Annotated in this window: 56 protein-coding genes and 1 pseudogene (1 of these 57 cut by a window edge); 39 read left to right on the forward strand and 18 right to left on the reverse strand. The window is 63.8% G+C overall.

Going from position 1 to position 55,922, the window contains the following annotated elements; all coding sequences use genetic code 11:
• The first annotated feature begins 65 nt into the window (after window positions 1–65).
• From OJI97_RS03145 to OJI97_RS03175, 7 genes are all read left to right on the forward strand, one after another.
• Entirely contained in the window at window positions 66–677 is a 612-nt protein-coding gene (locus OJI97_RS03145; protein ID WP_184101392.1) for a porin family protein, read from the forward strand.
• A gap of 117 nt (window positions 678–794) precedes the next feature.
• Complete coding sequence (locus OJI97_RS03150; RefSeq protein WP_297661075.1) at window positions 795–1,325, forward strand: Rrf2 family transcriptional regulator; 531 nt, start codon at window positions 795–797, stop codon at window positions 1,323–1,325.
• Complete coding sequence (locus tag OJI97_RS03155) at window positions 1,322–1,972, forward strand: response regulator transcription factor (protein WP_054731583.1); 651 nt, start codon at window positions 1,322–1,324, stop codon at window positions 1,970–1,972. Before OJI97_RS03150 ends, OJI97_RS03155 begins: the two co-directional genes overlap by 4 nt.
• 94 nt (window positions 1,973–2,066) lie before the next feature.
• Complete coding sequence (locus OJI97_RS03160; protein WP_184101390.1) at window positions 2,067–2,447, forward strand: response regulator; 381 nt, start codon at window positions 2,067–2,069, stop codon at window positions 2,445–2,447.
• On the forward strand, window positions 2,444–4,477 hold the full coding sequence (locus OJI97_RS03165) for an ATP-binding protein (RefSeq protein WP_184101388.1): 2,034 nt from the start codon (window positions 2,444–2,446) through the stop codon (window positions 4,475–4,477). Before OJI97_RS03160 ends, OJI97_RS03165 begins: the two co-directional genes overlap by 4 nt.
• On the forward strand, window positions 4,474–6,327 hold the full coding sequence (locus tag OJI97_RS03170) for a PAS domain-containing sensor histidine kinase (RefSeq protein ID WP_297661079.1): 1,854 nt from the start codon (window positions 4,474–4,476) through the stop codon (window positions 6,325–6,327). The genes OJI97_RS03165 and OJI97_RS03170 overlap by 4 nt, the downstream gene beginning before the upstream one ends.
• A gap of 283 nt (window positions 6,328–6,610) precedes the next feature.
• A complete protein-coding gene (locus tag OJI97_RS03175) occupies window positions 6,611–7,441 on the forward strand; it encodes an alpha/beta hydrolase (RefSeq protein ID WP_184101386.1) in 831 nt (276 codons plus the stop codon).
• A 56-nt stretch (window positions 7,442–7,497) separates the two neighbouring features.
• Here the strand turns inward: OJI97_RS03175 and OJI97_RS03180 are convergent, their stop codons facing one another.
• From OJI97_RS03180 to OJI97_RS03200, 5 genes are all read right to left on the reverse strand, one after another.
• Window positions 7,498–8,106, reverse strand: coding sequence for a TIGR00730 family Rossman fold protein (locus tag OJI97_RS03180; RefSeq protein WP_184101385.1), 609 nt, complete (start codon window positions 8,104–8,106; stop codon window positions 7,498–7,500).
• The gene (locus OJI97_RS03185; RefSeq protein ID WP_184101384.1) at window positions 8,106–9,089 is read right to left on the reverse strand and encodes an SDR family NAD(P)-dependent oxidoreductase; all 984 of its coding nucleotides are present in this window, start codon (window positions 9,087–9,089) and stop codon (window positions 8,106–8,108) included. Before OJI97_RS03185 ends, OJI97_RS03180 begins: the two co-directional genes overlap by 1 nt.
• Window positions 9,090–9,200: 111 nt before the next feature.
• Window positions 9,201–10,415 carry an FAD-dependent oxidoreductase gene (locus OJI97_RS03190; protein ID WP_184101383.1) on the reverse strand — a complete coding sequence of 405 codons (1,215 nt, stop codon included), beginning with the start codon at window positions 10,413–10,415 and terminating at the stop codon, window positions 9,201–9,203.
• A gap of 209 nt (window positions 10,416–10,624) precedes the next feature.
• Entirely contained in the window at window positions 10,625–10,984 is a 360-nt protein-coding gene (locus OJI97_RS03195) for a hypothetical protein (RefSeq protein ID WP_297661082.1), read from the reverse strand.
• A 295-nt stretch (window positions 10,985–11,279) separates the two neighbouring features.
• Window positions 11,280–13,001 carry a YadA-like family protein gene (locus tag OJI97_RS03200; protein ID WP_297661083.1) on the reverse strand — a complete coding sequence of 574 codons (1,722 nt, stop codon included), beginning with the start codon at window positions 12,999–13,001 and terminating at the stop codon, window positions 11,280–11,282.
• A 236-nt stretch (window positions 13,002–13,237) separates the two neighbouring features.
• On the opposite strand from OJI97_RS03200, the gene OJI97_RS03205 reads away from it, so the two are divergent.
• Window positions 13,238–13,804, forward strand: coding sequence for an ECF-type sigma factor (locus tag OJI97_RS03205; protein WP_184101378.1), 567 nt, complete (start codon window positions 13,238–13,240; stop codon window positions 13,802–13,804).
• On the opposite strand, the gene OJI97_RS03210 is transcribed toward OJI97_RS03205, so the two are convergent.
• The 5 genes from OJI97_RS03210 to OJI97_RS03230 form a co-directional block, all read right to left on the reverse strand.
• Window positions 13,801–16,233 carry a serine/threonine-protein kinase gene (locus OJI97_RS03210; protein ID WP_184101376.1) on the reverse strand — a complete coding sequence of 811 codons (2,433 nt, stop codon included), beginning with the start codon at window positions 16,231–16,233 and terminating at the stop codon, window positions 13,801–13,803. The two genes, OJI97_RS03205 and OJI97_RS03210, sit on opposite strands and share 4 nt — an antisense overlap.
• Before the next feature lie 63 nt (window positions 16,234–16,296).
• Window positions 16,297–16,863, reverse strand: coding sequence for a hypothetical protein (locus OJI97_RS03215; RefSeq protein ID WP_184101373.1), 567 nt, complete (start codon window positions 16,861–16,863; stop codon window positions 16,297–16,299).
• Window positions 16,864–16,892: 29 nt separating this feature from the next.
• Window positions 16,893–17,747 (reverse strand): hypothetical protein, encoded by an 855-nt coding sequence (locus tag OJI97_RS03220; protein ID WP_184101371.1) that lies wholly within the window; start codon window positions 17,745–17,747, stop codon window positions 16,893–16,895.
• On the reverse strand, window positions 17,744–19,048 hold the full coding sequence (locus OJI97_RS03225; RefSeq protein WP_184101369.1) for a hypothetical protein: 1,305 nt from the start codon (window positions 19,046–19,048) through the stop codon (window positions 17,744–17,746). Before OJI97_RS03225 ends, OJI97_RS03220 begins: the two co-directional genes overlap by 4 nt.
• Window positions 19,049–19,518: 470 nt before the next feature.
• Complete coding sequence (locus OJI97_RS03230; protein ID WP_257541671.1) at window positions 19,519–20,004, reverse strand: arsinothricin resistance N-acetyltransferase ArsN1 family B; 486 nt, start codon at window positions 20,002–20,004, stop codon at window positions 19,519–19,521.
• 192 nt (window positions 20,005–20,196) lie between these two features.
• Here OJI97_RS03230 and OJI97_RS03235 point away from each other — a divergent pair, with 192 nt between their 5' ends.
• From OJI97_RS03235 to arsH, 4 genes are read left to right on the forward strand one after another with little or no spacing between them, the layout of a single operon-like run.
• Entirely contained in the window at window positions 20,197–20,526 is a 330-nt protein-coding gene (locus tag OJI97_RS03235; RefSeq protein ID WP_257541673.1) for a metalloregulator ArsR/SmtB family transcription factor, read from the forward strand.
• A gap of 13 nt (window positions 20,527–20,539) precedes the next feature.
• Window positions 20,540–20,968, forward strand: a complete 429-nt coding sequence (gene arsC / locus OJI97_RS03240) for an arsenate reductase (glutaredoxin) (RefSeq protein WP_257541675.1) — start codon at window positions 20,540–20,542, stop codon at window positions 20,966–20,968.
• Between the two features lie 3 nt (window positions 20,969–20,971).
• Window positions 20,972–22,030 (forward strand): ACR3 family arsenite efflux transporter, encoded by a 1,059-nt coding sequence (gene arsB, locus OJI97_RS03245; protein WP_297661092.1) that lies wholly within the window; start codon window positions 20,972–20,974, stop codon window positions 22,028–22,030.
• Window positions 22,031–22,034: 4 nt separating this feature from the next.
• Window positions 22,035–22,790, forward strand: a complete 756-nt coding sequence (arsH, locus tag OJI97_RS03250; RefSeq protein ID WP_257541679.1) for an arsenical resistance protein ArsH — start codon at window positions 22,035–22,037, stop codon at window positions 22,788–22,790.
• 192 nt (window positions 22,791–22,982) lie between these two features.
• Here the strand turns inward: arsH and OJI97_RS03255 are convergent, their stop codons facing one another.
• Together OJI97_RS03255 and OJI97_RS03260 are read right to left on the reverse strand one after the other, a co-directional pair.
• Window positions 22,983–23,444, reverse strand: a complete 462-nt coding sequence (locus OJI97_RS03255) for a hypothetical protein (RefSeq protein WP_297661095.1) — start codon at window positions 23,442–23,444, stop codon at window positions 22,983–22,985.
• A 68-nt stretch (window positions 23,445–23,512) separates the two neighbouring features.
• A complete protein-coding gene (locus OJI97_RS03260; RefSeq protein WP_297661097.1) occupies window positions 23,513–24,370 on the reverse strand; it encodes a nucleotidyl transferase AbiEii/AbiGii toxin family protein in 858 nt (285 codons plus the stop codon).
• A 65-nt stretch (window positions 24,371–24,435) separates the two neighbouring features.
• Between OJI97_RS03260 and OJI97_RS03265 the strand changes: the two genes are divergently transcribed.
• The 23 genes and pseudogenes from OJI97_RS03265 (at window position 24,436) to OJI97_RS03380 (ending at window position 48,416) form a co-directional block, all read left to right on the forward strand.
• On the forward strand, window positions 24,436–25,137 hold the full coding sequence (locus tag OJI97_RS03265; RefSeq protein ID WP_297661099.1) for a hypothetical protein: 702 nt from the start codon (window positions 24,436–24,438) through the stop codon (window positions 25,135–25,137).
• A gap of 193 nt (window positions 25,138–25,330) precedes the next feature.
• Window positions 25,331–27,275 (forward strand): annotated as a pseudogene (locus tag OJI97_RS03270) (hypothetical protein).
• Between the two features lie 205 nt (window positions 27,276–27,480).
• The gene (locus OJI97_RS03280; RefSeq protein WP_297661105.1) at window positions 27,481–28,761 is read left to right on the forward strand and encodes an SEC-C domain-containing protein; all 1,281 of its coding nucleotides are present in this window, start codon (window positions 27,481–27,483) and stop codon (window positions 28,759–28,761) included.
• Between the two features lie 333 nt (window positions 28,762–29,094).
• The gene (locus tag OJI97_RS03285; protein ID WP_297661106.1) at window positions 29,095–31,113 is read left to right on the forward strand and encodes a conjugal transfer protein TraG; all 2,019 of its coding nucleotides are present in this window, start codon (window positions 29,095–29,097) and stop codon (window positions 31,111–31,113) included.
• A gap of 3 nt (window positions 31,114–31,116) precedes the next feature.
• Window positions 31,117–31,521, forward strand: a complete 405-nt coding sequence (locus tag OJI97_RS03290) for a ribbon-helix-helix protein, CopG family (protein ID WP_184097126.1) — start codon at window positions 31,117–31,119, stop codon at window positions 31,519–31,521.
• Window positions 31,518–32,528: a P-type conjugative transfer ATPase TrbB gene (trbB, locus tag OJI97_RS03295; RefSeq protein ID WP_297661109.1), complete on the forward strand. Its 1,011-nt coding sequence runs from the start codon at window positions 31,518–31,520 to the stop codon at window positions 32,526–32,528. The genes OJI97_RS03290 and trbB overlap by 4 nt, the downstream gene beginning before the upstream one ends.
• A gap of 3 nt (window positions 32,529–32,531) precedes the next feature.
• Entirely contained in the window at window positions 32,532–32,864 is a 333-nt protein-coding gene (locus tag OJI97_RS03300; RefSeq protein WP_184097122.1) for a TrbC/VirB2 family protein, read from the forward strand.
• Window positions 32,861–33,133, forward strand: a complete 273-nt coding sequence (locus OJI97_RS03305; protein WP_184097120.1) for a VirB3 family type IV secretion system protein — start codon at window positions 32,861–32,863, stop codon at window positions 33,131–33,133. Before OJI97_RS03300 ends, OJI97_RS03305 begins: the two co-directional genes overlap by 4 nt.
• The gene (trbE, locus tag OJI97_RS03310; RefSeq protein ID WP_184097118.1) at window positions 33,127–35,580 is read left to right on the forward strand and encodes a conjugal transfer protein TrbE; all 2,454 of its coding nucleotides are present in this window, start codon (window positions 33,127–33,129) and stop codon (window positions 35,578–35,580) included. The genes OJI97_RS03305 and trbE overlap by 7 nt, the downstream gene beginning before the upstream one ends.
• Window positions 35,581–35,584: 4 nt before the next feature.
• The gene (trbJ, locus tag OJI97_RS03315) at window positions 35,585–36,337 is read left to right on the forward strand and encodes a P-type conjugative transfer protein TrbJ (protein ID WP_184097116.1); all 753 of its coding nucleotides are present in this window, start codon (window positions 35,585–35,587) and stop codon (window positions 36,335–36,337) included.
• Window positions 36,338–36,463: 126 nt separating this feature from the next.
• The gene (gene trbL, locus OJI97_RS03320) at window positions 36,464–37,765 is read left to right on the forward strand and encodes a P-type conjugative transfer protein TrbL (RefSeq protein WP_184097114.1); all 1,302 of its coding nucleotides are present in this window, start codon (window positions 36,464–36,466) and stop codon (window positions 37,763–37,765) included.
• Between the two features lie 3 nt (window positions 37,766–37,768).
• Window positions 37,769–38,572, forward strand: coding sequence for a conjugal transfer protein TrbF (trbF, locus tag OJI97_RS03325; RefSeq protein ID WP_067105498.1), 804 nt, complete (start codon window positions 37,769–37,771; stop codon window positions 38,570–38,572).
• Window positions 38,569–39,387, forward strand: a complete 819-nt coding sequence (trbG, locus tag OJI97_RS03330) for a P-type conjugative transfer protein TrbG (protein WP_067105497.1) — start codon at window positions 38,569–38,571, stop codon at window positions 39,385–39,387. Before trbF ends, trbG begins: the two co-directional genes overlap by 4 nt.
• Window positions 39,384–40,601 (forward strand): TrbI/VirB10 family protein, encoded by a 1,218-nt coding sequence (locus tag OJI97_RS03335; protein WP_184097112.1) that lies wholly within the window; start codon window positions 39,384–39,386, stop codon window positions 40,599–40,601. Before trbG ends, OJI97_RS03335 begins: the two co-directional genes overlap by 4 nt.
• Complete coding sequence (locus OJI97_RS03340; protein WP_067105495.1) at window positions 40,594–40,809, forward strand: DUF2274 domain-containing protein; 216 nt, start codon at window positions 40,594–40,596, stop codon at window positions 40,807–40,809. The genes OJI97_RS03335 and OJI97_RS03340 overlap by 8 nt, the downstream gene beginning before the upstream one ends.
• Before the next feature lie 5 nt (window positions 40,810–40,814).
• Complete coding sequence (locus OJI97_RS03345) at window positions 40,815–41,027, forward strand: helix-turn-helix domain-containing protein (protein ID WP_297661156.1); 213 nt, start codon at window positions 40,815–40,817, stop codon at window positions 41,025–41,027.
• Window positions 41,028–41,478: 451 nt separating this feature from the next.
• A complete protein-coding gene (locus tag OJI97_RS03350) occupies window positions 41,479–41,766 on the forward strand; it encodes a hypothetical protein (protein WP_067184137.1) in 288 nt (95 codons plus the stop codon).
• The gene (locus OJI97_RS03355; protein ID WP_067105493.1) at window positions 41,763–41,987 is read left to right on the forward strand and encodes a hypothetical protein; all 225 of its coding nucleotides are present in this window, start codon (window positions 41,763–41,765) and stop codon (window positions 41,985–41,987) included. The genes OJI97_RS03350 and OJI97_RS03355 overlap by 4 nt, the downstream gene beginning before the upstream one ends.
• Before the next feature lie 115 nt (window positions 41,988–42,102).
• Complete coding sequence (locus tag OJI97_RS03360; RefSeq protein WP_297661123.1) at window positions 42,103–44,250, forward strand: catalase; 2,148 nt, start codon at window positions 42,103–42,105, stop codon at window positions 44,248–44,250.
• Between the two features lie 12 nt (window positions 44,251–44,262).
• Window positions 44,263–45,495 carry an FAD-binding oxidoreductase gene (locus OJI97_RS03365; protein ID WP_095388157.1) on the forward strand — a complete coding sequence of 411 codons (1,233 nt, stop codon included), beginning with the start codon at window positions 44,263–44,265 and terminating at the stop codon, window positions 45,493–45,495.
• A 157-nt stretch (window positions 45,496–45,652) separates the two neighbouring features.
• Window positions 45,653–47,518 carry a YbaL family putative K(+) efflux transporter gene (ybaL, locus tag OJI97_RS03370; RefSeq protein ID WP_367184744.1) on the forward strand — a complete coding sequence of 622 codons (1,866 nt, stop codon included), beginning with the start codon at window positions 45,653–45,655 and terminating at the stop codon, window positions 47,516–47,518.
• Window positions 47,519–47,960: 442 nt separating this feature from the next.
• Complete coding sequence (locus OJI97_RS03375) at window positions 47,961–48,113, forward strand: hypothetical protein (protein WP_156482940.1); 153 nt, start codon at window positions 47,961–47,963, stop codon at window positions 48,111–48,113.
• Between the two features lie 126 nt (window positions 48,114–48,239).
• Complete coding sequence (locus OJI97_RS03380; RefSeq protein ID WP_156482939.1) at window positions 48,240–48,416, forward strand: hypothetical protein; 177 nt, start codon at window positions 48,240–48,242, stop codon at window positions 48,414–48,416.
• Window positions 48,417–48,536: 120 nt separating this feature from the next.
• On the opposite strand, the gene OJI97_RS03385 is transcribed toward OJI97_RS03380, so the two are convergent.
• From OJI97_RS03385 to OJI97_RS03410, 6 genes are all read right to left on the reverse strand, one after another.
• Complete coding sequence (locus OJI97_RS03385; RefSeq protein ID WP_067184129.1) at window positions 48,537–48,719, reverse strand: hypothetical protein; 183 nt, start codon at window positions 48,717–48,719, stop codon at window positions 48,537–48,539.
• Window positions 48,720–48,730: 11 nt separating this feature from the next.
• Window positions 48,731–50,032 carry a glycoside hydrolase family 130 protein gene (locus tag OJI97_RS03390; protein ID WP_067105490.1) on the reverse strand — a complete coding sequence of 434 codons (1,302 nt, stop codon included), beginning with the start codon at window positions 50,030–50,032 and terminating at the stop codon, window positions 48,731–48,733.
• The gene (locus OJI97_RS03395) at window positions 50,025–52,208 is read right to left on the reverse strand and encodes a glycosyltransferase family 4 protein (protein ID WP_297661134.1); all 2,184 of its coding nucleotides are present in this window, start codon (window positions 52,206–52,208) and stop codon (window positions 50,025–50,027) included. The genes OJI97_RS03390 and OJI97_RS03395 overlap by 8 nt, the downstream gene beginning before the upstream one ends.
• A gap of 141 nt (window positions 52,209–52,349) precedes the next feature.
• Window positions 52,350–52,484 carry a hypothetical protein gene (locus tag OJI97_RS03400; RefSeq protein ID WP_255211373.1) on the reverse strand — a complete coding sequence of 45 codons (135 nt, stop codon included), beginning with the start codon at window positions 52,482–52,484 and terminating at the stop codon, window positions 52,350–52,352.
• Window position 52,485: 1 nt separating this feature from the next.
• Complete coding sequence (locus tag OJI97_RS03405; RefSeq protein WP_067105488.1) at window positions 52,486–52,731, reverse strand: hypothetical protein; 246 nt, start codon at window positions 52,729–52,731, stop codon at window positions 52,486–52,488.
• 348 nt (window positions 52,732–53,079) lie between these two features.
• Window positions 53,080–53,910: a hypothetical protein gene (locus OJI97_RS03410; protein WP_067105487.1), complete on the reverse strand. Its 831-nt coding sequence runs from the start codon at window positions 53,908–53,910 to the stop codon at window positions 53,080–53,082.
• Window positions 53,911–54,021: 111 nt separating this feature from the next.
• Here OJI97_RS03410 and OJI97_RS03415 point away from each other — a divergent pair, with 111 nt between their 5' ends.
• From OJI97_RS03415 to OJI97_RS03430, 4 genes are all read left to right on the forward strand, one after another.
• Window positions 54,022–54,240, forward strand: coding sequence for a hypothetical protein (locus OJI97_RS03415; protein WP_067184118.1), 219 nt, complete (start codon window positions 54,022–54,024; stop codon window positions 54,238–54,240).
• 431 nt (window positions 54,241–54,671) lie between these two features.
• Complete coding sequence (locus OJI97_RS03420; RefSeq protein WP_067105485.1) at window positions 54,672–54,995, forward strand: hypothetical protein; 324 nt, start codon at window positions 54,672–54,674, stop codon at window positions 54,993–54,995.
• Between the two features lie 244 nt (window positions 54,996–55,239).
• On the forward strand, window positions 55,240–55,875 hold the full coding sequence (locus tag OJI97_RS03425) for a hypothetical protein (protein WP_067105484.1): 636 nt from the start codon (window positions 55,240–55,242) through the stop codon (window positions 55,873–55,875).
• On the forward strand, window positions 55,868–55,922 hold the start of the coding sequence (locus tag OJI97_RS03430; protein ID WP_217983779.1) for a hypothetical protein. Its footprint extends 239 nt past the window's final position; only the first 55 of its 294 coding nucleotides appear in the window; it begins with the start codon at window positions 55,868–55,870; its stop codon lies beyond the right edge, outside the window. Before OJI97_RS03425 ends, OJI97_RS03430 begins: the two co-directional genes overlap by 8 nt.

A 55,922-nucleotide genomic window follows, 5' to 3' on the forward strand; every position in this document is an offset into this window, starting at 1 on the left:
GCGCGCGGCCCCGCCCCCCCCAGCCGCGCGCGCCCCAATTTTCAAACGACAGAAAGGAACATGCGTTGAAAAATCTTGCTCTCCCCCTCTCGCTCGGCGCGTTGATCGCCGTCGGCACGGCGGCGCCCGCGGCGGCCCAGACCTTCGAGGGCCCCTATGTCGGGGCGCAGGCGGGCTGGAGCCAGAATCGGCTCGGCTCGGTCGAGACCGACCTTGGCACCGCCACGATCGACGACAGCCGCGATGCGGCGACCGCCGGCATCTTCTTCGGCTATAATCTCCAGCCAACCGCCAAGGTCGTGCTTTCGGCCGAAGGAGCGGTCAATTTCGGGTTCGACGACGACCTGTCGCGTGCGCAAAAGGACGCATCGGCCGCGATCAATCCCGAATATGGTTTCGACCTGGGCGTCCGCGCCGGTTACCTCGTGACCGACAAGACGCTCGTCTATGCGCGCGGCGGTTATGAGAATATCCGCACCAGGGTGCAGATCCTCGATCTCGAAGGTCCGCGCCGCGGCAAGGACAATCTCGACGGTTGGTCGGTTGGCGGCGGCATCGAACGGGCTGTCACCGACCATATCTCGGCGCGCGTCGAATATCGCTACAGCGACCTTGGCAGCGGCGGCACCAAATGGGATCGGCATCAAGTCCTGGCGGGCGTCGCCTGGAATTTTTGAGGATCGCTCATCCTATCCGAAAACTGAATGTGGCAGGCAAGGCAAGGCAAGGCAAGGCAAGGCAGGAATGTCTTGCCTTGCCAAACGCGGACAAATATACTCTGCGTTATGGCGCACATGACCGTAAGCGTGGAATATGGGCTGCATTGCCTGCTGGGCCTGATCGATGCGGGCGATGCGCCGCGCAGCGCCCGCGATCTGGCTCTCTTCCAGGGAATTTCGTCGAGCTTCGCGGCCAAGATTTTTGCCAAGCTGGAAAAGGCGGGGATCGTGACGGCAGCGGAAGGCGTGCGCGGCGGGTATCGGCTCGCGCGGCCGGCCCATGCGATCAGCGTGCTCGAACTGGTCGATGCGATCGAGGGGCGCAAACCCTTGTTCGACTGTCAAGACATACGCGGGCGTTGCGCTCTGTTCGAGGACGGCGCGCCCGAGTGGGCGACGCGCGGCGTGTGCTCGATCCATGCGGTCATGCTCAAGGCCGAAAAGGCAATGCGCGACACGCTGGCGAGCGAGACGCTGGCCGACATTGGCGGCCGGCTCGAGCGCAAGGCCCCCGCCGAGTTCGGCGGCGACACCAAAGCCTGGTTCGACGCGCGACTCGCAAGACGGCGGTCGCGCCCGTCGCAAGCAGAGGATAGGCAAAGATGATCCGACCGGCATGCGAGGAACAGCCGCCGCTCGTGCTGGTCGTCGACGACGATGAGGACGTTCGCACCGCAATCAGCGAGCTGATGTTATCGGTAGGGATAGAGGCCGAATGCTGCGCCTCGACCCGCGACCTCATCGAATCGCCGCTTCTCGATCGCGCGGGCTGTCTCGTCCTCGACGTACGAATGCCGGGCGCGAGCGGGCTCGACCTCCAGCAGCATCTGGCCTCTGCGGGTATTTCCAAACCCATCGTCTTCCTGACCGGGCACGGCGACATCCCCATGTCGGTGCAGGCGATGAAAGCCGGCGCGGTCGATTTTCTGACCAAGCCGGTCCGCGATCAGACCTTGCTCGATGCCGTAACCGCGGGGATCGAACGCGACATTGCCGAGCGTGCCAATGCGCAAATCGTCCATGAACAGGTCGAACGCTATGCGACGCTGACGCCGCGGGAAAGTCAGGTCATGCGCGAAGTCGCACTGGGGCGGCTGAACAAGCAGATCGCTTACGACCTAGGTATAACCGAGATCACTGTGAAGCTGCACCGCAGCAATGTGATGCGTAAAATGCAGGCCGCTTCGGTTGGCGAACTGATCCGCGCGTGGGAAAAATTGCCGGCGGAGGTGCGCGAACCGGCCCCGGCCTAGACTTTGGTATGGTTATAATGGCTTACAAGCTGCGCGACATTGACCCCATCGGCCAGCGAGGCCGCGTGAAAGAGGATGCCGCCGCTTGTCCCATATGCCGACCGTCGCGATCGTGGACGATGACGAGGCCGTTCGCGAAGCCCTGGGCGACCTTCTGATGGTCTCGGGGCTCGCCTGCGAATGTTTCGAGGGCGCTGCCGAGTTTCTTGCGGCGCGCCGCGTCCGCCAATTCGATTGCCTTGTGACCGACATTCGCATGCCGGGCATGTCAGGCATCGATTTGATCGAACGATTGCGCGACGAGCGCGCGGGATTGCCGGTGATCGTCCTATCGTCGGTGCTCGACGAAGCGACGCGTTCCCATGCCCTCGCGATCGGTGCGCGCGCGTGGCTCACCAAGCCCGTCACCGACGAGCATCTGCTGGGAGCGCTCGCGCAGGCAATCGCGAGTTCAGGTTCGAGCTCAAAGCGGTGACGGCGACCCTCCTCGACCCGCTTGAGAGCGATGTGGAGGGCATCGCGGAACTCGCATCGGAGAGCATCGTCATCCTCGATCCCGCCGGGATCATACGCTATTGGAACCCGGCCGCCGAGCGCCTGTTCGGCTGGCCCGCACTCGCCGTTTGCGGGACCGATGGCGCCCAGCTGTCGCCCGCGCCAGGCGACGAGGCGAACGCCTGGTCGCAATTGCTTCAGGAAGGCGCGTGGGAGGGACGTGTTCGGCGCCGCACGCGCGACGGCGACGTGCGGGTCGCAAGGGTCCGGCGGCATCTGCGCTATGACGGCGCCGGAACGCTGCGCGACGTCGTCGAATATGCCCGCGCAGAGCCCGAGGCACCAGGCTGGGCGGGAGCGCACGACCGAGTCCCGGATCGGTCGATGGCGGCGAGTTGGGAAATCGACGTCGCGCCCGCCGCCGACATCCTCGCTCGTCTCGCACCCCGCGCGCCCGGCGCCGACACGTCCGAGCGCGACGAACTTCTCCACGGGCTCGTCAATGCCGCGCGGATCGTCGAGGTCAACGATCGGACCGCGAGGCTGGTTGGCGGCAATCGCGGGCGGGCCCTGATGGCCGGGCAGTCGGTCGCGGCTTTCTGGCCTCTCGAAAGTCGGACGATCCTTGCGAATCTCATCCTCGAGGCACGCGCCGACCGCGAAGGCCGCAGCGTCCAGCGCCGCCTCGCCTCCGATGGCATCCTGCGCGATCCCCTCGTTACCGTATGGCGCGCGGGCGACGATCGACCGGACCGGTTGTTCGTTGCCGTCGACGGCGCAGCCGACGACGATCGATCCTACCTCTATCTGCGCGCGAGCGAGGCGCGCTACCGCAAGCTCATTCACTATATGCCGGTCGCGCTCTGGCAGGTCGATGCGAGCCACATGGGCAAGATATACGCCCAGCTGCGCTCGCGCGGTGTCACTGACTTTGCAGGACATCTCGACGATCACCCTGAACTCGTCGAATTCGCAGCGGCGAGCGTTCCGGTCACCGACGTCAATCGATGCGCGATCGAACTCGTCGGCGGCGCCAGCGTACAGGACTTAATCCGGCCTGTCGGATATCTGTTCGCCGAAAGCCCGGACTCGCTGCGCCGCGTCATGATCGGGCGATTCAGCGGGCGCAAGAATTACAGCGAATATATGAAGATACGCGCGCTTGACGGCCGCCTGCTCGACGTCCGCTTTTCGGTCACCTATCCCGAGCCGCTGCTCGAACTCGACACGACAATTTTCAGCCTCGAAGATGTGACGGAACGCCTCCGCATCGAGACCGAGCTCCGACAGCTGCAGGCTGATTTTAGCCACGCCGCGCGCATCTCGACCCTCGGCGAGCTGACCAGTTCGATCGCCCATGAAGTCAATCAACCGCTGGCGGCAATCATGACGAATGCCGAGACGAGCCTTCGCTGGCTGGCGCGCGACGAACCCGACATCGGCAAGGTCGCGCAGCTGACAACGCGGATCGCGACGAGCGCGCGCCGCGCCGACGATATCGTGCGCCGCATTCGCAGCATGGCCGTCAAGCAGGCACCCGAACCGGTACCGATCGCGCTCAACGACCTCGTGCAGGAAAGCCTCCTCTTCGTCCGCCACGAGATCGAAACACGCGGCATTCGTGTGACGACATCCTATGCACGCCGCGTTCCGAAAATCGTCGGCGATCGCATCCAGCTCCAACAAGTCATCGTCAACCTGCTGATCAATGCGGCGCAGGCGGTCGAGGCATCGTGCGAGGCCGATAGGGAAATCCATATTGCAACGAGGGCGGGCTTAAAAGGCGAAGCCCTGTTTACTTTGCGCGACCGGGGACCGGGAATCGACCCAGATCATCTCGGCCATATCTTCGACGGCTTCTTCACCACGAAGCCGCAAGGGATGGGAATCGGCCTCGCGATCTGCCGATCGATCGTCGCGGCGCACGGCGGAGGAGTGTCAGCCTCCAACCATCCAGAAGGCGGCGCGGAATTTCGCGTCCGCTTGCCACCCGCGCGCCAGGCATCATGATCGAACCGGCTGGCCTGTTCGCCGGTCTGGCAATCGGCGTTGCGATGGGCGCGCTTGCGTGGCGGCGCCATGCCGAACCCCATATCCATGCGGACGAGGCGATTCATCCCGGCGACCGCCAAGCCATTGCACAGGCCGAAGCACGCGCCTTTTGCAGCGGCGTACCGCAGGTCGTCAGCTACCGCCAGCGCTCGCCAAGGCACGGATGGCGATGGCACAAATATCGTGCCGAACCTGCCTATTCCTCCAATGTCACCGTACGCCCCTTGGTTCACGACCCGCACGAAGACTGGGCGCTCGCCACCTCGCTCGGGGAAACCGGCGATGCGGTAAACGCCGCGAAGATCATCGAAGACGTCTACGGCTCTGCGTTCGCCTTCGACGCCGAGGGACGCTTCACCTATGCGACCCCCATGGCCCAGACATCGCTTGCGATGACATTGGACGATTTCAACGAGCCGCTGAGCGACGCGGCTTTCCTCGACGGCGGTGACCTTGGCTGGAAGAAGGGCGTGCATCCGGCAGACTATGACGGCGCTTCTGCCGAGCTGCGCCGCTGCATGCGCAGCGGGACACCGTTCAACTACGAATATCGCGTGCTGCGGGCAACCGGCGAATATGTTTGGCACCGCTTCGCGATCCGCCCTGCACGCGCCGACGACGGCCGCGTTACGGGTTGGTACGGCACGGGTTTCGACGTCGATGTCTTCCGCCGGACCGACGCCGCCCTGCACGAGAGCGAGCGCTCCCTGCGCGAACTGCTCGAGACTGCGCCCGCTCTTATCTGGTGCATGACGCCGTCGGGCCGGCCGATCTACTTCAGCCGCCACATGCGCGAATTCCTCGGCTTCGACGTCGCGGCGAAGGACGAACCCGATGTTCCGCGATTGCAAAGCCTGTTGGGCGCCATCATCCATCCCGACGATCTCGACCGCGTAAACGAACGTCTCGATCATTCGCTGCGCACGGGCGCGCCCTATGCGCTCACCCATCGGCAGCGCCGCTTCGACGGGACATTTCGCTGGGTCGAAACGCGGCTCGCCGCCATGCGCGACGAAGCCGGCGAAATTGTGCAGTGGAACGGCGTTTGTCTCGATATCGACGACCAGATCCGCGCGCAGGATGAGCTCCGGCAAGCGCAGGATAAACTCGCGAAAGCCGGCGAGGCGGCGAGCCTCGCCCAGCTCTCGGCATCGATCGCGCATGAGGTCAATCAGCCGCTCGCCGCCATCATGACCAACGCCCAGGCTTGCCAGCGGTGGCTGGCCGGCGACGAACCGAACATCGCCCGCGCGCGGGGCATCGTTGACCGGATCGTGCGAAGCGCCGAATCCGCAGCCGACATCGTCAGCCATATTCGTGCCCTTTTCCAAAAGAGCGCCGGTCCGCGCCGATCCACCGACCTCGGCGCGCTGGTCGGCGAAGTGCGAGACCTTCTCGCCGAGCCCTTCGCGCAAAGTCGAACATCTCTCGACATTCGGCTCGCCCCCGGCCTTCCACCCGTCGCGATCGATGCGGTCCAGATCCAGCAGGTTTTCGTCAACATCCTGCGCAACGCGATCGAGGCAATGGCTGCGAGCCCGGAGGGCAGCCGAAAGTTACGGCTGGAAGGAGCCGTTGAGCGCGGTCGCATACGGATCGATATCGCCGACACGGGGCCAGGCCTTGCCGACCCCGATCACGCGTTGGAAGCCTTCTTCACGACCAAGGTGCACGGCATGGGAATGGGTCTCGCCATCTGCCGCTCGATCGTCGAAGCGCACGGCGGCCCACTCCGAGCCAACAACGTCGAACCCACGGGCGCGCGCTTCACCTTCACCCTTCCAATAGCGAAGGGCGGCGAGGACTAGTCGCCAACCTGCCTCGACCTTGGCATAGTCGCAGCGCATCCCCCGTATAATCGCGCTGCCGCCCGAAATCCTTATCCCAAATGGGCCGATCCCGTCCCGGGCATCCCGTATACGGCATCGGTTCGACGCGAAGGATCACAGCATGCCCATACTTCAGGATTTCATGATCGGTCGCCGGGCGCTCGTCGCCGCCGGTGGCGCGGCGACGCTTGCAGGCGGCCTGGGCTGGTCGGCTGTCAGCCTTGGCACAATCCCCCCGAAAGCTCACAAAGGAGCCGATCCCATGACTTATATCACTGCCAGTGACGGCGCGCAGATTTTCTACAAGGACTGGGGGCCGCGCGATGCGCAGCCGCTCGTCTTCCATCACGGCTGGCCGCTCACGGCCGACGAGTGGGACAACCAGCTGCTCTTCTTCCTCTCTCAGGGCTACCGCGTGATTGCCCACGACCGGCGTGGTCACGGCCGCTCGACGCAGACCGATCACGGCAACGAGATGGACACCTATGCCGCCGACGTCGCGGCGCTGGTCGCTTCGCTCGACCTCAAGGGCGCGGTACACATCGGCCATTCGACCGGCGGCGGCGAAGCTGCGCATTATGCCGCACGCGCCAAAGCCGGAACGATCGCAAAGCTGATTCTCGTCGGCGCAGTTCCGCCAGTCATGGTGAAGAAGGCCAGCAACCCCGGCGGTCTTCCCGTCGAGGTGTTCGACGGGTTCCGCAAGGCACTGGCCGAGGACCGGTCGCAATTCTACCTCGATATCGCCTCGGGCCCTTTCTATGGCTTCAACCGCGACGGCGCGAAGGTCAGCCAGGGCCTGATCCAGAACTGGTGGCGGCAAGGCATGGTCGGCAGCGCCAAGGCCCACTACGACTGCATCAAGGCGTTTTCCGAAACCGACTTCACCGAAGATCTGAAGAAGATTGCGGTCCCTACGCTGGTCATGCACGGCACCGACGATCAGGTCGTGCCGTTCGCGGACTCCGCCCCGCTCTCGGCGAAGCTGCTCGCGAAGGGGACGCTGAAGGCTTATGAAGGTTATCCGCACGGCATGGCCGCGACCCATGCCGATGTGATCAACAAGGATATGTTGGCCTTCATCCGGAGCTGATGGGAAAATCCGGGACGGATCGCGCCGTCCGTCCCGGTTCCATTGCGGCGATCCGGCTATCTGTCGGGGCGGCCTACCCACTTCCCGACTGCCGGCGCACGATATCGCGCTATCGTCTGCAACAGACATGCCGGATCATCCTCGACGATCAGCATCTCGCGGTGAATAGGCTTCAGAAAGCCCTGTCCGACGACATGATCGAGGAAGGTGAGCAGCCCGTCGTAAAAGCCAAGGCCGTTGAGCAGGGCGCACGGCTTCGCATGGGTCCCAAGCTGCGCCCAGGTCCAGACCTCGAACAGTTCCTCGAGCGTGCCTATCCCGCCCGGCAGCGCGATAAAGCCATCCGACAGATCCGCCATCAGCGCCTTGCGCTCATGCATCGAGCTTACAATGCGCAGCTCGGTCAACCCGCGATGCGCGACCTCCTTTTCGACCAGCGCCTGCGGGATGACGCCAATGACCTGGCCACCGCCCGCCAGCACGGCATCGGCGACGGCGCCCATCAGGCCGACAGCCGCGCCGCCATAGACCAGGGCGATGCCGCTCCGTGCCAGCTGCTCGCCAAGGCGCCGCGCAGCGCATTCATAGGCCGGCGAGATTCCGGTGCTCGACCCGGAAAAAACGCAAAGCCGGCGCGGCGACTCCTGCTTGAGCGCGGGGCTCATCAGCAATATCCGGGCTGACGGATATCGAGCAACCGGGCGCTTTCGTGCCACAGCGCTTCGGCTGTGTCGGGGTCGACGGCGAAAGGACGCACACCAGGCCCGCCGAGTTCGCCGTCCGCCTCGATGAAAGCAATGTCGCAGTCTTCACAATAGACCCCGCCGAAACTCGCCAGAGCGGGCGACGTGGCGCACCAGATCGTCGTGGCGGCGCCTTGCTGCGGACTCTTGAGGTCGCGCCGCGGATCGACAACGGCCGTGCCGTCCGGATGCACCGCGCCAAACTGCTCAATCTCCTCCCGGCTCAAGTGACGCGCAAGCGGTCCCAGTATCGAACCGGGATGGACGGAAAAGGCGCGAATGCCGTGCTCCGCGCCGCGCGCGTCGAGCGCGACGGCGAAGAGGGCGTTTGCCGTCTTGGCCTGGCCGTACGCCAACCATTTGTCGTAGGCGCGGCGCCGGAAATCGAGATCTGACAGGTCGAGTCCGCCAAGTTGGTGCGCGCGCGACGACAGGACGACCACGCGCGCGCCGCCGGCTGCACCGCGAAGCCGCGGCCAGAGCGCGGCGGTCAGACGAAAATGACCGAGATGATTAGTCGCGAACTGACCTTCCCGCCCCGCGGGGTCGCGAAACAGCGGGGTCGCCATGACTCCGGCGCTCAGGATCAGGAGATCGAGCGCGCGACCGCTCTCCTCAAAGCCGGACGCGAAGGCTGTGATCGACAATGGGTCGAGAAGGTCCATCGCGGCGACTTCGACGTTTGGCATATCGTGGAAAACTTGCCGGGCCGCGCTCGCATTGCGTGCCGGCACGACAACATGAGCGCCTTTCAAAGCGAGTATCTTGACCGTCTCAAAGCCCAGATTCGATGCGCCGCCCGTGACGATCGCGGACTTCCCTGTAAGATCGACGCCATCGGCGACATCAGCGGCGGTCGTGAACGGGCCGAAGGGCGTATCAAGCGGCAATTGCACAGCAGTCATGGAGAGTTCCTGTTCGATAGGGGACGACGGGCCGCAATTGCGCCCGCGGGAAAAATGTCGGTCGAGAATGAGTGAGGCGCACGACCATCGCGGAGCCCGGCAAAGCGCCCCTCAGAAATCGACCGTGCGCGCCTCGAAGGCATTCTGGAATGCTGCCGCGCGCTCTGCCGCGGGCGGATATATCCAAACGCGATTGACCTCCATCTTGACCTTTTTCGCCTCGGGTCCGGTGATCTCGACGGTCCGGGGTGACCAACCGCGGGTGAAGATCGCGGCATCGGGACCGAGATCAAGGCACACGACATAGGATGGTTGGTCATATGGCAGGGTTGGCTCGCCAAGCAGGTCGGCGGCGGCATTATGCCCGGCAAAGGCGCCGAGGCGGCGCGCGTGCTGACATGACATCAGCGAAAAATTACCCTTATCGTCGGTGGCCGCCTTCGCGGTATCGCCGGTTGCGAAAATATGCGGCGCTCCAGGGACCCGCAAATCGGGATCGACGAGGACGCGGCCGAGCGTGTCGCGCTCTCCGGGCAATTGTGCGGTCAGGGGCGAAGCACGCATGCCTGCCGACCAGATCACCGTGTCGGTTTCGATCCGCGCGCCATCGTCGAGCGCGACACCGCCTTCGTCGAGGCCGGAAACGCCGGATCCGACGATCGTCTCGATACCGAGCTCGCGCAGCCGTGCCTCGATATAAGGACGAGGCTCGTCACCCATGTCGCCGGCGACACACGGCCCATGCTCGACGATCACCACGCGCACCGGCGTATCCTGCCCCAGGATTTCGCGCAGCCGGTCGGGCATTTCGGTCGCCACCTCGATCCCCGTGAAGCCGCCGCCGACCACCACCACAGTATCACGCGCGGGCGATGCTGGTCGATCGGCGAGTGCTTGCAGATGTTTATCGAGTGCGACCGCGGCCGCCCGATCGTTCACACTATGGCCGAAATCGGCAAGGCCAGGTATCGGCGGCTGAAATCCGTGGCTTCCCGCGGCGACGACCAGACGATCATAGGGCAGCATTTCGGCCGCGCCGTCCACGCCCTTCAGACTGATAACGCCCTTCCCTGCATCGATCGTGTCGACCCATCCGGCACGGAAATCGATATCGGTCGCGGCGAACAGCTCGCCGAGGGGCGCCGTCATCGACGCGGGATCGCGTTCATAGAGGCGCGGCCTGACGATCAGCGCGGGTTCGGGCGCGACGACGGTAATGGTCAAATCCGCTGGCGAGACGCCCTTCTCATTACGCAGCCGCGCCGCCGAAAGGGCGGCCAGCAGTCCGGCGAAACCGGCTCCGATAATGACGATTTTCTGTGACACGGGACTCTCCTTGCTGAATGGGGCCTCCTCCAACCCGCTGAAGCGGGCGCCGGGAAGATCGACCCGAGCATCGCGGACCGCCCGGGCCCCGCCTATCGTGCAAGGGGCTAGCGGCTGCAGGCCGATGGCGAGGCGGACCTATTCCTTAGGACAGGGCGAGGTGACGGAATGTCGCACCCATCAAGTTGGCAGGCTGGCGACACCGACCTTCAGAATCGATACAGAAGGTTCAGCAAGCTGGCCGCGACAAAATCGCGCTCAAGAGGAGACAGGCGCATTGTAAGGGCCACCAGCGTGACCACGGTTTCGAATATTTGGAACGGTGCGTTGCGAAGAAAAGCACCTTGCAGCAAAGGCGCCCTTCGAACCCCATTGCCCGAGAGCACCGCAAATACCGCGAAGGCGATAACGCTGGCGCATAGCGCAAGCGGCAAATTTACCGAAGCCCATAGGCAACATCCGAATGCGAACAGCTGAGAAAGTCGGGCGCTCGGTTGCGCCGACAGGAAGATATTTCTCCGAAGGCTGTTCCAGAGAATGCGTGAAAGGATTGGGGGGTCGCCTCGCATGATTTCTGCCTCGATGATGCGATGGCAGATTGCGTTCAGGAATGATTTACGACCATTCTACTCAATGGCCTAATGACCCTGTGCGAAAATATGGGGTCAACGCTTGTCTTGGCAAGCAGCGCCCGCAGCACGGGGATCAATGGCCGATAGCGGTCAGGCGGCTATCAAGCCCGAACCCAAGAAAGCCGACATTCCGCAGAGACCGGCGCGAATAATCCTTGGATGCGGTTCGGGTTTAGACCCAAGGAAACAAAGGGCGGGCTCACTTCCCCGCGCCCGCCCTTCCCTTTTTAGCTCAGAATTCGCCGGCGACCCCAATTCGCGCGGCCGTATTGTGACGCCCAGCGTAAGAGACGCCGGCCGTGAATGCGAACGGGTTGTCGGTATTGAACCGGTGCGCGATCGACGCGCCGGCCGCCTGTTCGCCGCGGAATGTGGCAAGGTTGAACGTATAGCTCGTCCGTCCAGGCTCCGACGGCATCGTCGCCGCGACCAGCGCAACCGCGGCGGCGGTTCCGCGCTGCGCCTCGCGGCGGTCGCGGTCGGTGATCGCATAAAGGTCGCCGATCTGTGCACTGTGCGTCGCGGCAAGCGACTGGAGCGCGGGAAGCGCGGTTCCGGCCATGCTTTCCAGCGACATCAGCCGATTGTCCTGCACATTGTTCACCGTCTGAATCGCCGCAATCTGGTTGTCCTGCACCATATTCTGCGACACGGCGGCATCGGCGGTGATGTGAGCCGCCGCCGCGGCGGTCGCGACCGTCTGGACCTGACCGACGTTCGCCGCATCGGTCGCCGCGGTGCCCGCGGCGACGTTCACGATACGCCGCTGAAAGCCCGCCGAGCCGACCGACACGGTATTCGCCTCATCGGCAACCGAGCTGGAGCCGATCGCAACCGAGTCCGCCCCCAACGCTTTCGCGTTCACGCCCAGCGCGGTCGCCCCGAGGGCCGTGGTCTGACTGTTCACGCCCAAGGCGACCGAATAGCCGCCATTGGCGAAGGCCCCCGACCCCGTCGCCGTGTCACCCTCCTTGATCGCGCGCGCGCCATAGCCCGTGGCAGTCGAGAAATCGCCCCCGGCAGCCGCGCCTTGGCCGAAAGCGGTGCTTGCAAGGCCGCTGGCAAGGCTGTCGCGACCGACTGCGGTCGCATTTTGCCCGCCTGCCGCGGCGTTGGCGCCGATCGCCACCGATGCCGGCGACGCGATCGTGTCACGACCAATGGCGATGCTGCCATCGGCCAGCGCATTCGCATTGTTGCCGATGGCGATGGCCGACAAGCCAAAGGCGCTGGAGGCTTTGCCCAAGGCGACAGCGCCGTCGCCGATCGCCTGATTGTCGGCGCCGATCGCTACAGCGCCGGTCCCGGTCGCGACATTCGGATCGCCGATCGCGACGGCGCCGTTGCCGGTGGCAGTCTGTCCCTGTCCCAGCGCGACGGCGCCATTACCGCTTGCGGTGCTGCCGTCGCTTTGCAGGCTGCTATCGCCGCTGTTGCCGCTGCGCACCGCCGAGTTGGCGATCGCGGTCAGCGCCGCGGCACCCATGGCGGTATTCAATTGCCCCACATTGACAGCGTCGGACACGAGCGTCCCTGCCGCGACATTGGTGATCTGGCGCTGGAGGCCGGCGTTGCCAACCGATATGGTCGCACCGCGGTCTGCGACCGATCCCCAGCCCAGCGCAACCGACTGGTCCGCGGTCGCGCTGCTGCCCGTGCCGACGGCGGTCGAGCGCGTTTCTTCGGCAGCGGCGATGAATCCGACCGCCATCGCTTCGTTGCCCGTCGCCTTGGCCCCGCTTCCATAAGCGGTGGCGCCCGGCGCCGAAGCTTCGGCGCCAAGCCCGCACTCGAGCGTATTTTCGGGGTCGTCGGGCGTGCCGAGAACGCCATCGGCCCCCGCGTTCTGAACGCACGGGACGGTCGCCTGTGCATAGGCGTTCGGCGCGGCGCCGACGGCAGCAAGGATCGCAAGGGGCGCGGTCGCGCCAATGAGGGTGGTCATGCGTTTCATATCGATCTTTCCTTATGGATCGGCGCAATGCCGATCGGTTTCCGGGCGACCCCTCGCAGCGACCTTTGGTGGCGCCTTGTTCGCGGTCACCTCGTCGACGCCGCCGAACGCGGCGCCGCGGGTGCAGCATTTGGAAAGACGGGAATGGTCGCCCGATCCGGACAGGTCTCGTCTCCGAAAAAGCGGAAATTATCTCGCCGACCGCAAATAAATTAGGCATCTAGGGTGCGCGCCACATGGCGCGCCATGCGGGGAGATCGGCGATCAACGAGGAACCGGGTCGTGCTGGCAGCATCGACGGCGACGCCGACGCGCTCATCGCCACGCTGTATGACGAGCTCAAGATCATCGCGCGCCGGGAACATTATCGCGCGGGCGGCGGACAGACACTGCAAACGACGGCGCTGGTTTCAGAAGCCTATCTGAAACTCAGCAAGCGCAACGATTGGGAGAGCGAACGCCACTTCCTCGGCTGCGCGGCGACCGCGATCCGCCACATACTGATCGACGCCGCCCGCGCCCGCATGACGGCGAAGCGTGGCGCTCCCGACTATGCCTTTACCGAAAGCCTCGATTCGCTCGCCGCGGCGGCGCCCGAGGACGAGGATGTCGTGCGGCTGGGCGAGGCTTTGCAACGGCTCGCGCGCCTCGACCCCAATCTTGCGCAACTGATCGACTGCCGCTTCTTCGCCGGGATGACCGAGGAGGAAACCGCAAAAATCCTGGGCGTCAGCGACCGGACGGTGCGCCGCTGGTGGCTCCAGGCGCGCGCTTGGGTGCACAACGAAATGGGCGCGGGCTAGGTGCTCAAGCGCCGACGCAATGTGGCGAAGGATTTGAGGTAGGATTCGCCCGGCGCGCCGAGCGTCCTGAATATCTGTTCCGATGCGTCGGCCTCGCGCCGCGCCTCGGCCATCCGCCCCTGCTTCAGACGGATGATCGCCCGCGTCCGCGCCGCAATGCCCTGCGGCAGGCCGACCGGTCCCATCGAGGCGATCCGCGGCGCGGCTTCGGCAAGTAACGCTTCGGCCCGTCCGGTGTCGCCCGCCTCGGCCAAGGCTTCGGCAAGGCCGAGCGTGATGACGAGCGTCGGCACCGCATCGGGGCCAAGATTGTCGATCGCCATCGGCCGCGCCTCGCCAAGAACATCGCGCGCCGCGGCGAATTTCCCCAGCGCCAGTTCGGCGCGCCCCAGTTGCAGCAGATCGACCGCCAGCGCCGCAGACTTGCCGAACACCGCGCAGCGCCGGTCGGCGACGCTGCGGAACAGGCGCTCGGCCTCGGCCAGCCGGTCGAGCTTCATCAACCGCACGCCCTTCAATTGCTCGATCGCCAGCCCCTGTGCACTGCCCTGTTGCCCCGTCCGCGCCAGCGCCGCGTCGGCGGCGGCAAAGACCGCGGGCATCGCATCGAGCCGGTTCGCCTCGACCATATAGACGAGCAGGTTATTGTAGCGCGTCAGCAGTTCGCGATGATCCTCGGCATAAACGCGGTCGGCGTCAGGCAGGCTCGATTGCAACAGCCGGATCGCGGTGTCGTAATCGCCCTTGCGCCGCGCGAGCTGCGCCCGGCCGCTCATGCTTTCGAGGCGTTCCTTGCGGAAACGCGCCGGGTCGGCGGCAAAGACGGCATCGGCTGAATCGAGCAGTGGCGCCATGTCGTCGGTCCGCCCCATTGCGGCAGCGGTCGAGGCGAGGCGCAGCTTGATTTCCGCGGTCGCCACCGGATCGCCGGCGCCGATGCCGCGCGCAAGCGCTTGGCTGAGCAGCGCGTCAGCGCCGGCGGCATCCTCCAGATTGACGTAAAGATCGGCAAGCGTGGTAATCAGCGTCGCCGATTTCGCGCTCCGGTCGACCGACGCGACAAGCTGCGCCGCCGTCTGATCTAGCATCTGCTTGACCGTTGCCTCTTCGCCGACGGCGCTGCTGGCGGTGTCGCGGAACATGACGGTCAGCATGCGGTTGATCGATTCCGATCGCCGCGCTTCGGCCAATGCGACATCGCGCTCGATCGCCGTCTGACGCGCCTGCCAGGCGGCCGCACCGCCACCCGCCACGATGGCGAGCAGAGCGGCGGCTGCCGCTGCCGTCGCGACACGGTGCCGGCGCAGGTAGCGCCCGATCGTATAGCCCGCCGAACCCGAGCGCGCCGCAACGGGGCGCAGGGCGATATGGCTTCGGACATCGTCAACCAGGTCGCCGACACCGCGATAACGGTCTTGCGGTGCGCGGCGCATCGATTTGAGCACGATCGCGTCAAGATCACCCGCTACCTCGCGCCGCCCGAAGGGATAGCCGGGCGGCACGAGCGCGCTGGGCAGGGGCGGGTCTTCGTTCAGGATGCGCCGGATCACCGACGGCAGCGCCGATCCCGGCTCGCGCCACGGGCTGCGACCGGTAAGCAGTTCGAACAACAATACGCCCAGCGCATAGACGTCGGTGGCAACGGTCGGGGCGGCATTTCCGAGTTGTTCGGGTGCAGCATAATCGGGGGTCATCAGCGCGACCGTGGTTTGCGCCTCGCCCTCGCCTTCGATCTCCACAAAGCGCGCGATGCCGAAATCGAGCAGCCGCACGCGGCCGTCGCCGTCGACCAATATGTTCGACGGCTTGAGGTCGCGGTGGACGATCAGGTGGCCGTGCGCATAGGCCACCGCTTCGCAGACATCGCAGAAAAGCCGCAATCGCGTCGCAAGATCGGCGTCATGGGTCCGGCACCACGCGTCGATCGGCTCGCCGGTCACATATTCCATCGCCATATAGGGCCGCCCGTCTGGCGCGACACCGCCGTCGATCAGCCTCGCAATCCCCGGGTGCTCGAGTCCGGCGAGCAGGCGGCGTTCACGGTCGAACAACTCGCTGTGCGCAACCGATTCGGGACGGAGCAGCTTGATCGCCACTTGCTGGTCGAACATCCTGTCGCTGCGATGCGCGGCGTAGACCTCGCCCATCCCGCCGCGCCCGATCAGGCGGTCGATGGTAAAGCCGCCGATGACGGCGCCTTCGGAAAGCGAGCTGTACGCCCGGCACGGGGCGGTTTCGAACGACGACGGCGCCGCGCCGTCCAATATCCCCGAATTGCGCGACGCAGCGAGCAACGCCCGCAACTGCCCGCCAATGAAGTCGTCCTCCGCCGCCAGCCGGTGCTCCTGCGCCGTGGGGTCGAGATCGATCAATTCGACGAACAGCGCCTGGATATGGCTCCATTCGGACCGGCTCGGCTGCCGCACCATATCGCCCCTCCCCTGGCGCATCATCACGCTTCGGTACGAAGCAGCACCGCCGCGCGGCGGTCGTCAAGCACCAAGTTTGCGTGCGAGCGCGACCGCCTGCTCCTTCGAAGCCTCGCTCGCCGGCACCGTGATGATCGCGAATTTATCCTCGCCGATGAAGACATTGAGCGATTTGGTCATCCCAGCCCAAAAGGCGGCCTTGCCGAGTCCGTCGATCGTCTCGACATGACCACCAAAACCCTTGAGCGTCTGCTCCAGGCCATTGCGGGTCAGGTTGATCGATCCCTCGCTATTGTCGCCGATCGGCGACCAGCGCAGCATCAAGGTAGCCGATCCGCCATCGGCAAGCTGATAGCTGCATTCGGAGGTGACCGCGGTCGCGCCATCGCTTTGGCTGACATTGCCGAGGCGGGTTTCGGTGACCGCCTGTCCGAGGATCGCCGACATCGCCGCCTTGTCGACCACGGCGCAGGCGTCGGCGGCATTCCAGTCGCGCGGCGGTGCCGTCCCGCTCTTCGCTGCGACCGACGAAGCCTTACCCGCGCCGTCGCCCTTGTCCGCCGCTTCGCCGCCACATCCTGCAAGCGTCAGCGACGCCGCGACAGCAACCAGCATGATCGATCTGCTCATCCCCAAAATCCTTTCGTTCACAAATGACGTCAGCGGCACGCGCCGGGGCGGTTCGCCCGCCGGTCCGCGCTCATATAGGTGGCATAGCCAAGGCGGTCGGACTCGGTGAGGCCGCGCGCGAAGCCGATCAGCTTGCCGCCATCAGGCGTCAGCCCGACATAACCGCGCAGTCGTCGCGGCGCGCCGTCGGGGCCCGTCTCCACCATGTCGAGCGTCAACACCCGGCCGTCGATCCGGCCCGTGATCCGCCCCGCCTGATATTCGTAACAGCCGGTTACGGTATCGCCGCTCTGCGTCAGGTTGAGCGTGCCCCAGCCGCTCCATCCTTCATAGCGTCCGGTGACATCGGGCAATGTTGCCGTTGCGGTGAGCGGACGGCCATAGCCGTGAAAGCCGGTGAAGCCGGTATAATCGTCCCCATAATTGCTCGCGATCGTCAGCCGCACCCAACGCCCGACCGGGCGATGCTCAGGGTCGAAGCCGAAGCTTTGACCATCCTTCTTCATCTTCAGATCAGCCGCCAAGATCGGCACGAAACCACTGCGCGCCGACGTGTCGGACAGTTCGACGCGGATCGCGCGCGGTGACTTTTCGTCGCGATTGAGGAAGGCGGTGTCAAAGGCGACGCGCGACAATTCGGTTCGCTCCGCCAGTTCGAGCACGAACACGGCGGGCCGCCCCGCTTCGCCCGTCCAGTCGGTCGTCGCCGATCCGTCGATCAGGTTGAACGGGCTGCTGTCCATCGCCGTAAATTCGGCGTCGTCCGGAACCTGCACCAACCGCGCCCCTTGCGAAAAGGCGAACAAGTCGGTCGCGGGACCGGTTTGCGCCGCCGCCGGTGCGGCGAGCGCGAGCGCGACAATCATCGTTCCGAGATATTTCATTTCTTCTGCTTCCTTTTCTTTGCGGTTTCGACGACCGCGCGCAGCAGCGGCGAAACGCCGCCGGCGACGGGCGCCTCGATGCCCACGGCGCCGGTCAGCGGGTCGACCCGGTCGCCGATCCGGCGCAGGCCTTCCTCCGCATCGACCGCTTCCGCGTCGCGTTTCTCACCCAGCAAATCACGCCCCGCCGCAGCCGCGCCCAGATCGCCGAAGCGCCGCCGCGCCGCCGCCCGGCCAACCGGGTCGCTACCCGCCGACCAGCCTTCTTCTTCGGGCCGATCGGGGGCGCCGGCCTTGGCCGCGCCATCCGAATTGCCTTCGGGAGGCGCGTCCCGGTTGCTCCGATCCGACCCGCCATTGTCGTTGGCATTGCTGTCGTTGCGCGCCGAACGATCGTCGCCATCGGCTCCCGACTTGTCCTTCTGGCTGTTCGGGGCTTCGCGTCCCGAGTTGTTTGCGGGCGTCTCATTCTGGTTTCGATCGACCGACCTGTCCGATCCCGAGCCCGCCGAATTGCCCTGCGCGGGCAGGTTTCTTGCCGATCCGCCGGCGCTGTCGCGGCCGCCGCCTGAGTTTCCGTTTTCGGCGGGACCGCCGTTCGAGCGCCGGTTGCCGTTGCCATTGCTATTGTCGGACCGACCGCCGTTTGCACCGCCGAAGGAGTTCAGCGCGCCCTCGATCCCGGTGCTGCCGGAATTGGTGCCGCCCTGCGCCGAGTTACCGCCGCTGCCGCCGTTGCTGTTCCCGCCCAGCCCGGCCACCGAATTGAGCAGGCCGGCGCTGGACCCCAAATTGCCTTCGCCGGCAGAATTGAGGCCGACACCGCCAGCCGATCCGCCATTGCCGTTATCGGGTAAGGCGGCGGCACGACCATAGCCGCGTTCGACATCGGAGACCCGGACACCCTCATTGACGTCGCCGCTTAGTCCGGACGGCACTGCCCCGTTCGCACCACCGCTCTTTTTGCCCGTGGCGAACGAGTCCCGACCAGCAGCATTGTCCGAAGATGCAGCCCCTTCGACGGTGTCCGGATCCAAGACGGTCTTCGGCAGCGTATCAAACTGTCCACGGCGGGAATTGCCGGGATTGCCGATGATGGTCACGGGCTGTGCCGGCACGACCGGCACCGCAATGGAACTGCGCTGCTTGCCGGGCGGCGGTTCAGCGGGCCGCTGCTGCGCATCTCGTTGTTCAGGCGGTTGCTCGGTCGCGGCAAATTGGGCCAGGCAATCCGGCGCCAATCCAACTGTGGCACATACGGCCAATGCTACCCGGCCACCCGTCCCGATCCACTTCGTCATCGATTTTCTCCCGTCTGCCCTCGTGCCACGGCGCAAGTCGTCGGGCAGGCATTCTTCCCGAACCTTTCGCTAGACGAGAGAGGCTGGTGAAAGCGGACAGCACCGTGCGGGATTGTCCGATTTTTTTGGCGCCGAAGGCAGCAGCTCCGTTTCCGAGTTCCGCGCAGCCCGTTCCGAAACGATTGCCAATCGAAGCCGATCAAGAATCTGCAGTCTGCTTTCAGATCGCGACCGGCGCCTGTTCGAGCCTCCGATTTCAGGCGCGTTGCATACCGGCCGCTAGTTTGCTCGACTTGGCCGTTTGCGGTCAGTCAGCTTTCGGACGCGTCCCTAGCAAAGCGGATATTCGATTGCCGACCCTCTCGGTGTAAACGAGACGCTCTCCCCCCCAATGACCAAAGCTGGCCGGAAGGGGCTGGTCGCCTTGCGGGCGCGAATGGTGTGAAGCGGATATGGCTGTTCCGCATCGCTCACAGCAGTCGTTGCCACCAGCCGACATCGTGCCAAGCATCGAATTTTCGTCCGACCTCGCGGTAGATGCCGACCTGTTCGAAGCCCATAGCTTCGTGCAGCCCGACGCTCGCGTCGTTCGGCAGTGCGATGCCCGCAAATGCAGCGTGATAGCCCAAGCTCGCCGCGGCAGGCAGCAGACGGGAATACAAGCGACGCGCCACACCGCCCCGCTGCGCGCCGGGTGCCACATAGACTGCGACATCGACGGATGTTCGATAGGCCGCGCGAGTCCTGTGCTCGCTGGCGTAAGCGTAACCGACAACCTGCCCATCCACTTCGGCGACCAGATAGGGGTATTTGGGTAGAATGGCGGCGATGCGCCTTTCCATCTCCCCAATATCGGGCGGCGCTTCCTCGAACGAGATGGTGGTGGAAGTTACATAGGGTGCGTAGATCGCCTGAACTGCCGGTGCGTCCCCTAAGTCTATCTGACGCACGTCCATCTTTGCACCACTTCCAATCAGACTTGGACACATTGACCCGCCGCGGTCGGACAATCAAGACACCACTCAACTGCTGCATGCACGGTACCCAAGCGTCGCCAGTCCAGACGCTGAGCGAGGTCGCTGCCGTCAACTCATCGTAAATTCACGATGCGATTTGACTTGGCAATGTGCATCGTATAATTCCGATGCATGGACAATGATTCAGCCCTGCTCGCCCTAGCTGCACTGGCACATCCGACGCGGCTCGATGCTTTCCGGCGGCTCGTCCAGCATGAACCGGAGGGACTTTCGACAGGACAACTCGTCGAACAATCAGGCCTGACCCAGAGCACCTTCTCCACGCACCTTGCCGTGCTTGCTAAGGCTGGGCTCGTTCAGTCGGAGAAGCGGGGGCGCCACTTCATCCAGCGTGCCGACATAGATGCGCTTCGCGGCCTCATGCTTTTCCTCGCGAAGGACTGCTGCCAGGGCCGCGCCGAGCTCTGCGAACCCCTGCTTGCAGAACTCGCCTGCTGCTGATCGGAGCGAAGCCGTGACCGACATCATCATCTACCACAACCCCGATTGCGGCACGTCGCGCAACACGCTCGGCCTCATCCGCAATGCCGGGATCGAACCGCATGTCGTCGAATATCTGAAGACACCGCCGTCGCGCCCGCTGCTCGAACAGCTGATAGCCCGCGCCGGGATCGCGCCGCGTGACCTGCTTCGCGAAAAAGGCACCCCCTATGCCGAACTCGGCCTCGACGATCGGGCGCTCGGCGATGTCGAGCTCATCGACGCAATGATGGCGCATCCGGTGCTCATCAACCGCCCACTCGTCGTCTCGCCGCTCGGGGTCCGGCTCTGCCGCCCCTCCGAGGTCGTGCTCGACATTCTCCCGGCCCGCCAGCTTGGCGCTTTCGCCAAGGAAGATGGCGAGCCCGTCGTCGACGCCGGCGGCAACCGCGTGGGCAACTGACCAATGGCCGACACCAACCGGCTGTCATTCCTCGACCGCTACCTGACGCTCTGGATCTTCCTCGCGATGGCGCTCGGCGTGCTGCTCGGGTCGATCTTCGAGGGGCTGCCCGCCGCGATCGATGCATTGTCGATCGGGACGACCAACATCCCGATCGCGATCGGTCTTATCCTGATGATGTATCCGCCGCTGGCTCGGGTGCGCTACAACGAGTTGCCGCGCGTATTCGACGATCGCCGCGTGCTGGCAATCTCGCTGATCCAGAACTGGATCATCGGGCCGGTCCTCATGTTCGTGCTCGCGGTCCTTTTCCTCTCGGACAAGCCCGAATATATGACCGGCCTGATCCTGATCGGCCTCGCCCGCTGCATCGCGATGGTCATCATCTGGAACCAGCTCGCGAAGGGCGACAATCAATATGTCGCCGCGCTCGTCGCCTTCAACTCGATCTTCCAGATCCTCTTTTTCAGCGTCTACGCATGGTTCTTCCTGGCCGTGCTGCCGCCCCTCTTCGGCCTCGAAGGCAGCGTCATCGATGTCAGCTTCGGCACGATCGCCGAGGCCGTCCTTATCTACCTCGGTATTCCATTCGCCGCAGGTTTCCTGACGCGCCGCGTTCTCGCGAAGGCCAAGGGGGACGAATGGTATGAGACGCGTTTTCTCCCGAAGATCGCGCCGATCACCCTCGTGGCGCTGCTGTTCACGATCGTAGCCATGTTCAGCCTGAAAGGCAGCGAGATCGTCACGATCCCCGGCGACGTGATCCGGATCGCAATCCCGCTCACCATTTATTTCGTGGTCCAGTTCCTCATCAGCTTCTGGATGGGCAAGCTCATCGCGGCCGACTACCCACGCACGACCGCGGTCGCCTTCACCGCCGCGGGTAACAACTTCGAACTCGCGATCGCGGTTGCGATCGCCGCCTTCGGTCTCGCATCGCCGGTTGCCTTCGCCGCGGTCATCGGTCCGCTCGTCGAGGTCCCGGTTCTCATCCTGCTTGTCAGCGTCGCGTTTCGGCTCGGCCGCCGCTGGTTCCCCGCGACGGCCCCTACGGACAATTGAAATCATGACAGACCAGAATTTCTCTCGCCTACGCACGCTCGCCGATCCTGACCATCTTCCAGCGCTCAGCCCCGAATATCTCCGCGCGCAGCCCGCGCTCGGTCTCGGGCCGCTCGCCCCCGCCCCGCGCATCCTGTTGCTCTACGGGTCCTTACGCGAACGCTCATACTCGCGGCTGGTTGTCGAGGAGACCGCGCGCCTGCTGCAGCAATTCGGGTGCGAGACGCGCATCTTCGATCCTTCGGACCTCCCACTGCCCGATCAGGTCGCCGATGACGATCATCCGGCCGTCGAGGAACTGCGCCAGCATTCGCTCTGGTCGGAAGGCCAAGTGTGGTGCAGCCCCGAGCGTCACGGCCAGATCACCGGCATCATGAAGGCGCAGGTCGATCATCTCCCGCTCGCATATAAGGGCCTCCGGCCGACGCAAGGCCGCACGCTCGCGGTCATGCAGGTGTCGGCAGGGTCGCAGTCGTTCAACAGCGTCAACACGCTGCGCATCCTCGGCCGCTGGATGCGGATGATCACCATCCCCAACCAGTCGAGTGTCGCAAAGGCCTATCAGGAGTTCGACGAGGCGGGCCGGATGCTTCCATCGAGCTATTATGACCGGATGGTCGATGTCGCCGAGGAACTAGTGCGCTTCACCGTCCTCACGCGTGGCCATGTCGATCAGCTCGTCGACCGCTATTCGGAGCGGAAAGATCGGAAAGAGCCCGTAGTGACACCGGCAGAATTGGCCGGAATTCCGCGCGCCTGACGAGCATTTCTGGCCGCTTGCAGCCGGTCCGCTTTCGCCCCTAAATCGTACAAAGCTGCCGCCCAAACGGCCTCCATTCGAACGACTATTAGCGGGTTGCACGGTCAACATATGACATCGGCAGCAGGTAAGCATCGGTGATGATGATAACGCGTCGATCAACAAGCTACCATTAATCGGGCCGAGCCTGGTTCACACCAGACTACCCCGGCGCGCAGAGCATCGGTAGCCATTGCTGTCGTTGTGCGCGTTTAACACCGTCGACGCTTTGGTCCGCTTGAATCGCTTCTGACAATACGGACACTCGACCGTATAGCTAGCGGGCCGTGTCCGGAGACCGCGGCGCGAAACGATCGAAAGTCCTCCCCCGCCCCCGCGCGGATTGCCCTTGAAGGATCCTCCGAAATACTGGTTATGCGGTGATTCTCCTGCTTTCGACAGCTCGATCTCAAAGCGCGGTTCGAAGCTGTCCTCGGTCGCAGCGAGCGCCTCCACTTTCGGGTGCAGAAAGGATTTGATGCCGGGGCCTGAGCGGGTGCCGCCGGTCAGATCATAAGCATAGAAATACTCGCTAGCATGTCCGTCCTGACGCCGCTTGTATGCAAGCGAATAAGGCTCAATAACGCGCTCGGTGCCGTCATAAGTTATGCGCATCAGGCGACGACGGGCGCCCGCGTCCAGGATCAGGTTGCGATACTCTGCCGGATAGAACGGATCAGCGCCTAATCCTGCAGTGTCGGTGCTGCCGAAAATGAACTCAATCGCGGCATTGAACCCTTCAGTGATGCGGTCAAAATCGAACCGACTTGCCGCGGGACAGACGAATACTTGTTCCAGACGCTGCCGAAGAATGCCATCGGTAGTCCCAGCAGAATCCGTTTCGCTGAGCCGGGGCTTCGTTCGAATATCGTCTTGCGCAGGAACGCGCTGAGCACGAGCGAGCGATCTACCGCAATCGACCGCTCCAGAAACGTCGCATAGACCAAGTCGTACAGGTCGAAGGAGTGCCGTCGTTGCAGGAGACACTTCAGCTTGTTCGCCAGCAATTCTTCGAGCGAGACACAGGCGATTCCGATCTGGCAAACGCTTGCATCGGAATAGGGGTGAAGCAGGGGGCGTACGACCGTCGGCAGAAAAAGCCTGTCGAACTCTGTGACATCGAGTTTGACGCTGATGGTGAGATCGCCGTTTACGCCGTAGAAATCACGAAAATAGACCTTGCCCTTGAAGGATTGCCGCTGGGAATCGATCATCCGGTCAGCAACGAAACTGTTCTTCTCCGTCTCGAACACCACACCGCAGGCATCCTGCGCCGCACGGCACGCTTCGTTGATCTCCGCTTGAAACCGTTCCGGGTCGATCGCGGACGTGACGCTGAAATCGAGATCCGACGAGAAGCGCGTGTTGGGATAGTAGGCTTTGCGCATGCAGTTGCCGCCTTTGAAAACGAGCAGCCTGCTGAGGTACGGATTTTCGTAGAATGCCTTGAGCAACCAGCCGAACACATAGTCGCGTTCGACATGGGCAGTGTGGACACCGAGCATTCCTCCCTGTGCATCGATTTCATCGCGCTCAATCATGGCAGCAACCTACCGCACGGCGGATCAGAATAATACTAGGCGACATTGGACACGCGAGGAACAATATGGGACGCGTTTCGAAAGAAGTGGGGACGGCAGTCACTGCGCGCACTCGTGGGACGGCAAAACGCGAGCCCGACCGTGCAGTGTTCCCCGAAGAGAAGGCCCATATTCAACACATCGGCGAGGTAATTCATGCATGGAATTGCGCGCATGGCGCTTTGTATCGAGTTTTCGCTCGTATCGCAGTCGATTCCGACTACGATCTTGCACTGGAACTTTGGCACACAGCCTCAAGCGACAATGCTCGACGAGATATGCTGGAAGCGTTTGTTCGCGCACGGCTTAAGACCCGCCGACTGACATATCGGTCGGGAATACTTTGGGCACTGACTGCACTGAATCAGCTCACCACTTATCGTAACGATGCCGCCCATGCCGAAATGATCTATTATTATGACCGGATGGCACCGGGCATGTCGACCAAACGCAAGACAGCAGAACGCTATGAGAGAGCACCATTGAGCAAGCATTGGCGAACTCTCCGTGGAGATCTCTACGCCATTGCCAGCTATCTCGAACAGGTCGATTTCAGCTTATGGTTTGACTATCCGAGACCACTGGTACGAAAACCCCGGCTGGGTCTGGCGAGACAAACGTCGGCGAGGCAGCAAGCAGTAAACCGGAAGAAAAAGACTGCGTCCCGCGAACGGCAGCGGATGGCATCGAAATCTTTGCGCGTTAGCGGTGCGAACGAGGAAGACTGAACGCTTTGGCGCGTCCGTGCACGAAGTTGAGGACCAATCCTAAATAGCCGACAAGAGGGAATTTCGCATTGGGAGATCTGTGTGGCCGATTACGTTCGCTCCATGCGCTGACCAACCTTCGAAAAGATCCAAAACGGTTGGATCTCGCGGCGGCGCTTTCGTTTCTATCCAAATCTGATTAGCGTATCGCGCCATGACCGTGGGGGAAGATGGATCAATTGGACCGGGATCGCTTTGGCTGAGATGGGATCCGCACGTCCACGCCCCAGGAACCATCTTTAACGATCAGTTCAAGGGCGACTGGGACGCCTATCTCAACGCGATCGAGGGCGCCACGCCGGCAATTCGCGCGCTCGGTGTCACGGATTATTACGGGCTTGAACTCTACAAGGAGGTTTGCGCACGAAAGGAGCAGGGCCGCCTGAAGGACTGCGACCTGATCTTTCCTAACATCGAGTTGCGATTCAGTGTTGGGACCGCACGATCCTGGATCAACGCGCATTTACTAGTGTGTCCTGACGATCCGGAACACCTCGATCAGCTGACACGATTTCTTCAGCGGCTGACCTTCAAGACAACGACGGACACCTTCGCCTGCAACCCGTCAGAGCTCATTCGGCTCGGCCGTTCGCTTGACCCGAAACTGACTGATGATCGGTCGGCCCTTCGCCATGGCTCCGAACAATTCAAAGTAAACTTCGACCAGCTTCGCGAAGAGTTTAAGGCGATGAGCTGGGCGCAGGAGAATATCCTTATCGCGGTCGCCGGCGCGAAGGGCGACGGGACCTCGGGGCTTCAAGACGGCGCCGACCAGGCGATGCGCCAGCAGATTGAACATTTCGCTCACATCATGTTCGCATCGAGTCCTGCTCAGCGAGAGTTTTGGCTCGGTCGCAAGACCAGCCGCGAGCATATCTGCGAGACTTATGGCGGCCTCAAGCCCTGCATGCACGGTAGCGACGGGCACTCTGTCGAGCGGACGGGCGCGCCCGATGGCGATCGCTACACTTGGATCAAGGGCGCGGCGACATTTGACGGACTGAAGCAGGCCTGCATCGATCCCGAGGGTCGCGCTTACGTTGGGGCCGAGGCGCCGCCCGCGGCCGCTCCGTCAGAGACGATCCGCCGTGTAACCCTGACCAATGCTCCTTGGGCGCCCAATTCGGTGATCGATCTCAACCCGGGCCTTGTCGCCATTATCGGCGCGCGAGGTTCCGGCAAGACCGCGCTCGCGGACATGATCGCTGCGGGCTGCGATGCCCATGCCAACCAGCTCCCCATGCAGTCCTTCCTGGTTCGGGCGGGCGAATATCTCGACGACGCGACGGTAAAACTCGATTGGGGCAATGGAATTGTCACCGAACGCGGCCTCAGGAATGTCGCAGCGGCATGGGACGGCTTTCTGACGCAGTACAGCGGCAATGTGGACGGCATCATCAACGACAATCTGTCCTCCACCCGGAAGAACCGCGATGGGTGGCGCGGGATCGATATCGCAATCACCGATCCAGCGGCCCCGCTCGTCGCCGACGATGCCGATCTGACGAAACTGCCCTTGGGCCGGCTCGATGCCGAAATCCGGCGGCTCGGAGATATCATCAACGTCGACAAGGAAACGCGCGAACGGTTTAATTCGCTGTCGGCGAAAATCACGACCGAGACCGAACTCCTCTCGGTCCTGCAAGACAAGCTGAAGGACTATGAGGGCGCAGAGGAACGCGCCAAGGGCCTGCCAGCGGAAAGGCAGACAAGTTACCGGCGAATTTTCGAAGCGGTGTTTTCGGAACAACAGGTCCTCAACGACCTCTAAGCGGCCGCTGATCATCGATCAGCCCGAGGAAAATCTCGATCCCAAGTCCATCTATGATGAACTCGTCGGCCTGTTCCTCAAGGCCAAGGCCAAGCGCCAGGTCATCATCGTCACGCATAACGCCAATCTCGTGATCAACACCGATGCCGATCAGGTCATCGTTGCATCGGCCGGTCCGCATCCGGGGGATGGCTTGCCCGAGATCGCCTATGCGAGCGGCGGCCTCGAGGACGCGCCGATCCGCAAGATGGTCTGCGACATTCTCGAGGGCGGGGAACATGCGTTTCGCGAGCGCGCACGGCGCCTTCGTGTCCGCCTGGAGCGTTAGTTTCAATATTTTGCACGGGCTCAAGGGGGAGCGAAACCAATGAGGAAAATCATTCTGGCTGCGGCGCTGATCTGCGCGCCGGCACTGGCTCAGGCGCAATCGGGCTGCACAGCCTACACGGGCACCACGGTGCAGCCGCAGACCTTCGACCAGGCTATCGCGTCCATCAAGCCCATCGCGCCGAAGGACGAATTCGAGACCAGCGATGCATACCGCGCCCGGCTTGCAGCAGCGGGCGGCTCAGGACTTCGAGCAGAAAGCGTTGGGGGCGTTGCAGCGGGTCATCGTAAGCTCGATCCGCACCAACTGGAGCCTCGCGAAGTTAGGACTGCTCATCCGTCTGTTCGGGCTTCTCGGTCAGGCGAGAATATTGGTGCAGTTTGCGACAGACGAATTGTTCCACGAGCTTGGGGTCTGGCCGGAAATCGAACCCTATCTGCTGACGATCGCGGTCGATCCGAATGGGGATGCCGAAACAAGGCTGTGGGCACTCGATGGCCTGGTCTTCAATGATCTGCGCGAGGGAGATTATGAGGCCGGCCGGAAGCGGGTCGACGAGATGGAGTCGCTGCTGAGGGAAAACGAACTCGGCGACGAGGAGTGGATGGCTTGGGGCATGAAGCGGATGTTGCTCTTGTCCGAGCTCGGCGACATCGATGGCGTCCGGGCCATGCTTGACCAGGTTGCGGATCGACTTCCTGACCAGCCCGAACATCTGCGAGTGTTCCGCTACAATCGCGCCCTCGCCCTGTTCAAGCTAGGCGACAACGATACGGCTGTAAGTGAGGCGCTCGCCCTCATCGACGAATATTATCGGGAGCTCGGGATCAGGCCCGACGATGTGGTGGGACGGAACGCCCCCGAACTTCGGCAGCTTCTTCCTAAAGACGAAGATCTCACCGATCGGCTGAAACATCTGGCAGACAGTCACGATCTTTTCGCGCAGGCCTTGGGCCGGAAGAGCCAGCGATCTACTCTCGCACGCATCCATGCGATGAAGTTCTACGAGCTGTCGCAATCCTACCAGTCCTTCGTCCGGGTTGGTCTCGACCTTGTCGAAGAACTGGTCTGGGTGAACGACTTCATAAGCGCCCGCGAGGCCTTCGAACGTAACATATTCCCCATCTTGCAAGGCGCGGGCCTCGCGGGGCGCGTCCTCGAAGCCCGCGCGCTATACGCGGTGGTCCTTGCCTATTGCGGCGATCATGACGCTGCGGCGAATGAGGTCGAGCGGCTGCTGCCGTTCGAAGATGCGATGGATCCGAAGCAGCGCAAGGCGTTCCAGGAGCAGAAGGCCATTATTCGCCAAGTCCGGCTCAAAGGCGGTCCGCCGCAGCGACAGGTTGTGATTCCTGCTCCGTTGCAGGCGCTGTTCGATCAGCGCCGCGGCACCCCTCGGGAGGTCGAGCCCAGGAAAAAGGTCGGTCGCAACGAGAAATGTCCATGCGGTTCGGGCAAAAAATTCAAAGTCTGTCACGGACGTTGATCGGGAGCGATTAGAGGCGGTCGTATAGGGGCGCGTCGAAGATAACGGAATAATGGCTGCTGCCTCAGAATGACTGCTTTTGGTCACAGGCCGATGGGTGTTGGAAGGACCGACTTCGGGCGCGATGCAGCCGCGCTGATACCTATCGCGAAATCTGATCTGGCATCGAAATAGCTACGGAGAGAGCAAACAGGAGCGTTGCAGGCTGGGACCCTTATCCCTTCGCGCTGCGTCGCGGTGCGTCATCACGCGTCATAACCGTCATATGAGATTTTCCCGACCCAGCTGATTTTTGGGCCGCCGACGCGATCCCTGCGTCGCCGGGAGATTCTCTTGACGCCTACCAAGCTCCTTGTCGGACAGATTTTCGTCGTCTTCGCGATGGTGATCGCGGGCGTCTGGATTGCGACGCAATGGTGTGCGGCGCAGCTTGGCTATCAGCCCCAGCTTGGGTCGGCGTGGTTCGTCCTGTTCGACACGCCGATCTATCGGCCGTGGGCGATATTTCCGTGGTGGTATCACTACGAAGCCTATGCGCCCGAGGTTTTCGACAAGGCGGGGATGATCGCCGGGGCGAGCGGCTTTCTCGGCTGCGCGTCCGCCATCGCCGGATCACTCTGGCGCGCCCGTCAGTCACGCCACGTCACGACATACGGTTCGGCGCGCTGGGCAACGAAGCGCGAGATCGACCGAGCTGGACTGCTCTGCGACAGCGGCGTCTTTCTAGGCCGCAAGCGGTGGCGCTACCTTCGTCACGACGGGCCGGAGCATGTCATGGCGTTCGCGCCGACGCGTTCGGGCAAAGGCGTCGGCCTCGTCATCCCGACGTTGCTAAGCTGGACCGGCTCAGCCATCATCCACGACATCAAGGGCGAGAACTGGCGGCTTACCGCAGGTTGGCGCGCACGCTTTTCGCACGTTCTGCTATTCAACCTGACGGACCCGCGGTCGGCCAAATATAATCCGCTGCTGGAGGTCCGGAAGGGCGCGAACGAGGTTCGCGACGTTCAGAACATCGCCGACATTCTTGTCGATCCCGAAGGCGCGTTGGAACGGCGCAACCATTGGGAGAAGACCAGCCACAGCCTGCTGGTCGGCGCGATCCTCCACATCCTCTACGCCGAGGAAGAAAAGACGCTCGCCCGTGTCGCAACCTTCCTGTCCGATCCGCAGCGCCCGTTCACGACGACGCTGCGCCGGATGATGACCACCAATCATCTCGGCACCAAGGAGGCGCCGCAGGTTCATCCCGTCGTCGCGTCGGCCGCTCGCGAGGTGCTGAACAAGTCGGAGAACGAGCGCAGCGGTGTCCTGTCCACCGCCATGTCATTTCTCGGCCTCTATCGCGACCCGACCGTCGCGGCGGTCACGTCACGATGTGACTGGCGCATCGCCGATCTTGTCGAAGCCGATCACCCGGCATCGCTCTATCTGGTGATTCCGCCGTCTGACATTTCGCGGACCAAGCCGCTCGTGCGCCTGATCCTCAACCAGATCGGGCGTCGGCTGACCGAGAAGCTCGACGCCGACCCGACGCAGGGGCGCAAACATCAGCTTCTGATGATGCTCGACGAGTTCGTCGCCCTGGGGCGTCTCGACTTCTTCGAGACGAGCCTAGCCTTCATGGCGGGCTACGGAATCCGGGTCTATCTGATCGCGCAGTCGCTCAATCAGGTCGATAAAGCCTATGGCGAGCATAATTCGATTCTCGATAACTGCCACGTCCGCGTTGTTTTCTCGACCAATGACGAGCGGACGGCAAAGAGGGTTTCCGATGCTCTCGGCGTCGCCACCGAACAGCGCGCGATGCGGAACTATGCGGGTCACAGGCTCGCCCCCTGGCTCGCGCATGTCATGGTCAGCCGGCAGGAGACGGCGCGCCCGCTGTTGACGCAGGGCGAGGTCATGCAGCTTCCGCCCGCCGACGAGCTGGTTCTTGTGTCGGGCACGGCCCCGATCCGGGCGAAGAAGCTACAATATTACAAGGACGCCAATTTCCGCGCGCGGCTCCTGGCACCGCCCGCGCTCTCGCTTGGTGACTATGCCGATCGGCCACCCAGCCGCCCCGACGACTGGACGGGGCTGGTCAGCGCGCCCGATAGCAGGCTCGGCAAGGTGGACGAGGAGCCCGGCGCGGACGAGGACGGCGGGTTGCAGCAGCAACGGCACCCGTTGATCGACGAGACGCCGCCGCAGGCGGAACCCGCGACGCAACTCGAATTGCCCGACATGGAGCGCGACGACCCCGACGCCGCCGCCGACAAGCGCGTCATGGAACGCGTTCGCGCCTCGCTCGTGCGCGGCCATGCGATGAATCAGCCGCAGTCCCAAGACCTGTTGCCGGGACTGTAAGCGATGAAGGTCCGGCAGAATCTCTACATCGACAGCGACTTGAGCGATGCGCTCGACGGGCTGGTCATCCGGCGCGGCGGCAACAAGTCGCGCATCGTCAACGAGGCGCTTCGCGATTGGCTGGCGCGCCGCGCGTCGAAGCAGGTCGACGACCTTCTGAAAGTCCGGCTCGATCGCATATCGCGCGAGGTCGCGGCCGGCCGCCGCGACATGGAGGTGGTGCTGGAGGCGTTGGCGCTGTTCGTGCGCTACCAGCTCACCGTCACCGCGCCGCTCCCCGAAGCCGACGCCGCCGCGCTTGCGACCGGCAATCAGCGTTTCGAGCGATTTATCGCCCAGCTTGGCCGCCAGATCGCGGGCGGCAAGCGGACACTCGACACCCAGAACGTCACCGAGGCACAGCCATGACCGAGGCGCTTTCCGACGCCAATAATTCCTTTGGGCGCCGCCGCGCAATGCTCCGTACCGCAATGGGACCAGGCATCGCGGCGGCACTGTCCGACCCCGCGGTTATCGAGATCATGGTGAACCCCGATGGGGTGCTACGGCTCGACCGGCTTGGCGAGGGGCGCATCGACACCGGCACCCGCTACGACCCGGCGCAGATCGAGCGCATCATTCGCCTGGTTGCGAGCCATGCACGGACTGAGGCCCATGCAATGGCACCGATCATATCGGCCGAACTGCCGCCGCACGGCGAAGGCGCGGGCGAGCGGTTCGAGGGCGTGCTTCCGCCCGTCAGCCTCGCGCCCTGCTTCTCGATCCGTAAGCCGGCTGCGCGCATCTATACGCTGCTCGATTATGTGAACGACGGCATCATGCCCGCCGACACGGCGCGGCTTCTGTCGATGGCCGTCGTCGAGCGTCGGAATATCCTTGTCGCGGGCGGCACGTCATCGGGCAAGACGACGCTCGCCAACGCGTTGCTTGCCGAAATGGCGGGCCTCGACGAGCGCGTCATCATCATCGAGGACACGCGCGAACTGCAATGCGCGGCGTCCGATGTGGTCGCGCTTCGCACTCGGACAGTTGGCCCGAGCGGGGCCGGCGCAGTCACGATGGCCGACCTTGTGCGTTCGACGCTGCGCCTTCGCCCCGACCGCATCATTGTGGGCGAGGTTCGCGGGCGCGAGGCGCTCGACATGCTCAAGGCATGGAATACCGGCCATCCTGGCGGCATCGCGACGGTCCACGCGAATAGCGCGACGGCCGGGCTCTACCGGCTCGAACAGCTTGTTCAGGAAAGCGTCGTCACTGTCCCGCGCCGCCTCATTGCCGAGGCCATCGACATGATCGTGTTCATATCCGGGCGCGGCCTCGCGCGCCGCGTGGACACGATTGCGCGCGTCACCGGCCTCGACGCGCAGGGCGGTTACGCCGTTCGCGACCTCACCCCCGACAACCAAGGAGAATAGACTATGCGCCTGTCCCGCACCCGTCACCCCAACCGCCTCATTGCCGCCGCGGCTGTCGTGCTCGGCCTGGCTGCCGCCGCCACAGCGCACGCCGCCGGGTCGGGAATGCCGTGGGAGGAGCCGTTGCAGCAGGTCCTGGAGTCCGTCCAAGGCCCGGTCGCCAAGATCGTCGCGGTCATCATCATTATCGTGACCGGCCTGACGCTCGCGTTCGGCGAGACGGCGGGCGGCTTCCGGCGCCTCATCCAGATCATTTTCGGTCTGTCGATCGCCTTCGCGGCCAGTTCCTTCTTTCTCAGCTTCTTTAGCTTCGGCGGCGGGGCGTTGATCGCATGATCGGCGCAGGCTCGCATATCGAAGGCTTCGAAGCGCCGATGCACCGCGCCTTGGCCGAACCCCTCCTGCTCGGCGGTGCGCCGCGCGCCATCGCGATCGTCAATGGCACGATCGCCGCCGCGCTTGGCCTCGGCTTGCAGCAATGGATTGCCGGGCTGGTGATGTGGGCGGCGGGTCACACGCTCGCGGTGTTCGCCGCAAAACGCGATCCCGATTTCGCGCCCGTCCTCGCCCGCCACCTTCGCCAGCGGGGGTATCTCACATGCTGAACCTCAAGGAATATCGCAGCGGCGCCGACCGGCTTGCCGATCATCTGCCGTGGGCGGCGTTGATCGCCCCCGGCGTGGTGCTGAACAAGGACGGCAGCTTTCAGCGCACCTTGCGCTTTCGCGGACCGGACCTGGAAAGCGCCACGGAGGCCGAACTTGTCGCCGCCTGCGCGCGGGCGAACAATGTCCTCAAACGCTTTGGATCAGGTTGGGCCTTACACTTCGAGGCCGAACGCCGCGAAGCGCTGGGCTATCCCGGCAGCGACTTTCCCGATGCGGCGTCCTGGCTGGTCGATCAGGAACGGCGCGCGGCGCTCGAGAGCGCGGGCGCGCACTATGAGAGCCTCTATTATGTGACGCTGACTTTCCTGCCGCCGCCCGATCAGGCCGATACGGCGGGCCGCGCGCTGGTCGAGCGCAGCGATGATGCGAAAGGCCGCGATTGGCGGCAGGCGCTCGCCAGCTTCATCGCCGAGACGGACCGGGCGCTCGACTTGTTCAGCGGTTTCATGCCGGAGGTGCGCGCGCTCGACGATGGCGAGACGCTGACGTTCCTTCACGGCACCATATCGACGCGCCGCCATGTCGTCGCGGTCCCCGAAACCCCAATGTATCTCGACGCCATATTGACCGACACGCCATTGACCGGCGGGTTGGAACCGATGCTCGGCGACGAGCATTTGCGGACGCTGACCATATTCGGCTTTCCGAATGTCAGCCGGCCCGGAATCCTCGATGCGCTCAATCACGAAGATTTTTCATATCGTTGGGTCACGAGATTTATAGCCCTCGACAAGCAGGAGGCGACCAAGGCGCTGACCAAGCTGCGCCGCCAATGGTTCAACAAGCGCAAGTCGGTGACGGCGATGCTGCGCGAGGTGATTTACAACCAGCCCGCACAGCTTCTCGATAGCGACGCCGACAACAAGGTGGTCGATGCCGACCTGGCCTTGCAGGCGCTCGGCGGCGATCATGTCGCCTTCGGTTATCTGACGACCACGATCACCGTTGCCGATACCGATCGCGCTCGCGTCGAAGAAAAGGTGCGGGCGGTCGAGCGCATCGTCAACGGGCTGGGTTTCACCTGTATCCGCGAGACGGTCAACGCGGTCGAGGCGTGGCTGTCGAGCCTCCCAGGCCATGTCTATGCCAACGTCCGGCAACCGATCGTTCACACGCTCAATCTGGCCCACCTGATGCCGCTATCGTCGGTATGGGCGGGATCGGCACGCAACGCGCATCTGGACGGACCGCCCTTGCTCTATGCCGAGACGAGCGGATCGACCCCGTTCCGGCTCTCGACCCATATCGGTGACGTCGGCCACATGCTCATTGTTGGCCCGACCGGCGCGGGCAAGTCGGTGCTGCTGGCATTGCTCGCCTTGCAGTTCCGGCGTTACCCCGATTCCCAAGTCTATATCTTCGACAAGGGTTTTTCGGCGCGCGCCGCGGTGCTGGCGATGGGCGGCGCGCATCATGCGCTCGGCCTCGGCAGCGAGGACGAAGGCGGGAAGGCCATCGCCTTTCAACCTCTACGGCATATCGACCGCGCCGACGAACGGGCGTGGGCGGCCGAATGGATCGGCGCCTTGCTCGCCCATGAAATGATCGTGGTCACGCCGGAGGTCAAGGAAGCGGTCTGGTCGGCGCTAACCAACCTCGCGACCGCGCCGGTCGAGCAACGGACGCTGACCGGCCTGTCGCTGCTCTTGCAGTCGGCGCCGCTGCGTGTCGCCCTCGCGCCCTATACGCTCGAAGGGCCATTCGGGCGACTGCTCGATGCCGCTGAGGACGACCTTGCGATTGCCGATGTTCAGTGCTTCGAGACCGAGGCGTTGATGGGGCACGCGGGCGTCGTCGCGCCGGTGCTGACCTATTTGTTCCATAGGCTCGAAGAGCGGTTCACCGGGCGGCCGACGCTGCTCATTCTTGATGAAGCCTGGGTGTTCCTCGACCATCCGCTGTTCGCGGCGCGCATCCGCGAATGGCTGAAGGTGCTGCGCAAGAAGAATGTCAGCGTCGTGTTCGCGACGCAATCGCTGGCCGACATTGCGGATTCGACGATCGCACCCGCGATCATCGAGAGTTGCCCGCAGCGCATATTGCTGCCGAATGACCGGGCGATCGAGCCGCAGAGCCAGGCGGCCTATGTCCGCTTTGGCCTCAACGCGCGGCAAATCGAGCTGGTCAGCCGCGCCGTGCCGAAGCGGCAATATTATCTGCAATCGGCGCGCGGCAACCGCCTGTTCGAACTGGGACTAGGCCCGATCGCGCTCGCACTGTGCGGTGCGTCCGATCCCGACACCCAGAAGCGCATCGACGCGACCCTCGCCAAACATGGCGCGGACGATTTTGCGGCGCATTTCCTGACCCAAGCCGGCCTCGATTGGGCGGCCGAGCTGCTTGGCCGATTCCCCGCCGTCCAACCTCCAGCAGAAAAGGAATAGCATCATGCCCCGCTCTCCCGTCCGCAATTATCTGCTCGCCACAGCGCTTGGCCTTGGCACGATCGGCACCGTCATCGTCGGGGTCTACACGACGAGCACCCCCGCCTCGGCACAGATCAGCGTGTTCGATCCGACCAATTATCGGCAGAACCTGCTCACCGCCGCGCGGACGCTCCAGCAGATCAACAATCAAATCCAGAGCCTTCAAAACGAAGCCCGGATGCTCGTCAATCAGAGCAAGAACCTCTCGCGCATCGACTTCCCGCAGCTCGACCAACTTCGCCAGACGCTCGGCGAGATCGACAAACTCATGGGGCAAGCGCAGGGCATCGACTTCCGCGTCGATCAAATCGACGAGCAATTCCGTCGGCAATTTCCCGACAGCTTCGCGTCGGTGATGAAGCGCGACCAGCGAATTGCGACCGCTAGACAGCGCCTCGATAATGAAATGGCCGCGTTCCGGCAGACGATGCAGGTTCAGAGCGGTATCGTCGAGAATGTCCGCGATGACGCGCAAACCCTCGCGGCGATCGTCGCCAAGAGCCAAGGCGCAGAAGGAAGTTTGCAGGCACAGCAGGCGACAAACCAGCTTCTCGCGCTCGCGACCAAGCAGCAGTTCCAGCTCCAGAACCTGATGGCGGCGCAGTTCCGAACCGAATCGCTCGAAGCGGCGCGGCGCGGCCAGAGCGCGCGCGAGGCCCGTGTCCGCACGAGCCGATTCCTCGGCGACGGCAAGGCCTACACGCCGCAGCCATAGCTTGGGCGGCGCTGCGCCCCTTGTTCCCCGGCGAGCGCCGTCCCGTCGCGGGGACCGCATGGCTCCCCCCTCTCGCGGCCAGCGGTTCCCGCGACCCCAATCCATTGCCTTTAAGGAGTCCCGTGCGTGCAGGATTTGAATGTCATCGACCAGTTCATGCAGGCGTTCATCGCCTATATCGACAGCGGTTTCGGGCTGCTCGGCGGCGATGTCGGTTTCCTGACCACGATCCTGATCGGCATCGATATCACGCTCGCCGGGCTGTTCTGGGCGCTTGGCGGTGAGGACGACGTCATCGGCAAGTTTTTGAAGAAGATTCTCTATGTCGGCGCCTTCGCGCTGATATTGAACAGCTTTCCGCTCCTCACCGACATCATCTTCCGCAGTTTCGCCGGACTGGGACTGACCGCGGGCGGCAGCGCGATCGGCGCGCAGGATTTGCTGATGCCGGGCCGGCTCGCGGGAACCGGATTCGAGGCCGCCTTTCCGCTTCTGGTGCAAGCGAAAGAGCTCGTCGGCCCGATCGACTTCTTCAATAATTTCGTCGAGATCGCGGTGCTGGTAATTGCCTGGGTGATCGTCATCGCGGCCTTCTTCATTCTCGCGATCCAGCTTTTCATCACGATCTTGGAATTCAAGCTGACGAGCCTCGCGGGCTTCGTGCTGGTTCCCTTCGCACTCTGGAATCGCACATCCTTCCTCGCCGAGCGTGTGCTGGGCAATGTCGTCTCGTCCGGCATCAAGGTGATGGTGCTGGCGGTCATCGTCGGTATCGGTTCCAACTATTTTGCCGACTTCACCGGCGCGATTGCCGGCGAGGAGGTGTCGATCGAGCAGGCGGTATCGCTGATGCTCGCGAGCCTGGCCCTGTTCGGCCTCGCTATCTTTGGTCCCGGCATTGCGTCCGGGTTGGTCGCGGGCGCCCCGCAGCTCGGCGCCGGTTCCGTCGTCGCGACAACCGCATTGGCCGCAGGCGGCTTCGCGATGGGCGGAGCCGGCGCTGTTGCCGCTACGCGGGGCGTTGCCGGCGCCGGTCTCGGCGCGCTTCGCGCCGGAACGGCGATGGGGAGCGCAGCTTCGACGGCTTACAAGCTGGGCCAGGAAACGTCCGGCACCTCGACCATCGGCGCCGGTATCGGCGGCATGGCGAGCGCCGCCAAAGGGGCTGCCGCCAACCGGATGCACAATGCCCTCGGCCTTCGCGCTGCTGCCGCGCGCGGTCAGCAAGCCGCCTGGGCCGCGGGAACCAGCGGTGCATCGAGCGCCAACGCCAGCGCCGCAAGTGGCGACGCATCGCCGCCGGCATGGGCGCAAAAACTCCACGCCACCCAGGCTAGCCGTCACCGCCGTCAGATGGCGATCCACGCCGTTCAATCGGGCGATCGTGGCGGCGCCGGGATCACACCGGACATCAAGGAAAGGGATTAAGTCATGAGATTCAAACGAGCCGTGCAGCGCTATGGGCAGACGCCCGAACCTGAAACTCCCTATCAACGCGCCGGACAACTATGGGACGAGCGCATCGGTGCCGCCCGCGTTCAGGCGAAGAATTGGCGGCTGATGGCGTTCGGTGGGCTGCTGCTCACCGCGGGCCTGTCGTCCGCGCTGATCTGGCAGTCGATGCAGAGCCATGTTGTGCCCTATGTCGTCGAGGTCGACACTCTCGGTGAGGCGCAGGCGGTCGCGCCGGCAGACACGGAGTATCAGGCGACCGACCCGCAGATTGCCTGGCACCTTGGCAAGTTCATCGTCAATGTCCGCTCGCGTTCGCTCGATCCGGTGCTCATGCGTGAGAACTGGCTATCGGCATACGACTTCGCCACCGAACGCGCGTCGCTCTTCCTTGGCGAATATGCCCGCGCCGATAATCCGTTCGCGGATGTAGGCCGTCGCACGGTGTCGGTACAGGTGACGAGCGTGGTCCGCGCATCGGATAGTAGCTTTCAGGTCAAATGGACCGAGCAGGCTTATGAACGCGGCAGCCTGTCGGGCACTTCGCGCTGGACCGCGATGCTGACCGTGAAGGTGCAGCCGCCACGCTCGGCCGAGGTGCTGCGCAAGAACCCGCTCGGCCTTTATATCGACGCGATCGACTGGTCCCGCGAACTCGACACCGATGTTCTGAAACCGCTCGATCGCTTCCCGAGACCGGACGAATTGGTCGCGCCGGAACCGCCCGCCGATATGCCGATCGACCCCGAACCGCCGCAGACCCCCGAAAGGAATGAACCATGATCCGCGCCGTCATCCTGTCGGTTAGCGTCCTTGCGCTTGCCGTTCCCGCCGCCGCCCAGCCGACCGCAAAGGTCGCCGCCGCCAACAAGGCCGCGCTGCGCGAGCCGTCGAACGCCGGATTCGTCGGCGCGGTGCAGGTCTATCCCTATAGCGACGGGACGCTCTATCGGCTCTATGCCGCCCCCGAGCGCATCACCGACATTGCTTTGCAGCCTGGCGAGGCGGTCACGTCGGTTGCCGCGGGTGATACCGTGCGCTGGACCGTTGGCGACACGACCAGCGGCAGTGGCGCAGAGCAGCGCACCCATATTTTCGTGAAGCCCTATTCGGCAGGACTTCGCTCGAATCTCGTCATCACGACTGACAGGCGCGTCTATCACATCGAACTCGAAAGCCGATCGACCGGCGCGATGGCGGCGCTGTCGTGGACCTATCCGAAAGACGAGCTGATCGCGCTGCGCCGCCAGCAGGACGCGGCAGCAGCAGCCGCGCCGATCGCGTCGGGCCTCGCGGTCGATCGCCTCAATTTCCACTATGCGATTTCCGGCGACAAACCTGCATGGCGTCCGCTGCGCGCGTTCGATGATGGGCGGCAGACCTTTATTGAGTTTTCGCCGAGCATTGCGGTTGGCGAGGCGCCGCCGCTGTTCGTCATTGGGGACGACGGCGAGGCGCAACTTGTGAACTACCGGGTCGCGGGCCGCTACTATGTCGTCGATCGGCTGTTCGGCGCGGCCGAGTTGCGCCTTGGCGGCAAGAAGCAGCAGATCGTGCGGATCGAGACGGCGCAGCCGAAGCGGAGGAAAGGCAAATGATCGACCCGGCTATCCCGCCCGTCAGCACCGCACCGGCCAAGGCCGACCCCGAAACGCTCGCCCTTCGCGCCGCGCCGGGTCGCGTGACCCGCTTTCGGCGCGGCGCGATCGTCGCCATTGCCGCTGTCGGATCGACCGCGATTGTCGGCGTCACATGGCTGGCGTTGAAGCCTGCGAGTATCGGCATCATCGCACCCGCCGACGACAAGCTGCATGGCGCGAAGGCGCCGCCCGATGCACTCGCGGGCGCTCCCGTCAGCTATGGCGACGTGCCGCAACTCGGGCCGCCGCTCCCCGGCGACCTTGGCAAGCCGATCCTCGACCATCAGCGCAAAATCGGGATGGCGCCGATCGAGTCCGCGGACGAGGCGGCGCGGCGCACGGCGCAGGAGGCCGAAGCCGAACGCCAGCGCATCGCGGCCGAACAGCGCGCGGCCCGCGAGTCCGGCGTCATGCTGCAAGTCGCCGGCAACACCGCATCTGCTCGCCCGGTCGCGGTCACGGCAGAACAGACGCCCGAGTTGCCAGCGTCGCCGCAGGCCGCAGACGATCCGAACGGACAGCAGCGCAAGAACGCAATGATCGGCAAAGCGAACGCGGGCGGCGACGTAAACCCGCACAGGCTGACCGCGCCCGTCTCACCCTGGACCGTGCAGGCGGGCAGCGTCATCGCGGCGAGCCTCATCACCGGGCTTATTTCCGATTTGCCGGGGCTGGTGACGGCGCAGGTCACGGAAAATGTCTATGACAGCGTGACCGGCCAAAGCCTGCTTATCCCGCAAGGCTCGCGGCTGGTCGGCAGTTACGATAGCGTCGTCGCGTTCGGCCAAAGCCGCGCGCTGGTGGTCTGGCAGCGCATCATCCTTCCCGATGGTTCGTCAATCCGCATCGACAATGTTCCCGCGACCGACACGCAGGGCTATGCGGGCCTCGCCGACAAGATCGACCGGCACACATGGCAGCTATTGAAGGGCGTCGCGCTCTCGACGCTGCTTGGTGTCGGCTCGGAATTGAGTTTTGGCAGCAGCGAGAGCGACCTTGTTCGAGCGATCCGCGAGTCCGCGCAGCAGAGCGGCGCGCGCGCGGGCGACCAGCTCGTCACCCGCAATCTCAATATCCAGCCGACTATGCGCGTCCGGCCCGGCTGGCCGCTGCGTGTCATCGTCCACAAGGATATTGTCGTCGGGCGGCCGTGGGGAGGCGGAAATGGCTGACCTGAAATTGCCGAAGCTGCCGGAGCGAACGCCGAAGAGAATCACGTTCAACGCCATGCCGGGTTTGTTCGAGGCATTGAACGCTTATGCCGACGCTTACGAAGCGGCATACGGCAGGCGTGAATCCGTGCCGGACCTTATTCCTGCAATGCTTACGGCTTTCATCGAAACCGATCGCCGCTTTCACCGAGGGAGGCGGAAGCCATGAGCAAGATGCAGAGCAGGCAAGGGCCGCAAGTTGCGTCCGAGGACCGCCACCATTTCGAACCGATCAGCGTCCGCATATCCGCCGCGGTTAAACTCACTGGCATTGGACGGTCGACGCTCTACGAACTCATCAAGGCCGGAGAGCTAGAAACTGTAAAAGTCGGTCGATCGACCTTCATTCGATACGCCAGCCTCAAGCGCCTGTTCGAGAAAAGCTAGGGCGCCGCGAGCGAGCCGCAGGGGATGGCCGGCAAAATCCCTTGCGCCTGTCTATAGGCAATTTACCCTGCAATTCTCCGTTTTTCGTCAGATGCAGGGTAATGGACCGGCAGGCCCGCCACCGAACTTTTTCGATTCCCATTTTCGCGAAGTTCGATCCTCTATTCGATTCCCATTTTTCGTTATAGTCGCGTGAGGGTGTCAGCGAGGGTATGTCTCGGCCGATTGGAAATAATATTCATTATAAACATCATCTTAGGAAGGTGATGCGGCTCCCTGCTTCGACGAAGGACAGGCACGGCTAGGGGCGAAATGTCGCGGACCGCGGCCCTTGGATTTTCGTCCTTACAATCCGTGTGTACAAACCCATATAGCATCTATCGCGGCCCTCCTTTTTGTAAGCCGCCGCGGCTGAGAGCCTGTGCTCCCGCTTACGCAGAGGAGCCCCGCCATGAATCGCCCCGACACCGCCGAAAGAACCGTCGCATCGTCTCGCCCCGTGCGCCATTTCCACAAATATCGAAGCCCGCTCTCCCTCGATCATGCCCGGCGTCAGGGTGACATCAGCCAGCTTGCCTATCTGGTGATGGGCGGACGCGACCCTGCCATCGCCTTTCTCAATGGAGAAAATGTCGTGCTTGGCGGAAGGCCGCTCGCCATCGCAACCGCCAGCCCGGAGGGCTATGTGCAGGTCGCGGAGATCATCCGCTCTGGTGCTTCCGTGCCGGAATCGACGTGAGCCGCGCGATCAACCTCGCGTTGCCTGAGGCCGATGTCAGGGAAATCTGCCGTGCGTCGGGAGTGGCTATCAGTGCGATCGAGCGGTTGCCGTCAGGCGGCACGCGCTTGGTCTGCACGACCAGTAGCGGCGCCGACGAAATCCGCCTCAGACTCGCTGGCCACCTGATCGAAGGCGCGGTCGATCGATTCCGCTTCTATAGGCCATCCCCGACCGGTTGATGGCATGCAATGGCGCCGGAGGCGGCCTAGCTCGATCAGAAGAAAGCGGGCGCGACGAAACTTAGGGGGAAGCCGCGGGTTGAGACCTTATCCCCGCTGACCGAAGGATCCGATCATGGCGAAGAAGCCCGTGCCGTCACCCGCCGCAGACCATGCACTTCGTGACCACCAACCGGGAGAGGGCCAGCCGGCGCCGATTGACAGCAGAGGCGATGGCGATGAACTGCATCAGCAAGTCGGAGATGGAGTCGCCGATGCGGCGGCTTATCTCACCGATAATTTCGGTCACCGTATCTCCGACAATCAGAATTCGCTTCGCGCCGGCGCACGCGGGCCGACCTTGCTCGAGGATTTCGCCCTCCGCGAGAAAATCTTCCATTTCGACCATGAGCGCATTCCCGAACGCATCGTCCATGCGCGCGGGTCGGGCGCGCACGGCGTGTTCGAATGCACCAGGGCGATTCCCGAACTGACCAAGGCGTCGATCTTCCAGAAGGAAGGGGCGAGTTGTCCGGTCTTCGTTCGCTTCTCGACCGTCGCCGGCGGCGCCGGATCGGTCGACACGCCGCGTGACGTGCGCGGCTTTGCGGTCAAGCTCTACACCGAAACCGGTAATTGGGATCTGGTCGGCAACAATATCCCGGTCTTCTTCATCCAGGACGCGATGAAGTTCCCAGATCTCGTCCACAGCGTGAAGATGGAGGCCGACCGCGGTTATCCGCAGGCGGCGAGCGCACACGACACCTTCTGGGACTTCATCGGCCTGATGCCCGAATCGATGCATATGATCATGTGGGCGATGTCCGACCGCGCGATCCCGCGCAGCTTCCGCATGATCGAAGGCTTCGGCGTTCATACCTTCCGCTTCGTCAACGATGAGGGTGCGGGCAAATTCGTCAAATTCCACTGGAAGCCCGTGCTCGGCATCCAGTCGACGACATGGGACGAGGCGGTCAAGATCGCCGGTGCCGATCCCGATTTCCTGCGCCGCGACCTGTTCGAGGCGATCGATGCCGGCGACTTCCCGGCGTGGAATCTCGGCGTGCAGGTCTTCGACGAGGCGTTCGCGGCAAAGCAGCCCTATGACGTGCTCGACGCCACCAAGCTGATCCCCGAGGAGGATATCCCCGTCGAGATCGTCGGCCGCATGACGCTCAACCGCAACGTCGACAATTTCTTCGCCGAAACCGAGCAAGCCGCCTTCCTGCCGTCGAACATCATCCCCGGCATCGATTTCAGCAACGACCCGCTGCTGCAGGGCCGGCTCTTCTCCTATCTCGACACGCAGAAATCGCGGCTGGGAACGACCAATTTCCACCAGATCCCGATCAACGCGCCGAAATGCCCCTTCCACAATTTCCAGCGCGACGGGATGATGCAGACGCTCGTGCCAACGGGGCGTGCCAATTACGAACCCAACAGCCTTGCCGAAGCCGGAGAGCATGGCGGCCCACGCGCGAGCGCCGAAACGGGCTTCTCGACCTACATGGCCAATGACGAACGGAACGACCCCGCGCAGAAGCTGCGCATCCGCGCCGAACTGTTCGCCGACCATTTCACCCAGGCGCGGCTCTTCTACCTGTCGCAGACCGCGAATGAGCAGGCGCATATCGCCTCGGCGCTGGTGTTCGAGCTGTCGAAGGTGACGCTCGATCATGTCCGCGCGCGTGTCGTCGGCCAGCTCCGCAACATCGACGAGGATCTGGCGAAGCGCGTCGCCGCGGGCCTCGCGATCGACCTGCCGGCGAAGGAAAAGGCCGCGCGCGCCGCGGTTGACCTAAAACCCTCCGCCGCGCTGTCGATCCAGAAGAATGCCGATGACACGATGGAGGGCCGCAAGGTCGCGATCCTGTTCGCCGAAGGGTCGGACAAGGCGGCGATCGACAAGCTGAAAGGCGATATCGAAAGTGCGGGCGGCACCCCCTTTCTCGTCGCGCCGAAGGTCGGCGGGATCAAGGTAAAGGGCGGCACGCTCAAGGCCGACGGCCAACTCGCCGGATCGCCTTCGGTGCTGTTCGACGCGGTCGCCTCGATCCTGACAGAAGAACAGGCCAAGGCGCTTTCGGTGCAGGGTGCGGCGGTGCAATGGTTCATGGACGCCTATGGCCATTGCAAGACCATCGCCCACGACGACGCGACGCAGCTGCTGCTCGACAAGGCGGGCGTCGAAAAGGACGGCGGTGTCGTCGCGATCGACGCGTTCGCCGACGTCGGCACGCGGCGCCACTGGGCGCGCGAAGCCAAGGTGCGCGATCTTGCCTGATCGCCCACGTTGATGACGGCCGCGTCCGCGACCCGTCACCGCGATCTTCGCACCGGGCGGTCGATCTGGTCGGCCCGGCGTCGTCCGGCGATCTCGTCAAAGCCGTTGACGCGCGATATCGTGTGCGATGCGGTCGTCGTCGGTGCCGGCGTATCGGGCGCGCTGATCGCGGAGGCGCTGTCGGAAGCGGGTCTCAGGACCGTCATCGTCGATCGCCGCGGCCCCGCCGAAGGATCGACCGCAGCATCGACGGCTATGCTGCAATATGAACTCGACACGCCGCTCTCGCTGATGGCCGCGCGTATCGGGCGCGAAAAGGCCGAGCGCATCTGGCGCCGCTCGCGCCAGGCGGTCGATGCGCTGCGCGAGCGGACCGAGCGGCTGGGCCTCGCCGTCGACGGCGCGACGCGCGGTTCCATCTATCTCGACGGCAATGTCCTCGACGCCGACGGCCTGGCGCGCGAAGCCGACGCCCGCCGGCGCGCGGGTTTCGAGGTCGAGCTTCTCAAACCCGCCGCGGTGTTGGAGCGCTACGGGATCAAGGGACGCCATGCGCTGATCGGTTTCGGCAATTATTCCGCCGACCCGCGCCGGATGACCCTTGGCTATCTGAACGCCGCCATCGCGCGCGGCGCCCGGCTCTATTCGCCGGTCGATATCTGCGACATCGACGCGCGCGAAGACGGCGTGACGCTTCACAGCGCGCGCGGTCCCGAGATCCGTGCGCGCCATGTGGTCATGGCGACGGGCTACGAGATGATGAAGGGCATCCCGCGCAAGGGAAACAGGATCATATCGAGCTGGTCGATCGCGACCCGCCCTCAGCCCCGCGCCATCTGGCCGACGGCCGCGATGATCTGGGAAGCCGCCGACCCCTATCTCTACATCCGCACCACCCCGCGCGGCGAGGTCATATGCGGCGGCGAGGATGAGGAAATCGCGGACGCGGGCGAACGCGACGCGAAGCTTCCCGGCAAGATCAGAACCCTGTCGCGCAAGCTCGCCGCGCTGCTGCCGGGAATCGACGCGACTCCGGTCCATGGCTGGGCCGGCAGCTTCGGCGACAGCCCTGTCGGCACCCCGACGATCGGCCGCATCCCGCGCATGCCCAACTGCTATGCAGCCATGGGTTATGGCGGGAATGGCATCACCTTCTCGATGATGGCGGCGCAGATGCTGCGCGGGCTGATCTGCGGCTATGGCGATCCCGACGCGGACCTCGTCAGCTTCCATCGAAAATTCTAGGCGGGTCCGCGCAACGCAGTCGCGCCATCGCACCTGTCAGTGTCTTTTCCTGCTTCCGATGAGCAGCATGGTCTTGGCGCCGTCGCTGGTGTAGGGTCGATCCTTCACCGCCACCGATAGCGCGGCCGCTTTACCCATCGGCGCTCCATCATACCGAGTGCCGCCGGCATGGCGGCTCTTTCCGAAAGGATCGCTATTGCCCCATGACACCAGCCTTCTCGCCATGCTCGTTATGGGACTGGTCCTCGCTTTCATCGGCGGATTCATTGCCAGCAGGCTGAAGCTGCCGCCGCTCGTCGGCTATCTGCTCGCAGGCGTGGCGGTCGGCCCCTTCACTCCCGGCTTCGTCGGCGATGCTGCGCTGGCGAACCAGCTCGCGGAGATCGGCGTGATCCTGCTGATGTTCGGTGTCGGGCTGCATTTCTCGATCAAGGATTTGGTCGCTGTCCGCAGGATCGCCATCCCCGGCGCGCTCGTCCAGATCGTGGTTGCGGCCCTGCTCGGGGCGGGCCTGGTGCATCTCTGGGGCTGGACCACCGGGGCGGGCCTGGTTTTCGGTCTTGCCCTGTCGGTCGCGTCGACCGTCGTGCTGCTGCGCGCGCTCGAGCAGCGCAATACGCTCGATTCGATCAACGGCCGGATCGCCGTGGGTTGGCTGATCGTCGAGGATCTTGTCATGGTGCTGGCCCTTGTGTTGCTGCCGGCGTTAGGGCGCGCGCTGGGAGGGGAAGGAGCTTCGGGCGGCGCGGGCGATATCGCGCTCGTCTTGCTTGTCACGCTCGGAAAGGTTGCGCTGTTCCTTGCGCTTGTCCTGATCGTCGGAACGCGCGCCGCGCCCTGGATATTGGAACGTGTCGCCCGAACGGGCTCGCGCGAATTGTTCACTCTGTCGGTTCTCGCGACCGCGCTCGGTATCGCTTTCGGCTCGGCCGCCCTGTTCGGCGTGTCCTTCGCACTCGGCGCCTTCTTTGCTGGCGTGATCCTCAGCGAAAGCGATTTCAGTCATCGGGCGGCCGCGGACTCGCTGCCGTTGCAGGATGCTTTTGCCGTCCTGTTCTTCGTCTCGGTCGGGATGCTGTTCGATCCGGGCATCCTGGTCCGTGAACCGTCCGCCGTTCTGGCAGTGCTGGCGATCATTCTGGCCGGCAAGTCGGTTGCGGCGTTTGGGATCGTGCTGGCCTTCGGCTATCCGGCGCGGACGGCGCTGACCGTCTCGGCGAGCCTGGCGCAGATCGGCGAGTTCTCCTTCATCCTGATCGGCCTGGGCGTCACCTTGGGGCTGGTCGAGGCGGAAGCGAGGGACTTGGTCCTCGCCGGCGCGCTGCTGTCGATTACGCTCAATCCGCTCGTCTTCATCGCTTTCGACGGCTTCGAGAGATGGCTGCGACGACGACCGCGGCTGTTGGCATTGCTGGAGCGGGGAGGCGATGAGAGCCATTCCCGTCTGCCCGACGCGAAGCACAGCAGCTTTCGCCATCACGCGGTCGTTGTCGGCTACGGCCGGGTCGGGCGCGTGGTCGGTAGGATGCTCAAGAGCGAAGGTCTTCCCGTTATCCTCGTCGACAAGGATCGACGCCGCGTCGAGGCGCTGCGCGAGCGCGGCATTACGGCCATCTATGGCGAAGCATCGACCCCGGGTATTCTCGAGGCGGCGGATATCGCCCAGGCGCGGCTGCTCGTGATCGCGACGCCGGATGGCTTTCAGACACGGCGCATCATCGAGATCGCGCGCGAGCTCAATCCCGAAATCGACACCGCGATCCGGACCCACAGCGAAGCCGAGGTCGCCCATCTCGAAGGTCAGGGCGTCGGCCTCGCGATCATGGGCGCGCGCGAGCTGTCGTTCGGCCTCGCCGGCTATGCGCTGCGCAGCCTCGGCATTTCGAAGAAGCGCGTAGCGGCCATCGTTCAGAAGGAGCGCATATCCGGGGAAGGCGGCGCGTTCGAGCGCCGGCCCGACATACCGCCTCGCGAAGCGCCAGAACTGCGCCAGCGCCGGGGGGATGACGAGGATGCAGGCTGATCCGGTGCGCAGGCCCATTCTGCGTGGCGAATTGATGCCCGCATCATGTCCGTCTGTGATAGGATGTGTCATCACCCGATTTCGATCGCAAGCTTCCCGTGACTGAGAGACCTCGAGCTCCCGCTTGCCCAGCGGGAGTCTATTCGATGATTTCCATCCACGAACCCTCGCGATCTTTCGGCCGGATCATTCGGTTGTGGAACCGGCTTCTCCATCACGGGCTGGAACATGTTCCGCAAACGATGGGAAACGCGTTTCACCAGTCGCGGCGCCGGCGACACGACCTCGAGCGCGCAATCGAAAGCTGGGAGCGCGAAAACGACGCCTGCTCGGGGGCGCCGCAAACAGCCCATCCTCAAGTCGTGTCGTCGTCTTCTGTCCAGCATGCCCTTGAGCAATGGGACAATGAGGGCGGAGCACAACCAGCGAAAGGAACGCGATCATGATACTGCACAATCTCTTCGGCCGTCACCTCGTCGATTTCAAGGCGAGCCACTGGGATCGGGGGCGCTTCGTCAGCCATTGCACCGTTTGCGGTTGCGAGATGGTCAAACTACCCGGCTTGGTTTGGCAGGCGAGCGGACGGCGGGGCTGAGACGATCGGCTCTGCCGCTCGACCGGACGGAATCGCTCTATTAGCGACCCGGCATGATAAACAGGAACAATGCCCTATCCCGCGCGTCTTCTCCATGCCCACTACCGGGCAATTGAAGAGAGGAGAATGGTCATGGTCAACCCCGACCAGAACCAGACCGGCAGCCAGCCGGGCCGCAAGTCGGAAGGCGAGCGCCAGCCCCAGCAGGAGGACGGCGGCCGCCGTCAGCCCGGCCAGCCGGACCGCGACAAGCGGCCTCAGCAGGGTGGAGAAGCGGAAAAGCCGGGCAAGCAGAGCAGCTAGTCCGAGCTAACCGATCGTCCCCAGGCCGGGCTGCGTGTCGATACGTGGCCCGGTTTCGTTTTGGAAGTGTCCTGCCGCGCTTCAAGTCATTCCCGCTCGCCGACAGTATCCGATTTCCCTTCACATGCGGGAACGGCATGCCTGTGCAACCGCGTCGGCAAGGCTGGCATAGCGATAGCCGTCTAGGAGATAGGTCGCGGCGGGCACGCGGGTAATGCCGTATCGATCGAGTGTTTCACGCTCGGCGGCGTCGATACCGCCGCATTTGCATGACCGGTCGTTGCCGGACGGGGTCTTGTCCATGTCGAAGCCTTTCAATCCTTGAGCTGGTCGAGAAGTGTCGTGATCCTGATCGTGGCGACGGTCGAAAAGGCGTCCGATATGGCATAGGGAAGCAGGATGCGCTCTCCGACCTTGATGGCGCCGCACGAATAGACGACGTTCGGGACATAGCCATGGCGCTCCGCGGTCGCGGGCTGGACGAGCGGTACGCGCGAGCGCCCGAGCACGCGCGAGGGATCGTCCTTGTCGAGCAGAACCGCGCCGATCGAATAATGGCGTACGGGGCCGACGCCATGGGTGAAGAGCAGCCAGCCTTCGTCGAGTTCGATGGGCGAGCCGCAATTGCCGATTTGGACGAACTCCCAAGGATATTTGGGCTTCACGATCACCTCGCCGAGGCCCCATTCGTGGAGGTCGTCCGACAGGATGAGGTGCAGGCTCTCATTGTCGTGGCGCGCGATCATCGCATAGCGACCGCCGATCTTTCGCGGAAAAAGCGCCATCCCCTTGTTGTGCGCCGCAGCGCCCTTGAGCGGTGCCAGATGGAATGTCACGAAGTCCCGGGTTTCGATCAGCTCCGACCTTATGCCGCTTCCGCTGTAGGCGGTGAAGGTCGCATAATAGATGGTCTGGCCTTCGTCATGGAAGGCGACGAAGCGGGCATCCTCGATCCCGTTCGCCTGCCTCTCGGTGACGGGGAAGATCACCCGCTCCGCGATGTCGCTGGCGGGATCGAAGCCGAGTTCCAGACGATCGCCGACACGGGCGGTCACGACGGGCGTCGCGGCGAGCCGCGCGGGCGGGTCGATGGTAACGGTTCCGTCGGCGGCCAATATTCCCGACCGGAACGTCAGGGAAGAGATGTGGCCTTCGCCGACCGCGCGCAGGCTAAGGATGAAGCGGCGGCATCCTGCGGCGACTCCCGACTGGTCGGGGTGCGGCACGATGCTGGGATTGAACAGCGCGGCTGCTTCGAAGCTGTACTCATGAAGAAAGTAGGCGCCGACGAGCTGACGCTGCGCCTGCGAGAAGCTCTTGTGAGCTGTGAAGGCATCCTCCATTTCCGCGGCGCGCCGTTCGAATATTGCGGGGAGGTTGCGGTGCCGGTCGTCGAAGTTTCGCAGCGTTTCGGCAAGCAGCGCGTCGGTCTCGTCCGCGGTCATTGCGAGGACGCGGTCGACGATGTGATTGGCGCGGGTCTTGTCGACGGGATGCAGGTCTCGGGGTTCGACCGCCGGCCGGAACGGCCGGACGACGACGCGCGACGGGTCGGGCCGCAAGTGAAGCGCCTGCCGGTTGAAGAAGGGCGCGGATGGCGGAGCCCCGTCAGGCATTGATGGCTTCGTGTGTGGATGGGCTCGGCTGTGACGGCGCCCGCCGGTCCGCCGCTCTCAGGCGCTGCATATCGGCCAGCGCGAGCAGGAAGGATAGCACCGATTCCGCCCCCCGGTTCTCGTTCGCGCGGTCCGGGTGGAGGCCGTCGCGGCAACTGCCCGTCGCGAGGTCAGCCAGCTTGATGCCGAGATCGTTCGCGCCAAGAAACCATGCGAAGGCGCGCTCGGCTTCCGCACGCCACGAAGAGTCTGGATCGACGCCTTTCGCCGCGATACAGGCCGCGATCGTCGCGCAAGCCTCCAGCGGCTGTTGATCGAACGGTTCGGGACTATTGCGCGAGGTCATCAGGAAGCCATGCGAGCCGACGGGCCGGAAATGACCTTCGGGCGCCGTCTGCATCGCCACCAACCAGCGCAGACTTCGCAATCCCGCTTCGACCATGGTCGCCGAGAGCGCTGCGGCGCCCGTGACGATCAGCGCTTGCGGCAGCCGGGCGTTGTCATAGCTGAGGCCATTTTCGAACCATGTCCATTCGGGACCTTCCTGTTCGCCCAGCAACCTTTCGAGGCGGCCGGCGAGTTCGGCACGCAGGCGCGCGGCGGCATGATCTTCGGCATAAACCGCGCAATAGGATGCGAGGCCGAGCAAGGTGAACGCCCAGGACCGCGGTGAGGTGAAGGCCTCGACGTCGGCCAGCGCCTCGCTGAACAGCTCTTTTGCCCAGCGCGCATGGCCAAGGGAGCAGGCACGCGCACTATAGGCGCCCAGCGCCCAAAGCGTCCGCCCGTGACTGTCCTCCGAGCCCGCATCTTCCAGCCATCGCCGGTCGAAGCCCATGAAATTGCGAAAACGCCGATTGCCCGGATTCCAGCCGTGCTGGATGAAGGCCGCGAATGTGGATGACAGCCGGCGCGCCAGCGGCGCATCGGGGCCGCCGGCGAGACCGCAGCACAGGAGCAGCGCCCGTGCATTGTCGTCGATGCAATATCCATGACTGCGGTCGGCGATTGCGTGAACGGCATGCTGGAATATCCCCGTGTCGTCGGACATCGCGGCGAGATGGTCGAGCGAGATCGGTGGGAGGTCGGGTTGGACGTTCGTCCGCAGGCGGACTGGCCCGGGTTCGGGCATCCCCGCCTGGCCGCCGGACGCGAGCCTGCGCTCACGGCAAGCCTTGCGAAAGCTCGCGGCATAGCGCCGCGCCGAATTGGCCCAGATCATGGGGCGGCTCGCCGCATAGGCCTTGCGCCCCATCGCCAGACGTTCGGTGTCATTGCCCAGCAGATCGGAAATCGCCGGGCCGAAGCCTGCCGGATTGTCGAACGGGATCAGGACGCCCGACCCGTCGGCGAGCAACTCGGCGGCGTGCCAATAGGGCGTGGAAACGACCGGACGCCCCAGACCATGCGAATAGGCGAGCGTTCCCGACGTCATTTGCGCCGCCGCCAGATAGGGCGTCGCATAGACATCGCACATCGCGATATGGTCGAGCAGTTCGGGGCGGTCGACGAAACGGTTGATGAACGCGACATGGTCATCGAGGCCAAGCTCGCGTACCCGCGCCGTCAGCGTGTCGCGATAACGCTCGCCCTCACGGGCCAGCAAGGCGGGGTGGGTGGCGCCCATCACCACATAGAGGACATCGGGCGTGCGCCGGACAATCTCGGGCATGGCCTCGATCATCGTCTCGATACCTTTGTTCGGGCTCATCAGCCCGAATGTCAGGATCACCTTGCGATCGGTAAACCCCAACCGCTCCTTGGCGGCTCGCGCCGAGGCGAGCGGAACATCGGGAATGCCGTGGGCGATAACGTCAATCTTCCCCGGATCGGCGCCATAGACATTGATCAGCATGTCGCGGGCCTTGTCGGCCATGACGACCACCCGCGCCGATGCGGTAACGATATCCTTCATGACGCGGCGCTGCGCCGTGGTCGGCCGATCGAGAACCGTGTGCAAGGTGGTGACGAGCGGCGCATCGAGCCTCGCTACGAGGCCGAGAATCAGCGCGCCTGCCTCGCCGCCGAAGATGCCGAACTCATGCTGGAGGCAGACGAGATCGAACGCCTCGCGATTGATGAAATCGGCGGCGGCGCGATAGTCGGCCACCTGGCCCTGCCGGATTGTCTTGCGGACGGCTGGCGGAAATTCGTGGTCGCCGCCCGGCTCGATCATCGCGACAATGGCCGTATCCGCAACCTCGCCGAGCGCGCCGACCGCGAGTTCGAGGTCGGTCGTGAATGTGGCTATGCCGCAGCGGCGCGGGAGGGCATTGCCGACGAACGCGATCCGCAGCGCCGGCGTGTGCAGGCCATCTCAGTGCTTGCCTTTCGGTTTGGCGGTCATTTTCACCGCAGACGCCTCTTGGGCGGCAAGGGCAGTGAGTGCTTTGGGTTTTGCTGCCTTGGGCTTGCGGATCTCGCGATTGCTGCGCTTTTGCGATTTTGCCATGTCAGACGTCCTTCCGTTCGATCATCCGATACGAGAATTCGTCCGAACGCCGCGGGCGGGCCGAAGCGATCGCTCCGCTCCGGACATTCGGAGAAAGATAGGGACGGTGACGGTAGGGGAAGGATTTGAAGCACTGACCGAGGCTTTCGATCTTGCGCCGATATCGCATGACCTCCGAGGGTTTGGTCGCGGCGGAATAGCGCATCAGCGCGATCTGTTCGTCTTCGAGTAGCTGATTGAGGCACATGGTGCGTGCTCCTGCATCAAGCGAGAGCACAATTTTTGTCCCTCTGTCACATGGAGCTTGTTCAAAATTCAGGTGATGAGGGCCTTATACCACGGATCGCGCAAACCACCCCACGAATTCGGGGCAATTCGAATGCCTATATGTTTATCATTGCGGCCAACACTTCCCGGGCAGAGCGACACCAACCTGACGGCAATGGCTATGATCTGTTGATTCTGGAGGATTTGCGCGCGGTTGCGAACGCAGTCGGCCGCACGCCTCGCCGGGGGCAATCGACCGCATTCGTATCGAGCCCGTTCGCTATTGGCTTGTCGTTTCCGCAGCGTTGCGCCGCGCGCGATCAATTCATTAGTCCTGCCTGGGCGGCCTGCCTATGTCATGGAGCGTATGAAGGCGCTCGCCGACGATTTGCCAGATATGGGCGGCCCCGCGATCGCCAAGGCGAACCGCCCCGGCTTCCTCGTCGACGGCAAATTGTTCCGAAGCATTGCCGTAGCGATATTCCGCGTCGAGCATCGCCCTTGAAATGACCTGTTCGCGATCAGGCGCATCGGCTTGTTCGCTCAAGCTGCGCTCCCGAATCCGCTGGCGGAGGAGTTCGGCGCGTTCATCATGGATGTTGACGTTTCGCCAAGTCTCCAAGGGCAATTGCCCGGTATGGCCGCGCGCGATGTCCTTGTCCGTCGATGGCCATGCAGAGCCGGGATTGACGGCGCTGCTGCTCCCACCGTCGTCCATCGATATATTGTCGGCAAGCGCTGCGAGCGCCATTTCATCGTATCCGAGCGACCGATAGATATCGCGGCCGATGACCCAGCGCGCTTCTTCTATCTCGGCCAGTCGATCGACTATATCTTCGAGTGCGGAGGCGCTGCGTTCTTGGGGCGTCATGCTGAGCGCCTTATGAATGAGAAGCTCGGCAATGAATGTGTCGCCGAGGAAATCCGCATATCCGGCAGCCTGCTCCGAGGTTGTCGGGTCGGCTTTGAGGCGGGCGGAACCGGGCCGCCTTTTGTCGGCAGGCCCGTCGTCGAGACCGCGCCGGTCGCGATATTCGGCGATCCGCCTGGCATAAGAGTCGGACAGATCGAAGCTGGACGGAGGATGTCCGTCGCGCCGCGCCCGGCTTACGGCAATCAAGGCCATCTGATGATGATAGAGAAGTTGATCGAAATCCATATTCCGTCTCCCGCGTGCGGGAGCGCGAAAGTCTCTCGGTCGCCAACATGCAAAAATGAGGCTGACGATACCCCCGTAGGTGGTGCGAACAACCGCTCTTTACAAGGCCAGATGGTCGCGCTGACCCGTTTCGCAGCGAACCACCGCGGTATCGTTGCGATCCCCAAGTCTGTGCGCCAGGAACGCATGGTCGAGAATTTCGCGATCCTCGACTTCCAGCTCGACGACGAGGATCTCGCCAGGATCGCGACCCTCGATCGGAAGGCCAGCAGCTTCTTCGATCACCGCGACCCGGCGAAGGTGAGGTGGCTCGGTACCCGCAAGCTTTAGGTCGATGAAAGGCTTCGCGCCGTCCCGGCGCGACGCAAATGCCGCACATGATCGAGAAGGCTGCCGCGACGGCGGTTCAACTTATGCCTGCCGAGACGGCCGAGCTTAGCCAAAGCCGAACAACCGCGGCGCGACGGCATTCCAGATGTCACTGCGTGCGATCCGCGACTCGGTCGTGTGGAACGGAATCAGGATCAGCGCAGCCCGGAGCGGTACCGGATGAATCGGTTCCACCCAAGCCCCCCAAGATCTGAATCATAGGACCCTCTCCCGGAAAATCGCCGAAAATCGTCTGGCTCGTCGGCTGTGGTCTTGGCTGTGAAGCGACGGGGTGCCACCGGCCAAACATTTGGTCAGCCGTTCGAAGCGCGCCGGATTTTGGATTCCCGCAAGGCCGGCGATATATTCGGGAGATAATTGGAGTCGCACCTATGGGAACGAAGGCCACTCGCGACCTGTGGGGCCAAGCCCTCGCCATCGAAAATCAGTTTGGCGATCGTGGGCCCGAGGTTCTCGCACGGCGTATCGACCGGCTGCGCGATGCTGGTGAAATCGAGGACGCGGAATTCTGGTCGCAGGTCGCCGGATGCCTGACCGATCTGCATGCGATCCGCCTGCCGGGCGCTTGCGCCGTCAATATGGACGGGCCGCGCGGCCAGCGCCAAAGTGCACACACGCCATGCAATTCGGCCTCGCCGGATACACCCGCGGAACGCGTGCAATTGAACTCAGTCGATCAGTTTCAGAGTGATTAGCTCGACCCTTTCTCTTCGACGGGTTCAATATCGGCTATCAAAGCACCCAGGCTGAATTTCGGCGCCGCTCGGTTGTCGGCTGCAAGCCGCTGTCGATCCGCAGCATTGCGAGCCGGCAAGCACGGGGCCGAACCCCCTCTCTTGTAAATGAGAAGCCGCTACCCCATCTCCATGAGATCGTCGGCGTCCTTTCGCTTGCCGGGGACTGAGAGACCATCGCGCTCCCGCTGAACGGGAGGTGGACGTGGATCTCAATCAACTCCTTTATCATCACCAGATGGCGCTGATCGCAGCGAACCGCGCCCACCGCGATGGGCGGCCCCACGCCAATTTCGATCTTCCGCGCTATTATGCGAAGCGGATCGGCGAGTATCGCGCGCGGCGCGGCCTCGGCGTCGGTCCGGCCCTCATGGCCGATCGAGACGGCGGCCCGCGCGCGGATCCTCCGACCTCGGCACAGGGCGACGACTATCCGGTTTTTCTTGGCGACACGCTGGTTGCCGAACTTCTCGTCAACAAGGCGCTGGCCATGACCGAGGCCGAGCGCGCGGCATGCGCGCTGGGCGGCATAGCCGAGCGCTTGACCGATCTCCACGAAGAGCTGTGGGTCATCGGACACGATATCTACCAGGCCCTCGATCTCGACGAGGAAAAACTCGCGAAGCTGGCTGCCGACCTGCCTCCGCCCCCCCCCCACGAACGGCAGGCCGTGCATCTGCGGCCTTTCCGCCCGCAGTCGGACGAGGGCATCGTCCATAGCTATGTTGACCAGTTCAGCGTGGGAAGCTTTCGCTATACCAATATCGAGGATGCCCGCGCCGCGCTGCGTCGTCAGCGCGAGAGCGCTGCGAATTCCGGGAGGCAAGCCAATGATGCCTGACCGCAAGGAGATGCCGGCGGCGCGCGCGCGGACCAATCCGTTCAGGC

It is taken from the genome of Sphingopyxis sp. (assembly GCF_025869345.1).
Taxonomy (GTDB): Bacteria; Pseudomonadota; Alphaproteobacteria; order Sphingomonadales; family Sphingomonadaceae; genus Sphingopyxis.

Bases quoted from the DNA above. Each gene is read 5' to 3' on its own strand.
- OJI97_RS03150 (WP_297661075.1), top strand. From the start codon at position 795: ATGACCGTAAGCGTGGAATATGGGCTGCATTGCCTGCTGGGCCTGATC.
- OJI97_RS03155 (WP_054731583.1), top strand. From the start codon at position 1,322: ATGATCCGACCGGCATGCGAGGAACAGCCGCCGCTCGTGCTGGTCGTC.
- OJI97_RS03160 (WP_184101390.1), top strand. From the start codon at position 2,067: ATGCCGACCGTCGCGATCGTGGACGATGACGAGGCCGTTCGCGAAGCC.
- OJI97_RS03170 (WP_297661079.1), top strand. From the start codon at position 4,474: ATGATCGAACCGGCTGGCCTGTTCGCCGGTCTGGCAATCGGCGTTGCG.
- OJI97_RS03175 (WP_184101386.1), top strand. From the start codon at position 6,611: ATGACTTATATCACTGCCAGTGACGGCGCGCAGATTTTCTACAAGGAC.
- OJI97_RS03180 (WP_184101385.1), bottom strand. From the start codon at position 8,106: ATGAGCCCCGCGCTCAAGCAGGAGTCGCCGCGCCGGCTTTGCGTTTTT.
- OJI97_RS03185 (WP_184101384.1), bottom strand. From the start codon at position 9,089: ATGACTGCTGTGCAATTGCCGCTTGATACGCCCTTCGGCCCGTTCACG.
- OJI97_RS03195 (WP_297661082.1), bottom strand. From the start codon at position 10,984: ATGCGAGGCGACCCCCCAATCCTTTCACGCATTCTCTGGAACAGCCTT.
- OJI97_RS03200 (WP_297661083.1), bottom strand. From the start codon at position 13,001: ATGAAACGCATGACCACCCTCATTGGCGCGACCGCGCCCCTTGCGATC.
- OJI97_RS03205 (WP_184101378.1), top strand. From the start codon at position 13,238: ATGGCGCGCCATGCGGGGAGATCGGCGATCAACGAGGAACCGGGTCGT.
- OJI97_RS03210 (WP_184101376.1), bottom strand. From the start codon at position 16,233: ATGGTGCGGCAGCCGAGCCGGTCCGAATGGAGCCATATCCAGGCGCTG.
- OJI97_RS03215 (WP_184101373.1), bottom strand. From the start codon at position 16,863: ATGAGCAGATCGATCATGCTGGTTGCTGTCGCGGCGTCGCTGACGCTT.
- OJI97_RS03220 (WP_184101371.1), bottom strand. From the start codon at position 17,747: ATGAAATATCTCGGAACGATGATTGTCGCGCTCGCGCTCGCCGCACCG.
- OJI97_RS03225 (WP_184101369.1), bottom strand. From the start codon at position 19,048: ATGACGAAGTGGATCGGGACGGGTGGCCGGGTAGCATTGGCCGTATGT.
- OJI97_RS03230 (WP_257541671.1), bottom strand. From the start codon at position 20,004: ATGGACGTGCGTCAGATAGACTTAGGGGACGCACCGGCAGTTCAGGCG.
- OJI97_RS03235 (WP_257541673.1), top strand. From the start codon at position 20,197: ATGGACAATGATTCAGCCCTGCTCGCCCTAGCTGCACTGGCACATCCG.
- arsB (WP_297661092.1), top strand. From the start codon at position 20,972: ATGGCCGACACCAACCGGCTGTCATTCCTCGACCGCTACCTGACGCTC.
- arsH (WP_257541679.1), top strand. From the start codon at position 22,035: ATGACAGACCAGAATTTCTCTCGCCTACGCACGCTCGCCGATCCTGAC.
- OJI97_RS03255 (WP_297661095.1), bottom strand. From the start codon at position 23,444: ATGCGCATAACTTATGACGGCACCGAGCGCGTTATTGAGCCTTATTCG.
- OJI97_RS03260 (WP_297661097.1), bottom strand. From the start codon at position 24,370: ATGATTGAGCGCGATGAAATCGATGCACAGGGAGGAATGCTCGGTGTC.
- OJI97_RS03265 (WP_297661099.1), top strand. From the start codon at position 24,436: ATGGGACGCGTTTCGAAAGAAGTGGGGACGGCAGTCACTGCGCGCACT.
- OJI97_RS03280 (WP_297661105.1), top strand. From the start codon at position 27,481: ATGCATACCGCGCCCGGCTTGCAGCAGCGGGCGGCTCAGGACTTCGAG.
- OJI97_RS03290 (WP_184097126.1), top strand. From the start codon at position 31,117: ATGAAGGTCCGGCAGAATCTCTACATCGACAGCGACTTGAGCGATGCG.
- trbB (WP_297661109.1), top strand. From the start codon at position 31,518: ATGACCGAGGCGCTTTCCGACGCCAATAATTCCTTTGGGCGCCGCCGC.
- OJI97_RS03300 (WP_184097122.1), top strand. From the start codon at position 32,532: ATGCGCCTGTCCCGCACCCGTCACCCCAACCGCCTCATTGCCGCCGCG.
- OJI97_RS03305 (WP_184097120.1), top strand. From the start codon at position 32,861: ATGATCGGCGCAGGCTCGCATATCGAAGGCTTCGAAGCGCCGATGCAC.
- trbE (WP_184097118.1), top strand. From the start codon at position 33,127: ATGCTGAACCTCAAGGAATATCGCAGCGGCGCCGACCGGCTTGCCGAT.
- trbJ (WP_184097116.1), top strand. From the start codon at position 35,585: ATGCCCCGCTCTCCCGTCCGCAATTATCTGCTCGCCACAGCGCTTGGC.
- trbF (WP_067105498.1), top strand. From the start codon at position 37,769: ATGAGATTCAAACGAGCCGTGCAGCGCTATGGGCAGACGCCCGAACCT.
- trbG (WP_067105497.1), top strand. From the start codon at position 38,569: ATGATCCGCGCCGTCATCCTGTCGGTTAGCGTCCTTGCGCTTGCCGTT.
- OJI97_RS03335 (WP_184097112.1), top strand. From the start codon at position 39,384: ATGATCGACCCGGCTATCCCGCCCGTCAGCACCGCACCGGCCAAGGCC.
- OJI97_RS03340 (WP_067105495.1), top strand. From the start codon at position 40,594: ATGGCTGACCTGAAATTGCCGAAGCTGCCGGAGCGAACGCCGAAGAGA.
- OJI97_RS03345 (WP_297661156.1), top strand. From the start codon at position 40,815: ATGCAGAGCAGGCAAGGGCCGCAAGTTGCGTCCGAGGACCGCCACCAT.
- OJI97_RS03350 (WP_067184137.1), top strand. From the start codon at position 41,479: ATGAATCGCCCCGACACCGCCGAAAGAACCGTCGCATCGTCTCGCCCC.
- OJI97_RS03360 (WP_297661123.1), top strand. From the start codon at position 42,103: ATGGCGAAGAAGCCCGTGCCGTCACCCGCCGCAGACCATGCACTTCGT.
- OJI97_RS03365 (WP_095388157.1), top strand. From the start codon at position 44,263: ATGACGGCCGCGTCCGCGACCCGTCACCGCGATCTTCGCACCGGGCGG.
- OJI97_RS03375 (WP_156482940.1), top strand. From the start codon at position 47,961: ATGATACTGCACAATCTCTTCGGCCGTCACCTCGTCGATTTCAAGGCG.
- OJI97_RS03380 (WP_156482939.1), top strand. From the start codon at position 48,240: ATGGTCATGGTCAACCCCGACCAGAACCAGACCGGCAGCCAGCCGGGC.
- OJI97_RS03385 (WP_067184129.1), bottom strand. From the start codon at position 48,719: ATGGACAAGACCCCGTCCGGCAACGACCGGTCATGCAAATGCGGCGGT.
- OJI97_RS03390 (WP_067105490.1), bottom strand. From the start codon at position 50,032: ATGCCTGACGGGGCTCCGCCATCCGCGCCCTTCTTCAACCGGCAGGCG.
- OJI97_RS03395 (WP_297661134.1), bottom strand. From the start codon at position 52,208: ATGATCGAGCCGGGCGGCGACCACGAATTTCCGCCAGCCGTCCGCAAG.
- OJI97_RS03400 (WP_255211373.1), bottom strand. From the start codon at position 52,484: ATGGCAAAATCGCAAAAGCGCAGCAATCGCGAGATCCGCAAGCCCAAG.
- OJI97_RS03405 (WP_067105488.1), bottom strand. From the start codon at position 52,731: ATGTGCCTCAATCAGCTACTCGAAGACGAACAGATCGCGCTGATGCGC.
- OJI97_RS03410 (WP_067105487.1), bottom strand. From the start codon at position 53,910: ATGGATTTCGATCAACTTCTCTATCATCATCAGATGGCCTTGATTGCC.
- OJI97_RS03415 (WP_067184118.1), top strand. From the start codon at position 54,022: ATGGTCGCGCTGACCCGTTTCGCAGCGAACCACCGCGGTATCGTTGCG.
- OJI97_RS03420 (WP_067105485.1), top strand. From the start codon at position 54,672: ATGGGAACGAAGGCCACTCGCGACCTGTGGGGCCAAGCCCTCGCCATC.